Genomic DNA, 54,142 nt, shown 5'->3' with positions numbered 1-54,142 from the left:
GTAGCGTGATTTCTTCATTGTTAGCTCTCCGTATTGGCGTAGTGTACGCCGGAGAACTCTAAATGTGGATGCCGCTATTTTAGGGGAGGTTTACACATTCTTCTGGTTTCTCACATCTGAGTTTTTCAACTTCATGGCATATATTCCGCTGCGTTAAGTCGGGTTCGTCCTGATCATGTCGTCCTCAGACATGAAATTATTTAATGCACGTGATGGTTTTCTTAAATATTTCCTATATATGCCGATAGTTTCATATATTGAACTGAGCCTTCCAGTTGGATAGGCTCTGTCGATACTTCTTTGGTCTAAAAATAAGATTTCATCTGGATGTAATATCCGCTAGAGATAGTCCGGCATGATGGATAACAGGACCAAGGAGCAACACTACCAATGGCATAACAAGGGTTCCCTGATGAAAGTCTCACACAAAATCGCGTTGTTTGCCTCGACCATTGTGGTCCTGGCATTTTCGGTTTTTTCATGGGTGCAGTACCACAGTGTGAAAGACGCGCTGTATGAGAGTACAGCGACGAATACCGCAGAATCGACTAAAGCTTTGGGTGAACAGATCACCAACTGGCTGAACGGAAAACTGGCACTGATCGATATGATGGCAGAAACCATCAATGAAGATTTCAGTGTCGAGACAATTCAGAATACGTTTAACACCCCACTTCTGAAGAAAGAATTTATCCTCATTTTTGGTGGCCTGGACACCGACGGTGAGCGCATCACCAATGATCCGACTTGGAATCCACAAGGTTGGGATGCCCGCAAGCGTCCGTGGTATCCCTATGCCCGCAGCCACCAGCGTGCGGTGCTGACCGATCCTTACCCTGATGCAGCGACCAAGGAGATCCTGATCTCCGCAGTGGCCAACATTTACGACAAAGGGGAGTTCAAGGGGGCTTTTGGTGGCGACCTGAGCCTTAAGACCGTTTCTGAAGCAGTGAATACACTGAACTTCGACGGCACCGGCTACGCGTTTCTGGTAAGCGCAGATGGCAACATCATCAGCCACCCGGAAGCGGAGCTGAACGGTAAATCCCTGACCGAGTTCTTTACCGCGGGTGTTCCACGCTTTTCCGAAGAGCTGCAGGAAACCACGGTTGCCGGCCGTGATGTCTTTACCTCCTACTACAAGCTAGCCGGTCTTTACGGCAGTGAGTGGTACGTGGGTGTGGTACTGGACAAGTCCAAGGTGATGGCCGAAGCGAACGCTTTTGGTTGGGCGGCATTAATTGGTACGCTGATCAGTGCGTTGCTAACCTCTGTAGCAATCTACATGGCGGTATCCCGCACGTTGCAGCCACTGCAGGCGCTGAAAGATTCTCTCCAGGAGATCAACAGTGGTGAGGGTGATCTGACCAAGCGTTTGGAAGTAACCACCAAGGATGAGTTCGGCCAGCTGTCGGAGGAATTTAACCGCTTCTTGACGTATCTGCAGGAACTCGTCGGCCAGGTGAAGAATATCTCCGTAGATGTACGCGCAAATACCGATATGACAGCCGCGTCTGCTGAAGTGGCTTCCGGGCAGTTGCAGCAGCAGTTGTTCGAGCTGGATCAGCTGGCAACCGCAATGCATGAGATGTCTGCGACCGCGCAGGACGTGGCTGCCAATGCGCAACGTACCGCAGCCTCCTCACAGGCGGTGGATGAAGCAACGCATACCGGTGTTGAGGTGGTTTCTCAGACCACAACATCCATTGAAGGCCTGGCACGTGATATGGAAACCGTGGTGGGTACCATCAATGACTTGTCCTCCTACAGTGACAACATTGCATCCATTCTGACCACGATTACCGACATCGCTGATCAGACCAACCTGCTGGCACTCAACGCGGCGATTGAGGCGGCACGTGCAGGTGATCTGGGACGTGGTTTTGCGGTGGTTGCGGATGAGGTGCGCGCCCTGGCATCCCGCACCCAGCAGTCCACTGAAGAGATCAAAGATATGATCCAGCAGCTGCAGGCGGGTGTGAAAAACGCCGAAGTGGTGATTCTGAAGGGACGTGACCGTGCCAACGAGACCCAGGCTATGGCCGCTGAGGCGGATGGTGTTCTGGGTAGTATTCGCGAGAGTATTCAGGACATTAACCAGATGACCCTGCAGATCGCGACCGCAGCGGAAGAGCAGAGTGCAACAGCGGAAGAGATCAACCGCAACACCTCTAACATCCGTGATATCAGTGGCAACGTATCAGACCAGGCGCGTGAGCAGGAAAGCAACTGTAACGCCATGGTACAGCTGACCAGTCAGCAGGATAGCGCACTATCTAAGTTCAAGGTGTAAAATAGGCTGCATATTGGTTGTGTCTGAGTAGGGGCCGCTCAGGCGCAGCCGATGCTTACCGCCCAGTTATGTGCTTTCTGTTGCAGGAAGCACAACTCCTCTGCCAGACGTTGGAAGGGTAGGTCCACTTCACCCCATGCCTCGTGCGTGCAGTTCTTGGCTAATTTCTTAGCAAATTCTTTTTCCGGCAGGTCCAGCCATTCCGGGGATTTGGTCAGGCAGATACTGATAAAGTCCGCCAGTTGAATGATCAGCAACAGATTGCGGAAGCCCCGAGGTACCTGTTGGTTTCGGTAGATACCGTAGCGATGATGAACGCGTACCATATTGCAGAGCACCTTTGGCAGTTGCCAGTGTTTGCAGGCAATCAGGCCCACCTGGGAGTGGTCATAACCGATCGTCTTACGCTCAACCTGGGGCAGTTCCTCGGGAGATGACCAACTGGTGCTTGGTGTATCTGCCAGCGCTTTCGGCGCCACATCAAACATCACAAATCGGCCGATGTCGTGCAACAGACCACTGATATAGGCGAGCTCTGGATTAACGCCAAACTCTTTCATGGTCAATGCCAGGTGCTCGGCATATATCGCGGTTTCGATCGCGTGGGTCCACAGCAGTTGGTGTTCGGCTTGTACGGGCAGGAAAACGCGGGTCACGCCTACGGTCGCAATGTAGTTTGAGATACTTTCAGTGCCGATGCGGGACATTGCGATTGTCAGGCTGCTGATCGGCTGAGTCGTACCCGATGCGGCGGAGTTGGCGATCTTGAGAATCAGGGTGGTCAGGGACGGGTCTTTACGTGCAAGTGCAACCACCTGTTCAAAGTAGTCTTCCTTGCATTTATCCAGCGCCATCAACTCGGCCAGAACAACAGGTAAAAACGGGAGTTGTTTTACCTGCTCTTCAATATCACGAAGTTGAGGGGGCATATCCATCGCAGATGTTCCATGGTCAGGGAAAGTTGAAGCTATTGATAGTGTATGAAAAGCCGCACATAAGTTACAGATTAAAACGGCATAAACTTATACTTGTGACTGAAAATCAGATGGTTAGTAACTTATAGCAAACGACTTTTGGTTTTGTTTAAGCTGTCTGGCGGCGTTACCAGAGCGCAGGAATTATGTTTGAACGCATTAATAAAGCTCCCCGTTTTGATTACGTAGCGTTGATTGCACCGCGTATTGGTCGGTTCAGTAATATTTCTTGGATTTACGTTGCTTTCTGAACCATGGTTGGTGGATTTTTCTTTTAATAAGATATAAATAGAAAAATTTTCTGGAATTTAGAAAACTACAGTAACCCTGTGGGATTCGGGGATTTGTAACGGTAAAGTCTGCCCGAACTGTTCAAACAGTAGCCAAAATTCAGTTTTAGAACGTTAAACATCGATCTGTAATTCTGGTCGATGTAACTCGTGACAGATCCCGAAGAAAATAATGACAATGACTAAGACGTTCAATTTCTCTCCGATCCGCAATATCTACAAAATTCGTCAGATGGCTGCCGACAGCTGGTGGGTTTACATGCACAAGCTGGGTGCAAACGGTGAACTGAGCAACGCTTCCCGCGTAGTGTTCTTTGGTAAAAGCCGCGAGCAGGTTGATCAGTGGATTGAAGGCAAAGATGATGTTGTCTTCATTCTGGCTGACAGCTGATTGATACGCTTTCAGCGCCTGAAATTAGGGCGCTGAGATAGATGGCTGCGGTGATGCTGTTAATCGCCGCGGCACTAAATCGCATCCCTCCCACTCGTCATACTTTAGGGTATGAGATGTCTTTCTGCGCCTTGTGCGGGGCACATGGCGGGACACATTTATCAAGCACCGCCGGCCGGCGGAAAATTACGTTTACGTAAAATACCTGTAATTCGCTCGTTTCTGTCCGCATCATTTGTTATTTTCTTAAAACGCTCCAAATTACGTAGCTGTTATTCCATAATCAGTGAAATCACCTCTACCCGTTTGCCTGTGTTTGTGCGGAAGGTTTTTAGTGGGTATGTGACTTTCCAGAAACGTTAGCTGGATGTCTCCCTGGCATCCAGTGCGGAGAAGGATAGAGCCGATGACTGGACAATCCGACAAGCTGGAGAGGTCTCGTCCCTCCAGTGAGGCGTTTGAGCTCGACGAGTTTCCATTCTATTGGATCGCTCGGGTGAACGCTCGATATGCGCTGGAGATGGAGAAAACTCTCAAGCCGATGAACATGGATATTTCCCGCTGGCGGGTGGCCATGCTTCTCAATGTGCACGGTGAAATGAGCATCTCCGATATTGCCGAACAAGCCCTCGGCAAGTTACCCACCATTACCAAGATTGTGTACCGCATGCAGGATGAAGGCCTGGTTGAGGCCTATCCCTCAGATCATGATGGCCGTGTGACCCTCGTACGCCTGACGGAGCAAGGGTACGAAAATGTGACCTATGTATTTGCGAATACGCAGGACGTGTTTAAAAAAGCCTTCAAGGGTTTTTCTGAGCCGCAGGTTCGCAAGGTCAACAAGCTGTTGGGAAAGCTGTTCGATAACCTCAACAGCTGACAAGATTGTTTGCAGTCACTTTTCCCACGCTTTAACTACTTTCAACTCCTGCTGAATCGCTGTTATTTGCAATCGTAACTGCGTGGATCCTGAAGTTTTCCCATCTATCTAACGTACTACTACTGGTCTAATTCAGGACCTTTTTCGTTCCAAAGTACCATATGGGTTCCACGGCCCCATTTCTATTATCAATCTGGTAACTCCTATTCAAAGCAATAACAACCAGAGGGTATTACGTTATGTGGACTAAACCAGAATACAAAGACATGCGCATCGGCTTCGAAGTAACCATGTACTTCGCAAACCGCTAAGCACTTTGCGCAAAAGTTACGACGCTCCGTTCGTGGCTTTTGCGTTTTCCCCTCTGGGGTTTCCCAACCGGCAGGAGCCGGGCTCACTACGACGGGCGCCGCACTGATGCGGATCTGACGGTCACCAGCGCAAAAGAATAATAATGAAAATACACGTTTTAGGCTCAGCCGCTGGCGGTGGCTTTCCTCAGTGGAACTGCAACTGCCGTAACTGTCGGGGCGTGCGCGAAGGCACTATTAAAGCCCAGCCACGTACCCAATCCTCTATTGCTGTCAGTGCCGATGGCGAACACTGGATCCTGTTTAATACCTCGCCGGATATCCGTGCCCAACTGGACAGCTTCGGACCGATGCAGCCGGCGCGTGCGATCCGTGATACCGGTATCTCGGCCATTGTCTTTATGGACAGCCAGATCGACCATACCACCGGTCTGTTGATGCTGCGCGAAGGCTGTCCGCACGAGGTGTGGTGTACCGATATGGTGCATCAGGATCTCACCTCTGGTTTCCCGATCTTCAACATGCTTGAGCACTGGAACGGCGGTATCAACTGGAACCGCATTCCAATCGAAGAGGGCGCCAAGCCGTTTACGATTCCGCAGGTGCCGGAGTTGAAGCTGACCGCCGTGCCCCTGCTCAGCAGTGCGCCGCCATACTCGCCGCACCGTAACGATCCCCATCCGGGTGACAATATCGGTATCAAAATCGAAGATACCCGGACCGGTAAAACCCTGTTCTATGCACCTGGCCTCGGCCAGATCGAACCCCACCTGCGTCCTGTGATGGAAAGCGCCGACTGTGTAATGGTCGACGGCACCATCTGGCGTGAAGACGAGTTGATTGTTTCCGGTGTCGGCGACAAGCTCGGTACCGCCATGGGCCATCTGCCCCAGTCCGGGCAGGGTGGGATGATCGAGTACCTGGATACGCTGGAAAAACCACGCAAGGTACTTATCCATATCAACAACACCAACCCGATCCTGGATGAGGAGTCGCCGGAGCGCGCCGAAGTACTGGCCCACGGCATAGACATCTCCTACGACGGCATGAGTATTGAACTCTGATCGGGTCCTGATAAAAAACAGGAGCGTGCATATGAACACACAGGTAACCGAAAACAAACTGCCGATGTCCCGCGAAGAGTTCGAACAGGCTCTGCGTGCCAAGGGCGATCTCTACCATATCCATCACCCCTACCACGTGGCGATGTACAACGGCAGCTGCACCAAAGAACAGATTCAGGGGTGGGTTGCCAACCGCTACTACTATCAGATCATGATCCCGATGAAAGATGCGGCGATCATGGCCAACTGCCCGGATCGTGATACCCGCCGTCAGTGGGTGCAGCGTATCCTCGACCACGACGGTTACGATGAGGCGGAAGGTGGCATCGAAGCCTGGCTGCGCCTGGGTGAAGCTGTGGGCCTGACTCGCGAAGAGATCATCTCCCAGGAACATGTGTTGCCGGGTGTACGTTTTGCCGTGGATGCTTATGTGAACTTCGCCCGTCGTGCGACCTGGGAAGAAGCTGCGAGCTCCTCCCTGACCGAGTTGTTTGCTCCAAAGATCCACCAGTCCCGCCTGGATACCTGGCCGGATCACTACCCGTGGATCGACGCAAACGGCTACCAGTACTTCCGCAACCGCCTGACCGAAGCGCGTCGCGACGTGGTGCACGGCCTGGAGATCACTCTGGATCACTACAAAACCCGCGAACAGCAAGAGCGCATGCTGGAGATCCTGCAGTTCAAGCTGGACGTGCTCTGGTCGATGCTAGATGCGATGACCATGGCGTACGAACTGGACCGCGCGCCGTACCACACAGTGACGGGTGAGAAGGTATACCACACAGGGTTGTTCCGATGATTAGCAACGAATCAATCCCAACCCTGAACACCATGTTTCGCTTCCAGTGGGAGCAGGCACAGAACAGTTATGTACTGCTCTACCCGGAAGGCATGATCCAGCTGAACGGCCCGGCCGGCGAGATCCTGGCGCTGGTAGACGGCGAGAAACCGGTGGCAGGGATTGTTGCTGATCTTAAGGGCAAGTTCGGTGACGTGGATGGTTTAGAAAGCGATGTGCTGGAGTTTCTGGCGGAAGCTCATAAGCAACGCTGGATTGAGATCAGTAGATCCAATGTAGGGTAGCCTTCAGGCTACCGGCAGCCTGAAGGCTGCCCTACAACAGTGAGTAGGTTCGCCCCTAAATTGCGACCCACAGTGCAATTACGTACATAACTATAAGAAGAATACGAGGTATCCCATGTCCTCCTCATCCTGCAACGGCTCTCCTTCTCTGAACTCTGTTCCAACCCACGGCCAGCCACTGTGGCTGCTTGCCGAGCTGACCTACAAATGCCCGTTGCAGTGCCCGTACTGTGCCAACCCGCTGGATTTTGCCAACCGTAACACTGAATTGACCACCGAAGAGTGGATCAAGGTGTTCGAAGAGGGGCGTAAGCTGGGGGCGGTGCAACTCGGCTTTTCCGGTGGTGAACCGTTGGTACGTCAGGACTTGGTTACGCTGATCAGTGAAGCGAGGCGCCTGGGTTACTACACCAACCTGATCACCTCCGGTGTAGGCTTGAACGAGCGTAAAGTTGCCGAGTTTCGTGATGCGGGGCTGGACCACATCCAGGTCAGCTTCCAGGCAGCGGATGAGAGTGTGAACAACATGCTGGCGGGCTCGCAGAAAGCGTTCAATCAGAAGCTGAAGATGGCGCGGGAAGTGAAAGCACAGGGTTACCCGATGGTGCTCAACTTCGTGACCCACCGTCATAACATCGATCAGATTGATCGCATCATCGAACTCTGTATTGAGCTGGAGGCAGACTACGTCGAGCTGGCCACCTGCCAGTACTATGGCTGGGCATACGAGAACCGGGAGAACCTGCTGCCGACTCGTGCTCAGCTGGAACGGGCGGAACGGATCACCAACGAGTACCGCGAAAAGCTGGCTGCGGAAGGTAATCCGATCAAACTGATCTTTGTCACGCCGGACTACTATGAAGAGCGTCCCAAAGGTTGCATGAACGGCTGGGGCCAGGTATTCCTGACCGTGACGCCGGACGGCACGGCATTGCCGTGTCACAGCGCCAAGATGCTGCCGATCGAATTTCCCAATGTACGTGACAACTCCCTCGACCATATCTGGAACGAGAGCTTTGGTTTCAACCATTTCCGGGGTTACGAGTGGATGAAGGAGCCGTGCCGCTCCTGTGATGATAAGGAGAAAGACTTCGGCGGTTGTCGCTGCCAGGCCTACATGATGACTGGCGATGCCACCAATGCGGATCCGGTGTGCAGCAAGTCGGAACACCACCACCTGATCACTGACGCGCGGGCTGAGGCTGAGCAACCGCTGGATAGCTCCAAGATGCTGTACCGGAACGAGCGCAATTCACGGGTGTTTTTCAGTTCCTCAGAGTTTGAGTGATTAATACTTGAACAGATCTGGTAACGCCGTGCTTTCCTGAGCTAGGCTCAAGGGTACCACTGTGATTAATGAGTGAGGCTCAGGGAATGCTGCCAACATCATCCCACCAACCTGGTCTTTGGCCATCGTCGTTTACTGCTGAACATGCCCTGCAAGGTATGAAAGAATACGGACAGTTGCAGGCGGGTCCAAATCAACAACTCTTCTGGGTGGAATACCAACCTGAAAATGATGGCCACACGGTTATCTGCAACTGGCAGAATGGAGTTATCAGCACGGTTTCACCACCCCAGATCTCCGTGCGCAGCCGGGTGCACGAGTACGGTGGTCAGAGTTGGTGTTTGTTGGATAAGGCGCTGGTGTTTGTGCATGGAGACGATCAGCAGCTCTGGCTACAGCCGTTTGATGGCGAAGCATCACGGCTGACCCACACCTCCGAATGTCGTTATGGCGCGCCCGTGTGGGACCGGTTACGTAATCGGTTGATTGTAGTGCAGGAGGAGCATCCGCCAGGCGATAATCCTGCTGATGTGATCAATCGTTTGGTTTCCGTTTCTCTTGAGGATGGAGAGACTTTTGTTCTGCACGAAGGTTTTGATTTCTACGATCAGGTCGCATTGGGAGCCGATAGCAACGGCTCGCTGATCGCCTGGATCAGCTGGGAACACCCCGAGCAGCCTTGGACCGAGACCCAGCTGTTGTTTGGTCGACTGGATGATCAGGGCCAGTTGGACCAGATCCAGGCGTTGGGGGATGAGCAGGCGCTGACGCAACCCCAATTTGATAGCCAGGGCCGTTTGCATGTGATAAGTGACCACAACAACTGGTGGCGAATCTATCGGGTGGAGCAACAGCCGGATCGCATAGAGCTGCGGGTGTTACCGGGTCAGGACGAAGCGGAGTACGCCGCTGCGTCATGGCAGCTGGGGCAGAGCAGTTATCTGCTGCTGGAAGACGGTTGGGTCGCACTGAGTCACCGCGATGGCATGGGCGCGTTGCAATTTCATCGTGATGGACAAACAAAACGAATCGCTGGGCAGTACAGCAATTTCCGCAGTCTCTCCAAGAGTGGTTCAACACTCTATTGTGTGGCTGCCTCGACAACGGTGAGTCCAGCATTGATTGCTGTTGATCTGGAAAACGGCAATGTCGAGGTCCTCACCGGTGGACAGCGCCCGCTACCGGCAGAAGAGGTCTCAGAACCGCAGCATCTAAGCTTTAACGTGGCAAAAGAGCAGGCCTTTGCGTTGTTCTACCCTCCTGCCAACACCACAGAGCAGAGCGATCAGTTGCCGCCGCTGGTGGTGTTTCTGCACGGTGGCCCTACATCCGCCGCTTACCCGATCTTTAATCCCAAAATCCAATACTGGACCCAGCGTGGTTTTGCCGTGGCCGACCTGAACTACCGTGGCAGTACCGGATATGGACGGGATTACCGCATGAAGCTGCGTAAACAGTGGGGTGTGGCCGATGTGGAAGACGCGGTAGCGCTGGTCGAACACCTGTCTGAGCGACAATTGATCAATCCGGCCCAGGTCTTTATCCGGGGGGGCAGCGCAGGAGGATATACCGCGCTGGCTGCATTGGCGGAGAGTGACTGTTTCACCGCCGGTGCCAGCCTCTATGGTGTCAGCGACCTGAATGCATTGTGTGTCACAACCCATAAGTTTGAATCACGCTATCTGGACTGGCTGATTGGCGATGCGCAGTTCGATGGCCACGTCTATCAGGCACGTTCCCCGGTCATCAAGGCCGATAAGATCAGGTCGCCGGTCATCTTTTTCCAGGGATTGCTGGATAAGGTGGTACCACCCGAGCAAACCGATCTGATGGTAAACGCCCTGCGGGCCAATGGAGTGAAGGTGGAGGTTCACCGCTATGCCGATGAATACCATGGATTCCGTGATCCGGCAGTACAGCAGGAGGTGCTGGAGCTGGAGTTGGCGTTCTACCAGCGCGCATTGTGATGTTGGGGTCGATGGAGTGATTCCGTTTGAGACCAAAGTACTAGTCGTTTTCGTGCTATCGCAGAAGATGCCCCACAAAGGAACTCCGGCAGAATAACCACATGTTCATAGCTGATATCAGGTGAGTCAGTTTTACCTTGAACACCCATTCGGGAGCGAAGCTGTTTGTAGGCTTTGTCCGGTTCTGGCCTCCAACGCCTAAGGCCATTACGTTAGAACCGTTTTCTCCTGAGCTCTGACCGTCGTATATTCTGCCCGCCCCCAAGCGGGCTTTTTTTTGCCTGGAATTTGATGAGGTGGTTCATACTGGATCCTGTAGGGCTGGCCTTCAGAGGGTGTAGCAAACATACTGCTCTGGCTGATACGGCGTTTAAACCTGCTCAAAATGCTCACTTATACCTACACATTGTAGGGCAGCTTTTAAGCTGCCGGCAGCGTAAACGCTGCCCTACAAATCCCTATCAGTCTATCCCGCCCTAAATGCGTTTTCGCAGCTTTTGCCTTGTCTCAGCTACGCTCATTACGTTTTACAACACCCTCTTCAAGCTGCAGGCAGCGTGATCACCTACGATGACGACGTTGCGCTACAAATTCCTATCAGGCAAAGCCAATGACAAAAACAGTACGCATTCTCAGGCAGGACTCGGGAACGAGGAGAAAGGTAGCCTTTCCCGATAATCGACGATGAACTTTTTTTGGGCTGCATATATGAAGAAATTTCTGTGACTTCACCTTAAAGAGCGGGTAGGGTAGCGGCCTTAGAACATGCGTCTCAGGAGCAGCTATGGCCCTTCCCGGTAAAGAGATCTACCGTGGCTACGATGAATTTGGTGTGGTATCCGTGGTGGAAGATGGCCACAAGCGTTACCTCGCCTTTGGCGAGAACGACGAGCAGAGTTGCTGGCTGAAGCATGAACCGCTCTCACCGCAGCATGAATATGTGCGTGCCATGTTGCTGGTGCTGTTGTTCAAGGAACCCAAGCAGGTGATCAGTCTGGGGCTTGGGGCGGGCAGTCTCAACAGTTGTCTGCACGGTCACTATCCATCGCTTAAACAGCAGGTGGTCGAGCTGCGCCCCGAGGTGGTCAACGTGGCCTACAAGTACTTCCAATTGCCCCGTGGTAAACGGCTGCAGGTTCACACCATGGATGCTAACGAGTTTCTGCAAAGCGTGGAAACCCGCAAGGCGGATGTGTTGTTCAGTGATATTTATGGTGCAGATGGGCTGGATGAGCAGCAGCTTGATCCCAGCTTCCTGATGAACTGCCACGACCGTCTGAAAGAGGACGGTTGGCTGGTTCTGAACTGCTGGCGAGAGCATCAGGGAGATGATGCGCTGGAAACCCTGACCGAGATCTTTGACGATGTGCGTAGCTGCGCTACGCAAAGTGGCAACTGGATTGTCTTTGCCGGTAAACGGACCAGCAACCGTTCCGCCAAACAACTCAAGAATGATGCGCGGGAGTTGAGCCAGAAACTGGGCTTCGCGTTAAACGCGCACCTCGGTCGCTTGAAGGAGCACAGCTAGGCTGCGCTCCTTGCAGGTTTAAACCGTCGCCTTATCCCCACTGGTAACCTGTTCACGCTGGCTTTTAAACTTGATGCCGCTGGCCAGCAGCACGCCCACCATAATGATCAGGACACCGCACAGGGTGCTCAGGGAGAGGTTTTCACCCAGTACGGGAATTGCGGCGATCGCCGCCAGGGCCGGGGTGAACGATCCAAGGGCCGCGGTTTTTTCTGCCCCCAGATTGCTGATCGCGATACCGTACGTCACACCACCCACAATGCCTGCACCGATGCCCTGCGTAAGCAGGAATGGCCATAGCTCTGCCCAGGCCGTTTGACTGATGGTGGATTCCACCGCACCGGCTCCCAATAGCCCGCCCAATATCAAGGCCGCACTAGTACAGAGCAGCGCCGTCGCTTCCATCGGGTTCAGGCCCGCAACGCGAAGTCCCACCGTATACAGGGCCCACAACAGGGTAGCCCCCAAAAAGGCCAAGTGTCCGCGCCAATACCCCGTCTCAACGTTGATCAGCGCATCACCCAACAACAGGATGATCCCCAGCAGAATGGTGCCCAAACCCAGCAAGCGACGTTTCGGCAATGGCTCGCCGAACACCAGTACGGCAAGGCCGGTGACAAAGAGCGGTGCGCTGCCGGGTACCAACGCGCCTGCATGTGCAGCCGGGGCATAGCTAGTGCCTACAGAGACCAGATAAAAGAAGGGCAGGCCGCCAAGCATAATCATCAGGCTATAACGCAGCGCCATGCGGCGCACTTTGGGCCAGCATTTGTACAACCACGGCAGGAATACAATGGCGGGCAGCGCAAAGCGCATCAGCCCGAGGTCCGCCGTGGTAAGTGAAGACTGGTTTCCCGCGCGCATGGACAGCAGAAAACCCACCCAGATCACCAGGGTCGCCAGCATCGCAGTCAGGCCTTTGAAGTTAACGGCCGGTTCGCCACGGTATTGGTTCATCGAAGGACGTCCTGTGCATGTTGAAGAGGCGGCTATTATCCGAGAAACGCGGAAGTGGAAAGTTGCTATTTTGCTTGTAATTAAGGTTGATGTTGGATGAAAATTGCGCGTATGGTTTTGTTTTTGGCATATTGTGGCTGGATGAGTGTTGGCGTATGAAAGTAGATGAGATCGACCTGAAAATTCTGAAGATCCTGCAGCAGGATGGACGCCTGAGTAACGCGGAGATCGCCGAGCACGTGGCGCTGTCGCCGTCACCCTGTTTGCGTCGCCTGCGCCGGCTGGAGGCTGAAGGGGTGATCCAGGGGTACCGTCCGCAGCTTAATCGGCAGGTGGTGGGCTTGGGCATGACGGTGTTTGTACAGGTGAAGTTGCATGATCACAGCGCGGAGTCCGTGGAGGGGTTTGAAGACGCCGTACGGGCGATGGATGCGGTGGTGAATGCACACACTGTGTCCGGGTCTGCGGACTACTTGCTGGAGGTGGTGGCGGAGGATCTGATCGATTACGACCGATTGGTGAAGCGGATGCAGCGGCTGAAGATGGTCCGGGAGATTGAGAGTAACTTTGCGTTGCAGGCGGTGAAGACGGAAGCGCCTTTGCCGTTGAAGTTGTAGAGGTTAACTATATGGTGGGGAGACATCCTTTTGTAGGGTAGCCTTTAGGCTACCGGCAGCCTCAAGGCAGCCCTACATCAAACGCACAGATAATGGAAAAACGGTGACGCAAAAAAAAGCCCTCAATGGAGGGCAAAAGGCATCTTGTCACAAGTCAGGTGTGACGGGGATGTGATCAGCGGGTGGGCTGATCAGAACTGCTCGGTATCAATCTCACACGCACCGCTCAGGCCGCTCATCACCACATCGGCATGGCGGTTGGCACGTGGCAGATAGTTGTCTGCGAAGAACTCCGCAGTAATCAGTTTGGTGCGCAGGAAGTCATCAGCGTATTCGCCGCTACCCATCAGTTCCTGTGCCGACAGGGCGCTTTTCGCCAGTAACCAGCCGCCGCAGAGGAAGCCGTGCATCATCAGGAAGTCGACACAGACACTGCCTGCCAGGTCGAGGTTGCTAGCAGACTTATCCAGCAGCCAGCTGCGTACCTGCATGGAACGCTCAACGGCAGTGCGCAGTTCGCGGTGCAGTTTGGCGAAGACAGCAGAATCCACCGTCGCAAGAGCATTCACGGTGATCATCATCTCGCTCTGTAGGCTTTCCAGCGCAGCACCCTGATCCATCAGCATCTTACGTCCGATGAAGTCCAGGGCCTGGATGCCGGTGGTGCCTTCGTAGATCGGCAGGATACGGGCATCGCGGTAGTGCTGGGCAGCACCGGTCTCTTCGATAAAGCCCATACCGCCGTGTACCTGGATATTCAGGGAGGTCAGTTCCTGGGCGAATTCGGTCATCCAGCCTTTAACGATTGGCGTCAGCAGGTCAACGCGTGGCTGGTAGTGTTTAGCTACGTCTGCGTCGTTGCTGTGGGCTTTATCCACATCGGACGCAGCGACGTACGCCAGGGCGCGCATCGCTTCGATACCGGATTTTTGCGCCAGCAACATGCGGCGAACGTCCGGGTGCTCGATGATCGCCATCTTGCTGCCGTCTTTGCGGGTGCCCTGGATACGCTCTTTGGCGTATTCAACCGACTGCTGGTAGGCACGTTCGGAGATGGACAGGCCCTGCAGCCCCACAGACTGGCGGGCGTGGTTCATCATGGTGAACATGTACATCAGGCCTTTGTTGGCTTCGCCCACCAGGTAACCTTCGGCACCGCCGTTGTCGCCAAAGCTCATCACGCAAGTCGGGCTGCCGTGGATACCCAGTTTGTGCTCCAGAGATACGCAGGCCACATCGTTCAGTTCACCCGGTTCGCCGTTAGCATCCAGCTTGAACTTCGGCACGATAAACAGGGAGATCCCTTTTACACCGGCAGGTGCATCCGGCAGGCGGGCCAGGACCAAGTGAACCACGTTGGAGGTCATTTGGTGGTCGCCCCAGGTGATAAAGATCTTCTGACCGGTGATCCTGTATAGGTCACCGTCAGGGATCGCCTTCGCCGCAACCGCCGCCAGGTCGGAACCCGCGTTGGGTTCGGTCAGGTTCATGGTGCCGGTCCACTCGCCGCTGATCAGCTGCGGCAGGTACTGGGCTTTCAGCTCGTCGCTGCCGTGGGCGATCAGGGCTTCAACCGCACCCTGGCTCAGCATCGGGCACAGTGCAAACCCCATGTTGGCGGAGTGCCACAGTTCGTTAACCGCGGTGCCCAGCACGTTGGGCAGGGCCTGGCCGCCAAATTCTTCGGGGCCGGTCAGGGTTGCCCAGCCGTTTTCCACGTACTGCTGGTAGGCGTCGGCAAAACCTTCGGTTTCGATCACTTTGTTGTCTTCCAGGCGGGCGCCTTTCTGATCACCAATGCTGTTCAGTGGTGCCAGTACATCAGATGCCAGTTTGCCGGCTTCTTCGATGATCACGGAGGCCAGTTCGCTGTTTACTTCTTCAAGGCCGGCTTCGCTGCAGTACTGGTCAAACTTCACCAGTTCCTTGATAACAAAATTCGCATCCGTGTATGGGGCGGTGTAGGTGCTCATAATTCTTTCTCTTGCTTGTAGCAGCCGGCTCCGACGGCGACAACAAATAATGTTGAGTGTCGCCCTCAGAGCGGGCTGCTACGGTATTAATTAGCTTTCGGTGGTTTCCGGATTGTTCGCACGCTCACGCAGCAGGAACTTCTGGATCTTGCCGGTGCTGGTTTTGGGCATGTCGCCAAAGACCACGGTTTTTGGTGCTTTGAAGTGCGCCATGTGGTCGCGGCAGTAAGCGATGATCTCTTCGGCAGTCACCGCGTCGGCGTTGTCTTTCAGGGAAACGAAGGCACACGGAGTTTCACCCCACTTCTCGTCCTTCTTCGCTACAACCGCAGCTTCCTGAATCAGTGGGTGGCTGAACAGCACGTCTTCTACTTCGATACTGGAGATGTTTTCGCCGCCGGAGATGATGATGTCCTTGGAACGGTCTTTGATCTCCACGTATCCGTCTTCATGCCAGACTGCCAGGTCGCCGGAGTGGAACCAGCCGCCTTCAAAAGCATCGGCGGTGGTCGCTGGGTTTTTCAGGTAACCCTTCATCACCAGGTTGCCGCGCATGAAGATCTCACCCATGGTTTTGCCGTCTTTTGGCACCGGCTTCAGGGTGACTGGATCGGCGACCATCAGGTCGTCCAGCATCGGTGCACGTACTCCCTGACGGGATTTCAGGCGCGCCTGTTCTTCGACAGATTTTTGGTTCCACTCGTCATGCCATGCGCAGACTACGGATGGGCCGTAGGTTTCGGTCAGGCCGTACACGTGGGTCACTTTGAAGCCAAGCTTCTCCATCCCTTCGATGACAGACGCCGGTGGTGCAGCACCCGCGGTCATCACTTTCACCGGGTGGTTGATGCCAGCTTTCAGCTCATCGTCGGCGGAGTTCAGCATATTCAGAACGATTGGCGCGCCACAGAAGTAACCGACTTTTTCGTTCTTGATCAGGTCAAAGATTGCATCGGCACGGACGTGACGCAGGCAGACACTGACACCGGCCATCGCCGCGATGGTCCATGGGAAACACCAGCCATTGCAGTGGAACATCGGCAGGGTCCACAGGTACACCGGGTGATGTTCCATTGCCCAGGACAGCGCATTGCTGTTGGCGTTCAGGTAGGCACCACGGTGGTGGTACACCACACCCTTCGGGTCACCAGTGGTACCGGAGGTGTAGTTCAGGGTGATCGCTTCCCACTCGTCGTCCGGCAGCAGGTATTCGAAGTTTTCGTCGCCGTCTGCGATGAAAGCTTCGTAATCGGTGTCACCGATCAGTTCACCGTCGGTCCAGTGCGGATCGTCGATATCGATAACGAATGGTTTTTCCTCCAGCAGTTCCAGCGCGCCTTTAACTACCTTGCTCATCTCCTTGTCGGTGATCAGCACCTTGGAACCGGCGTGCTTGAGGATAAAGGCCACGATCTCGGCATCGAGACGGGTGTTGATGGAGTTCAGTACAGCGCCACACATCGGTACGGCAAAGTGGGCTTCAAAGTGCTCCGGCAGGTTAGGGGCCATGATGGAGACCGCGTCACCTTTCTGAACGCCTTTCGCCTGCAGGGCGCTGGCCAGTTTTTTACAACGAATGAATGTTTCGGACCAGTTGCGGCGGATCTCTCCGTGAACCACTGCAGGACGATTTGGATAAACGCCGGCGGCCCGCTCCAGGAATTTGATCGGGGTTAGCGCAGCAAAGTTAGCGGCATTCTTGTCCAGGTTCGTCTCGAAGGCTGATCTGTTATTCATTATTGTTTCCCTCGTTATCGTTGCGTTGTGGGTTAGGCGGTAACGACCCTGGCCGTTACTGCCCGGTGAATTCTGCTGTGCGGCGCTCGGTGAATGCGCCCATACCTTCCTTCTGGTCTTCGGTGGCGAAGCTCAGGCCGAAGAGGTCGCTTTCCATACGGCAGCCGTTTTCGATGTTCTGATCGCCGGAGACCTGTACCAGGCGTTTGCAGTGACTGACCGCCAGCGGTGCGTTTTTCGCAATCGCTGCAGCCATCTCTACACCGCGCTCCAGCAGCTGTTCAGGCGGCATCACCTGGTTACAGAGACCGATGCGCAACGCTTCGTCGGCTTTGACCTTCTCTCCGGTCAGCAGCAGCTGGGCTGCCATACCCGGACCGACGCGGCGTGGCAGGCGCTGGCTGCCACCAAAACCCGGTGGCACACCCAGAGTCACTTCCGGTTGACCGAAGACGGCGTTGTCCGCTGCCAGGATAAAGTCGCAGGCCATCGCCAGTTCGCAACCACCGCCCAGACAGAAACCGTTAACCAGTGCGATCACCGGCAGGCGGGAGTTTTCGATGCGGTGCATCGTAGCCATGCCGATTTGGGAGAAATCACGTGCCTGCTGGGCGTTCAGATCCTTCATCTCAACGATGTCCGCACCGGCAGCAAAGGCCTTGTCCCCGCTACCGGTAATCAGCAGCACACGTGCGTCCGGTTGGCTCTCAATCCAGGCCACGGCGCTGGCGAGTTGTTCCAACACCTGTTGGTTGAGGGCATTCAGTGCCTTCGGCCGGTTCAGGGTGATCAGCCAGACGCCCGGTTGTTGTTCGGTAATAAACAGTTGGGTAAATGCTGCGACGTTCATATCGGTCTCCGTCATCTTGTTATTCTCACTCCGTGCGGAATCAGTACTGGTAGAAACCACGGCCGGATTTGCGGCCCAGGTAACCCGCATCCACCATCTGGCGCAGGTACGGTGCTGGGCGGTATTTGCTGTCGCCGAAGTTTTCGTACAGCACGTTCATGATGCTCAGGCAGGTGTCCAGGCCGATCAGGTCAGCCAGTGCCAGCGGGCCGATCGGGTGGCTGGCACCCAGTTTCATGATGGAATCGATCTGCTCGACCTCGGCACACCCTTCCTCCAGCGCAAAGATCGCTTCGTTAATCATCGGCAGCAGGATACGGTTAAGGACGAACGCGGCTTTGTCTTTTACCGGGATTGGTTCTTTGCCCGCACGCCTGGCGGCTTCCACTACCTTCTCGGTGGTTTCCGGAGCGGTTTGCAGACCGTTGATGATCTCAACCAGTGCCAGCACCGGTACCGGGTTCATGAAGTGCATGCCGATCACTTTCTCCGGACGGGAGGTCTGCGCGGCCAGACGGGTGATCGACAGCGAAGAGGTGTTGCTGGCCAGGATCGCATCCGGTTTACACAACTCATCCAGCTGCTTGAAGATCTTGTTCTTGATCTCTTCGTTTTCGGTCGCGGCTTCAATCACCAGATCGCAATCGGCGAGGGTGTTCATGTCCGTTTCGGTACGGATGCGCCCCAGAATAGCGGATGGGCGCTCTTCGATCAGGCCTTTGTCCTGTAACTTGGTTAGGCTGGTTTCGATCACCGACAGGGCTACGTGCAAAGCGTTTTCGTTCAGATCAACCATCACCAGCTCATAGCCGGCAGTTGCCATCACCTGGGTGATACCGCGGCCCATCTGGCCTGCACCAATTACACCGATTTGCTGAAAGGACATGTTGAAACCTCGCGTTTACTACTGGGATTAACGGGGATTGGTATGGGCGACCTGTCGGACGTCCACGAAGGAGAGGACCGGTAAGCGATAGCGCGCAGGTATAGGGGGACAGTGCGCAGCCATCGCCGTGGAAACAGTGTATTGGGAGGACGGGTGAGAGCCCGCTACGTTGTTGTACATCTGTTCGGAACCAGTCTTATTGTTATTTGGTTGCGAACTAACTTACGGGGTAATGGTTGCTCAACTATTTGGCAATTCTAACGAAATGTAACAGTTTCGATGGCGGGCTTTACTTTGTGCTACATTCAGCTATTCGTACAAATTATTAGGGTTTTCCCGTGTATCGTTACTCCCCTATAACCTTCCGCCTGTTCATGATGTTGCTGCTGTTGATCAGCAGTATCTTCGTGTCGATCTACTGGCTGACGGTGCCCCTGATCAAGCAGAACGTGTTTGGTCTTGAACTCAGCTCCAATCGCCAGGTGCTGAACATTGTTTATGACCTGGCTAACCGGATGCACTTCAGTACCGAATCCTATGTAGAGCAGGCGCTGGATGCGGAAGAGCAAAAACTGAAAGCCGTGGTGGATCTGGGGGAGAGTTATATACGTGCAGGGCTGGCGGACGCTAATGCGCCAGGCACAGATAAAGAAACCCAATGGCAGTTGCTTTACCGCGAGCTGCGCGAGCTGCATTTTGAGGGGGATAACTACCTCTGGATATCCGATTACAACGGACGTCTGTTGTCGCACCCGGACGGCAAGTTCCAGGGGCAGAACATCAGTCTGCACCAGGTGGATGACGCCCCACCGGCGTTGCCCGAGATCCTGAGCAAGGCGCGCAGGGACGGCGAGGGTTTCTATCGCTACAAATGGTATCGCCTCAATCAAGACGACGTGATCGACAAGTATTCCTACGTGCGCAGCTTTCCGGAGTGGGGCATTGTACTGGGAGCGGGGGTATACGCCGACGACCTGGAGAAAGAAGCGCAGGCTCATAAGGAGCGCTTGCTGGCCGAGTTGAGCCAGGCGTTGGAGAGTGTAAAGATCGCCACCAACGGGTATCTCTACATCTTCGATTCCAACGGGGACATGATCTACCACCCCAACTCCAACATTCATGGTACCAACTTTCGGGACCTGCTAAATCCGGTGACTGGGCGTCCGATCTACCAGGACCTGATCGCCGTATCCGATACCGACGAAGAGCTTTACTACAAGTGGGATAGCCCCACCGACCCGGGTAATTACGCCTATGAGAAGCTGTCTCTGGTGCGTCATCTGAGCGGTTTTGACTGGTATATCAGCTCGTCAGTGTATCTGGACGATCTCAAAGCCAGCTCCGTGCAGCTGGGACAGCGTTTGCTGGCGATGGGATTCTTCGGCCTGTTGGCGGCGATTGTGGCCGCGTTCCTGTTTGCCGAGTATTTGACTTCGCCGATCAAGCAGCTCTCGGCCACCGCCTATAAGATCAGCCGGGGGCAGTTTGGTGCCAAGACCGGCATCAATCGTAACGATGAGCTGGGCACGTTAGCCGATTCCTTCGACAGCATGGTGGATCAGTTACGCGATAACATCCAGGGATTGAATACGCGCGTAGCCGAACGAACCCGTGAACTGTCCGATTCCAACCAGCAGTTGCTGGAAGCGGTGAGTTCACTGAAATCAGCCAAGAGTGAACTGACCGCATCGGAAACCCGCCAGCGCCTGATTCTGGACGCGCTGCCGGCGCAGGTAGCGTATCTGGACGCACAAGGTCGCTACATGTTTGTAAACCGTGAATATGCCGAGATGTTTGGTCGTTACAAGAGTGAACTGGTTGGCAGGCTGACCGAGGAAGTCATGCCGCCACGCATGTATGAAGAGACATTGCCATACATACGCCAGGCGCTGCGTGGTGAAAAGGTGATGTATGAGTACAGTGCCGACGTGAATGGCAAGGTCATGGTGACCCGCCGCACCTTGCTGCCGTTTTACGGCGAGCAGCGCCAGACTGTCGAAGGTGTACTGAACCTGTCGATCGATATCACCAACGAACGGGAAACCGAAGAGCGGTTGGCCGAAGCAAGCAAGATGAAAGCGGTGGGGCAGATGTCCGGTGGCCTGGCACATGACTTCAATAACCTGCTGACGATCATTCTGGGCAACCTGCTGGAAGCGCAGAATCATCCGGAGCTGCCGCTGGCGCTGAACGGTAATCTGGTGCCAGCGATCCGTGCTACGCGCCGTGGGGCGGATCTGACCAAACGCTTGCTGGCGTTCTCTCGTCGCCAACCGCTGTCGCCGGACTGCATCAAGCCGGATCGCCTGATCCAGGATGTGATCGGCTTGTTATCAGGACCGCTGCCTGAGAATATCCGCATCGAAACCCGCATCGACGAAGACGCCGCCGTGGTGTATGTCGACGAGGCGCAGATGGAAGATGCGCTGGTGAACCTGGCACTGAACGCTGCGGATTCGATGGAACGGGGTGGTGTGCTAAGTTTCGAGGTGCGCCCGTTCAGCTGTGACAGCCACAGCGGCTTTGATGAGCCGGTGCCATCCGGTGATTATGTGCTGCTGGCGGTTAAGGACACCGGTAGCGGTTTCAGTGAAGATGCGCTACAGAAAGCCTTTGAGCCGTTCTTTACCACCAAGGCGACCGGCGCGGGATCGGGGCTGGGGCTCAGTATGGTGTACGGTTTTGTGAAGCAGTCGAAAGGGTATATTCGCATTTGCAACCGCGATGCAGCAGGTGCCACTATCGAGATCCTGCTGCCTGTAGGGACGGCCAGTCAGTGTGCGGTACCTACGCCGGAACATGAGCGCCTGCAACCAGCGAAGGTGGCCGATGCCAGCTCATTGGTGCTGCTGGTGGAGGATAACCCGGATGTGCGCACGGTGGTGCGTCATCAACTGGTGAAGATTGGCTTTACCGTACTGGAAGCCGAAACCGCCGATGAAGCGGACAATTTACTGCTCAATCTGCCGGAACTGGCCGGTGTGGTGAGTGATATTGTGATGCCGGGCGAGAAGGATGGGTACGCTGTGGCGCAACGGGTACAGGAGCGTTACCCCGGTGCCTTTGTTGTGCTGATGACCGGTTACAGCGAAACCTACAGCGAACATGACGGTGAATTCTGCCTGTTGCAGAAACCGTTTGATCAGGCGGAGCTGACCAAAGCGATCTTTCAGACCTGAGCCTGCTTTCGGGGTATAACAGGGAACAACAAAAAAGTGAGAGCTAGGGAGCAGCCGGGGATACAACGATGAAAAACAACAACCTGGTGTTTGTAATTGAAGATGAAGAGGATCTGGGGCGTCTGATGTGCAGTGCGCTGGAGAATTTTCGCTATGAAGTCCGCTATTTCTCCAACGGGGTTGATGCGCTGGCTGCCGCACCCAAAGAGAATCCGGATATTTGCATTGTCGACCTGAATCTACCCGATATGGACGGCTTGGAATTGGTGAAGCAGTTTGATGCCCAACAGCGTGGTGTAATCATTGTCTCTGGACGCGATGATCTGACGGACCGCGTGTTGGGGTTGGAGTTTGGGGCCGACGATTACATCACTAAGCCCTTTGAGCCACGGGAACTGGTAGCGCGGGTGCAAAGCCTGTTGCGTCGTCTGCAGCGTAGCGCCGAAGCGGAAGTGGTAACCTGCAAGAAGGCGGAGTTTGCCGGCTGGACCTACCGCCCCGAGTCGTTGGAGTTGCAGTACACCGGCCTGAAGAAACAGTCCCTGAGCCGAGCGGAAGGGGATATGTTGCTGGCGTTGTTGAAGCACCCGTTTCAGATACTATCCCGTGATCAATTGCTGGGTGATAACTGCACGCCGTATGACCGTAGCATTGATGTGCGGATGTCCCGCTTGCGGAAGAAGCTGGAAAGCAGCAGCGAGGAGAGTGAGCTCATCAAAACCGTGTATGGCGCGGGTTATATGCTTACAACGGCGGTCAACTGGAGTTAAATAACCGGTTTTTGTTTCCAAACAAAAAGGGGAGCCAATCGGCTCCCCTTTGTTATTTCGGGATGGTGCTTAAGCCATCTCTTTCTCTTTTTTATCTTCTTCGCCGTCGGCAAAGATGATCTCGTCTTCCGGACGGTGTTTGCCCAGCAGTTTCGGACGCTCGATCAGGAAGTAGAGGATCAGGCCTATCGCTACCGCGTACACGGTGGATTTTGGATCAGGCATCGCTAGGGTTACCGCAACGATGCCTGCTACACCACGTTCGGTTGGGTTCTTCAGCTGTTCCATACCCACCATGATGCAGATGTATGCAGTCAGGATCAGGGTCAGGGACAGGGCGATCGGCAGGACCGGTTTAAACAGGGTTACCAGCGGCAGGATAAACAATGCCACCAGGCCGGTCAGCCAGAAGGTACCGCCACCACTGTAGATGGAGTCCATCGCTTTGCGGCCCATCGCGTAACGTTCGGCAACAGTTGCGTGCGCAGCCGTCCACAGCGGACCTGCCAGACCCGGCCACGGTGCGAAGAACGCGTGCAGAGCGTTACGCAGAGCAGTCACCAGATGCACACGGTCTACGCTCTCCTCGATAGACTCATCCTTACGCAGGTGGTCTACACGTTTCACCAGCGTAAAGCCTACGATGATGTCACCGAATGCAATCACGTAGGCGATCAGTGCAGTCGGAATAGCCAGCAGGAACACGTCCCAACCCGGGAAGCCAACAGTGAACGTCAGGTACTGCCACATCAGGCCGAAATCAGGTTGAGTAATGCCCCACTCGATATCCGGTACTTTGTATTCACCGGTGGTCCACCCGATGACCATCGCGAAGATCATACCCGGCACCATACCGAAGGTTGCGATACGCTTCGCCAGAGAACTCTCTTCCATGATGTTTTTGAAGGACAGGGAGAACAGGATGTATGCGGAGATAATGGAACCCACAATCAGGGAGATTGGCGTAGCATCAACACGCCCCCCCACTTTCAGCTCGCCCATCATCGCAGCGATACCCGCACCGATGATGATACCTGCTTTCAGGGAGTTCGGGATCACATCTACCAGCTTGGAGCCGAGGCGGGTGATACCCAGAATAAAGAAGATGATGGTTACTTCCAGCTGCAGGGCGAACAGCGCCTTGATCGCCTCAGGGCCCGGTTCGAAACCTTTCAGATACAACAGTACTACCGGAATCGCCGGCGTAATCCAGCCAGGCACCAGTGGTACACCCAGCAGTGCTGGCAAACAGTAGCCCAGACCGGCTACGAAGGTGAACGCCAGTGCAGCCTCGTACGGCATACCGAGGTACTTCTGCAGCAGCGGAATCATCGCCAGACCCACCACAAACATGATCAGGCCCTGGATCATCTCCGGGGTTTCCCACTTGTAGTGTACAAACGGCAGGCGGATTTTAAACGGGCCTAACGGCCAGTACGGTTGCTCCTCCCCAAAGGGACGTTGGATCAAAGGCATCTTTGTTTTCCTTGTTGTACGGAACCGCAATACCAGTGCTGTGGCCAAGGGGCACAGTGTATGGTTTGCAGGTTCCTTTGCTCGCTCTATCACATGGAGAGCCGCAGCAACCTCGGAAACGCATAAAGAGGGGCGCACCGGGGCCGCAATACGGGGTTCCCAGACGCAGTAAACAGGAAAAGTACAAACAGACTTTTTCGCAATCCTTACGAATTGTAACGGGGGTGGTATGAATGAACTAACTTTAGTAGTAGGCGCCTTTTCTGCCGTTGCCGATAGTGTTGATAGCCGTACATGTGTGCGTAAAAAGAAACTATTTTTGCCAATTGATCATTATCAAACACTTGCCTCGGTCACGGGCGTAAGGTCTCCGGTGTGGCCGATTGTCGCACATGTGTTTTCCGGCAAAACGGAGTGTTCGAAGAAAGCAGTCATGAAAAGAGTTTTACTCACAGCCTTCAGCGTTTGTATCGCCCTGACAGGAATTCCGGCGTCAGCTGAGGATATGGCATCCCACTCCATGCACCAGCATGGCTCACCAAAGATGAAGCCCATGACGGTGGAGGTGGTTGCGAACGGAGTCGTACAGAGTGTCATGGCCGAAACCAACCAGTTGAAGATTCGGCATCAGCCCATTCCGGAGTGGTCTATGGGCGCGATGCAGATGAAATTTTCCCTTGCGCCAGGGATGTCGACCAAGGTGTTCCGTCACGGTCAGCAGATTAAATTCCGCTTGCGGCAGGAAAATATGATGGAATTCACTATTCTTGAAGTTCTGGATGAGTAACGACTGAGGGTGGCCCGATGGATTAGGCCTTGTCCAATAGCAAGTACAGGTGTCTGTGTATCAGGTTTGGCGCACGCTGATCGATCACAGACCACAGTAAGTCTGACTTACTGTTTTGTTTGCATGAAGTAGCGCGTTTATCAAGCCGAGTGTTTGTAAAACGTGGCTTAAAAGGTACCCAAATGGATTTTATCGCACGTTTATTCCGCCAGCATTTGCTTGCTCTGTTTGGCTTACTGGTGATGGCGTTTCTCGCTTTCCCAGTACGTGCCATGGTGCCTGTATCTGATGCCCAGAAGCTGGAAACAATTCAGCAGGCCTTCCCTAAAAACAGCACTATCCACGATAAAGCCCCCGTTGCCGAAGGTAAAATGACCGCATGGACGGTATTTAACGGCGAAGAGGTCGTGGGTTACGCCTTTGAAACCAATGATGTGGTCAAGATTCCGGCCTATTCCGGCAAGCCGATCAACACGCTGGTGGTGATGGATGTTGAAGGCAGGCTGCTGGCAACCCGGGTACTGGAACATCACGAACCGATATTGTTGGTAGGTATTCCAGAGCAGAAACTGTTTGATTTCGCTGCCAAATACGAAGGGCTGAACGTTACCGACAAAGTGCGTGTCGGTGCGGGCAACAACGAAGACGTGATCAATGTTGACGTTGTATCGGGTGCCACCGTAACTGTTATGGTGGTCAATGAAGCGATCATGCGCTCCGCCCGGCAGGTGGCCAGTGTACTGGGAATTGCAGGTCTGTCGGAGACGGCCAAAGTGCCGCCGGCGACCATCAAGCGGGATCTGTTTACCAAAGCTGACTGGGCTCAGCTCACCGGTGACGGATCGATCCGCCGTCTGAAATTGGTGGAAGCGGATATCGACAAGGCCTTCGAGGGAACCGCCGCTGAAACCAAAGGCCGTCATGGTGAAGGCCGTCAGCAGCGTATGTTTATCGACCTCTATTATGCACCGCTCAATATTCCGACTATCGGTCGTAACCTGCTTGGCGACGATCAGTATAAGTGGCTGATGGGTGAGCTGGGCGAGGGTGATCAGGCGATCGCGGTGATGGGTAACGGCCAGTACTCCTTCAAGGGTAACGGTTATGTGCGCGGCGGCATCTTTGATCGCACCCAGTTGCAACAGTCCGGCAAGGTGATCAGTTTCCATGACACCGATTACTACCGTCTGGATGATGTCTATATTGATGGTTTCCCCGGTTTTAAGGAGATGGCGATCTTTATCATTCGGGATCAGTACGCCTTTGATCCCGGCACCCCCTGGCAGCTGGAGTTGTTGGTACGCCGCCAGGTGGGGGCCCTGGACAGTGTGTTCACCAGTTTCTACGGCGATTATCTGACACCGGAACAATATATTGTGCGGCCTGCGCCGGTAGTAGAGCCTGAGCCGGAAGCGCTTTGGGTGTCTATCTGGAAAGAGCGTGCTTTCCAGATCGGTGTGTTGAGCGTGGCGCTGGGTGTGTTGTTTATCGTCATCTTTATCCAGGACGTGCTGGTCCGATATCCACGCTTCCTGCATGCCTTTCGACGCGGTTATCTGATCTTTACTGTGGTCTTTATTGGCTGGTACACCCTCGGTCAGCTGTCGGTGGTCAATGTCTTTACCTTTGTACATGCGCTGAAAGGTGACTTTGAGTGGGAGCTGTTCCTGCTCGATCCGATGTTGTTCATCTTGTGGGGCTTTGTGGCGATGACCATGCTGCTCTGGGGCCGTGGCATCTTTTGCGGCTGGTTGTGTCCGTTTGGGGCCCTGCAGGAGCTGATCAACGAGCTGGCCCGCCGCTTCAACGTCAAGCAGTTTGAGCCACCGTTTGCCGTGCACGAACGCCTCTGGGCGCTGAAATACGTCATTCTGCTGGGGCTGTTTGCGATCTCGTTGGAGTCCCTGGCCGAAGCCGAGAAATATGCCGAGGTGGAACCTTTCAAAACGACCTTCCTGCTGAAATTTCAGCGCGACTGGGGCTATGTGTTCTATGCAGTGCTGCTGCTGGCGATCTCCGCGTTTAACCGCAAGATGTATTGCCGTTATATCTGCCCGTTGGGCGCCGCGCTTGCGATCCCGGCGCGCCTGCGTCTGTTCGATTGGCTGAAACGCCGTAAGGAGTGTGGTCAGCCTTGTAAGATCTGCGCCAACGAATGTGAGATTCAGGCCATTCACCCCGATGGCTCCATCAACGGGAACGAGTGCCATCAGTGTCTGGATTGCCAGATGACCTATTACCGCGACGACAAGTGTCCGCCGCTGGTACAGAAGAAACGTAAGAAGGCTAAGCACGAAGCAGCGCTTAAAAAAATCCCTGCTGTTGAGATCACAGATCCGGTGAAGTAAGCGCCTGCAACAAATGACCCAAGCAACGCCTGCTATGTGGTACGGCGTTATATCCAATGGAGATCGAAACGATGATAGATCCGAACGATAAGAACCTCCCTGAGATCGATACCGAAGATCCGAAGGCCACAGAACACGTCAAACTCAGCCGACGCTTGTTCCTGGGAGGCTCCGCTGCCTTGGTTGGCGCCGTGGGTACAATGGGGGCGACGATGGGGTCAGCACTGATGCCGTCCACTGCGCACGCGTCTTCCGACAACAAACACAGTGTTGGGCCGGGTGAGTTGGACGAATACTACGGCTTCTGGAGTGGTGGTCACTCGGGTGAGGTGCGTATTCTGGGTCTGCCCTCCATGCGCGAATTGATGCGCATCCCGGTCTTCAACGTGGACAGCGCAACCGGCTGGGGTATCACCAACGAGAGTAAGGCCGTGCTGGGTGAAAATGCACCGATGAACGGCGACTGTCACCACCCGCATATGTCCATGACCAACGGTCAGTACGACGGTAAATACATTTTCATCAACGATAAGGCCAACACCCGCGTTGCCCGTATCCGCGGTGATATCATGAAAACTGACAAGATCACCAACATTCCGAACTGTCAGGCAATCCACGGCCTGCGTGTGCAGAAAGTGCCGCACACCAAGTACGTTTTTGCCAACGCTGAATTCCGTATGCCGCACCCGAACAACGGCCTGAACATGGATAATATCGAAGGTTACTACACCATGTTCTCCGCAGTGAACGCCGAGACAATGGAAGTGGATTGGCAAGTGATCGTGGACGGTAACCTGGACAACACCGACGCCGACTACACCGGCAAATACGCGTTCTCCACCTGCTACAACGCGGAAGGTGCCGTGGATCTGGCCGGTTCCATGCGGGCCGAGCGAGACCATCTGGTGATCTTCAACATTCCACGCATCGAAGCGGCGGTGAAAGCCGGTAGCTTCAAGACGCTGGGTGATTCCAAGGTTCCGGTACTGGATGGTCGTAAGGGCTCCCAACTGACCGCTTATGTGCCAGTGCCGAAGAACCCGCACGGTATCAATACTGCACCGGGCGGCAAGTATGCGGTGGCCAACGGTAAGCTCTCGCCAACCGTGACCATGTTCGATCTAACGAAGTTTGATGATCTGTTCGCCGGTAAGATTAAACCACGTGACACTGTCGCGGCGGAAGTCGAGCTGGGTCTGGGACCTTTGCACACCGCCTTTGACGGCCGTGGCAACGCGTATACCACTCTGTTTATCGACAGTCAGGTATGTAAGTGGGATATCGAAAAAGCGATCAAGGCCTATAACGGCGAGAAAGTGAACTACATCGTTCAGAAGCTGGACGTGCACTATCAGCCGGGTCATAACCACACCACCATGGGGGAAACCCGAGATGCGGACGGTAAGTATTTGGTGTCGCTGCAGAAGTTCTCTAAAGACCGTTTCCTGCAGTGTGGCCCGCTGCATGCCGAGAACGATCAGCTGATCGATATCTCCGGCGACGAGATGAAGTTGATACACGATGGTCCGACCTACGCCGAACCGCACGACTGTATGCTGGTGCACCGCTCCAAGGTGAAGACTCGTAAACTGTACGAGCGTACTGATCCGACCTTCGCAATGACCGTGGAGATGGCGAAGAAAGACGGCGTCACTCTGGAAACGGATAACAAGATCATCCGTGAGGGCAACAAGGTGCGTGTTTATATGACCTCCGTTGCGCCAAGTTACGGCATGAACGAGTTTAAGGTGAAGCAGGGCGATGAGGTCACTGTGATCATCACCAACCTGGACCAGATCGAAGATGTAACTCACGGTTTCTGTATGGTGAACCACGGGGTACAGATGGAGATCAGTCCGCAGCAGACCGCATCGGTAACCTTTATGGCAGATCAGCCCGGGGTACACTGGTTCTACTGCAATTGGTTCTGCCATGCACTGCATATGGAAATGCGTGGTCGTATGCTGGTTGAACCTGCATAAGGCCTGGCAACAATGCACTCACTCATTTGCTGCTAATCAGCAAATGAGCGTGTCACACCCAGCCCTGATCTGTTCCCAGGTTATATCTCAGGGCTGGGCTTTTTCTCCGATCAGGAGGCTTGTATGGGATTATGGTTTGCTCGGTTGGCTTCAGTGCTGAGCATCAGTTGTATCGTTTCTGCCCAGGCAGCAACTTTCCATGTCTCTCCGACAGATGACCTGCAACAGGTGCTGGACCGTGCTCAGACAGGCGATCAGGTTGTATTGGCTGCCGGGACCTATAAGGGTAACTTTGTTGTCCCGCAATCCATCGAACTTTCCGGTCAGCAGGGGGCGGTATTAGATGGCCAGAACGCAGGCCATAGCCTGCAGATCGATGCCCCTGACAGCTATGTACACCATCTGCGTATCCAGAATTGGGGGGAAGACCTCACCGAGCTGGATTCCGGTGTCTTTATCTCTAAAAAAGCGGCTAAAACACGAATTGAGCACAACACCCTGCAAGGCGGAGGTTTTGGTATTTGGGTGGATGCTGCTGCCGATGTGCAATTGATCTCCAACAAGATCGAAGGCAATCTCGAACTGCGTTCCGCCGATCGTGGCAACGGCATCCACCTGTTTAATGTGACCGGTGCTCTGGCGCAGGGTAATGAAGTCTGGCACACCCGTGACGGGATCTATATCGATACCAGCAACGGCAACAAGCTGATCGGTAACTATCTGCACGATCTGCGCTACGGTGTGCACTATATGTATTCCTACCATAACCTGGTGCAGGACAACTCTACGTTCCAGACCCGTACCGGTTATGCACTGATGCAGTCCAAATACCTGACGGTCGTCGGCAACCGCTCCAAGAACGATGCCAACTACGGCATCCTGATGAACTACATCACCAACTCCACCATTCAGAACAACCGGGTTATCGGCATCCAGAATGCCAACAATCCACACATGCAGGGCGGTGGTCAGATGGGGCTCGAGGGTAAAGCGCTGTTTATCTACAACTCCCTGTTTAACCAGATCCGTGACAACCTGTTTGCCCAGAGTGATATGGGGATACATCTGACAGCTGGATCTGAAGATAACGTCATGAGTGGCAATGCCTTTGTCAGTAACAAAGAGCAGGTGAAGTACGTCGCCACTCGCGAGCAGGACTGGTCCGACAACGGTGTCGGCAACTACTGGAGCGACTATCTGGGCTGGGACATGGATGGCGATGGCATTGGTGACGTGGAGTACGAGCCAAACGACAGTGTAGACCGCCTGTTGTGGAAGTTCCCGTCCGCCAAACTGCTGCTCAACAGTCCGGCAGTGGAAACCCTGCGCTGGGTGCAGCGTCAGTTTCCGGTGCTGAAGTCGCCCGGTGTCGTCGACAGCCATCCACTGATGGCGGTACCCCATTCCTTAAAGCCAGCCAACGGTTCGTTTGCGCGTCCGGCAGGCCAGGTAGCTGAGAAATAGTATGAATATCGTCGAATTACAGCAGGTTGAGAAATCCTATCAGGGGGTGAGTGCGCTGCATCAGCTTAATCTCGAGCTGCGGCAGGGGGAGGTCCTGGGCCTGTTCGGTCATAACGGGGCGGGGAAAACCACCACCATCAAACTGATTCTGGGTCTGATTGCAGCCACCGCCGGTCAGGTTCGTGTATTTGGTGAAGACCCCACCCAGTCCGAGGCCCGAACCCTGCGCCGCCAGTTGGGTTTCCTGCAGGAAAACGTCAGCTTTTACGATCAACTTACCGGTCTGGAAGTACTGCAGTATTTTGCCCGTCTGAAAGGGATCTCCAAGCAGAGCTGTCATGCGTTGCTGGAGCAGGTGGGCTTAAGTCAGGCCGGTAGACGCCGGGTGAAAACCTACTCAAAGGGGATGCGTCAGCGTTTGGGGCTGGCGCAGGCGTTGTTGGGTGAACCCAAGCTGTTGTTGCTGGATGAACCCACTGTGGGGCTGGATCCCATTGCCACTCAGGATTTTTACCGCCGCATCGAGCAGCTAAAAGAACAGGGGTGTACGGTGATTCTCTGCTCCCACGTGCTGCCGGGTGTGGAAAAGTATATCGATCGTGCGTTGATTCTGGGCCGCGGTAAGCTGTTGGCCGAAGGCAGCGTCAATGATCTGCGGCAGCAGGCGAACCTGCCCGCCACTTTCCATCTGCAGGGTGATCTGACGTTGCCCGATCATCTCGCTGCGAACGCCCGTACAGAGGGAACCTCGACCCGCCTGGACGTCTCTCTGAAGAATAAAATGGACACGATGCAGCAGCTGATTGCATTACCGGGGCTGGAAAACATCGATATCCATCTACCGTCGCTGGAAGACCTCTATACCCACTTTATCGAGTCACATCAGGTGCAGGAGGCAACCCCATGAGCGCTGTATTTACGGTTGCAAACAAAGAGTTTCATGACGGTCTGCGTAACCGCTGGGTGTTGTCGATCTGTATTATCTTCGCGGTGCTGGCGATAGGTCTGGCCTATTTCGGTGCGGCTGCAGCAGGTAAGGTAGGTTTTACCTCACTATCTTCCACTATCGTCAGCCTGGCGAGTCTGGCGGTGTTTATTATTCCGTTGATTGCGCTGATGCTGGCCTATGACGGCATCGTTGGCGAGGATGAAAACGGTACGCTGCTGTTGCTGATGACCTATCCGCTCTCCCGTTGGCAGTTGCTGCTGGGCAAAATGATGGGGCAGGGCGCGGTGATGGCATTCTCCACCTTGGTGGGCTTCGGTTCTTCGGCGGTGATGATGGGCATCTTCTCCGAGACGACCAGTTGGGGTGAACTGATTGGCCCCTATATGGTGTTTATCTTCTCCGCTATGCTGCTGGGCTGGATCTTTATTGCCATCGCCTACGTGATCAGTGCGTCGGTTTCCGAGAAGTCCAAAGCGGCGGGGATCGCCCTGATCGTCTGGTTCCTGTTTGTGTTGGTGTTCGATTTGGGGTTACTGGGCATGCTGGTGGCCACTCAGGGAAACGTGGATGAAACCCTGTTCCCTTACCTGTTGCTGCTGAATCCAACTGATATCTTCCGTTTGGTGAATATCACCTACTTTGCCGATCAGAACCTGAGCGGACTGATGGCGATTACCCAGCAAACGCAGTTCTCAACGTTTTCACTATTCGGTGGCTTGCTGGTCTGGCTGTTGCTGCCCGTTAGTTTGGCGATGCTGATATTCAGTCGCCGCGGACTTTAAGGGGAGGTGGCCGTATGAAAACGCTAATGCGTGCCTTAATGCTAGTGCTGACGTTGGCGATGCTCTCCGGCTGCGGAGAGGAAGAGGACAAGATCGCGATGGTACAGCAGGTTGTTGCTATCGAGAGCGGTGACGAGTGCCACCTGTGCGGTATGATCATCACCAATTACCCGGGCCCTAAGGGTCAGCTCTATTCCCGTGGCAAAGTGGGCAGTATGAAGTTCTGCTCAACCCGGGATATGTTTGCCTTTATCGTTGATCCAGAGAACCAGCACAACATCCAGCAAGCTTTTGTGCATGATATGGCGGTAACCCCTTGGGAACATCCCGATGAGGAAACCTATATCGACGCCAAGCAAGCCTTTTACGTGGTAGGCCACGGTAAAAAAGGTGCAATGGGCCCAACGTTGGCCAGCTTTTCAAATCAGGAGGATGCTGAAGCTTTTGCCAAGGTGGAAGGTGGTAAGGTACTGCGTTTTGATCAGGTCACTTTGCAGGTGCTGATCGACATGAACCAACCGCTGGGACATGGAGAGTAACGTTTAGAGATCGGTTGTCGGGCATCGCTGTGCGATGGCCGACCTACAAAGTGCTTTGTGGTAGGTTGGCCTTGGCTGCGTGAAGCCCAACAGCCAACTGATGAGTTTTGCACCTAGACTACCCCAGCAGTTGATATCCCGAACGTGCCAATCCGATTACCGAGACAGTGATCAGCAGCACCAGCGCCAGGTTACGGAAACTGCGGTTACCGGCGCGTTTAAAGAGAAAGCTACCAATGCTCAAACCGATCACCATCGGGATCAGGAAGACCAGGCCAAGGCTGACTACTTCGCCGGTAAGCAACGATTGATGCCCGGTCCAGATCAAGGCGTAGATATCGGTGAAGGCGAAAAACGCCACCAGGGTTGCGCGGGTGGCGATGGGGGACATCTGGGTATACAGCATCATCAGCACCACCGGCAAACCACCGATGGCCGCGGCACCGTTTGCCAGGCCTGATGCAAAACCGGTTGCCAGGGGCAGACGTGGCATATCGTTTTTCTGTTCAAAGCCTAACAGCAGCAGGATGGCGCAGATGAGCACCATGGAGCAGATCAGCAGGCGGGTTTGGGCTTCCGGAAGGTGGGCCAGCAACCAGACCCCGATGGGTGTACATATAAGGGTGCCAATCAGCAATTGCCCGAGCAGCTTGCGGTTAATCTGGCGCAGTACGCCGGGCAGCAGGTGAATACTCGCGGCGATCTCTAGCATAAAGATTGTGGGCACAACCATCTTAGGTGGCATAAACAACGCAAGGCTGGTAACGGTCAGTGAGGAGAAGCCAAAGCCACTGTAACCACGCAGGATCGCTGCACCAAAGATGATGCTGATAGCTGTGACCAGTTGCCACAGTGGCAGATCCAGCTGCATTCCAAACATAAGGTCGCTCCTGCGCAGAAAAGATAAATATCTGAGGCTAGGAGGATGTGAGCAGAGCGGTTAGCACCAGCGACGGCGCATTGGTTAGACCAGATAAGAAAGAAGGAAGATAAACGGATAAAGAAAAGCCGCAGCGGCTGTGAAGGGGGTACAGCGGCTGCGGTAAAGTTCCCTTTTGGGAAACGCCAGCTAAAGCGCTATTACCAGCTCAGGGACGCACCCACGGCGATCTGGTCGGTTTCATCACCGGCGGAATCAACCATATCGTACTCGACGATCAGCTTCAGGTTGCTGTTTACGTCGTAGAAGTACGCAACGGAGTCCATCTCTTTTTCGCTGCCGTTGAGGTCGGTCTGGCCGTGGGACAAAACGAAACGGTGGCCGTCTACGGAGTAGGAACCCTGTACCAGATAGCCGTCGCTCTCGGTTTCCGAGGTCAGGGTTTTACCCGCGAATGTGGTATCGATACCTTCCTGGTCATAGCCGGATGCGGTCAGCTGGAAGCCACCGAAGGCTACACGTGCACCGTACGCCAGGCCGGATGCATCAACATCACTGGCTTCGTTCTCACCTGCTGCACCACCAACCCAGGCGTTAAATTTGCCGCCTTCGAAGTCGGTTGCGTAGGTTACTTCTGCTTCCACACGTGCACTGTTGTTGGTGTTGGAATCAGCACTTTCACCACTGGAGGGATCAAGGATACCGGCCGCGATCTGGAAGCCGTTCATCGGTTTGGTGCGGTAGGTGATCTGGGCACGTGGCTGTGCGTATGGGTAACCTACCGAGATGTTACCCAGTGTTACGATACCGCTGTCCAGGGATGGCAGACCGGTACCCAACAGCAGTTCGTCGCTGAAGATGTTGCTGCGGGCATACAGGCCGAAGTCCTTACCAAACAGAACCTGGCCGAAGTCACCGTCTACGGTGGCGTAGAACTGACGTACATCGATTCCGCTGTTGGTTGGAGTGGTGTGGCCATCGTTGATGGACACCCAGAAAGAGGAGCGGCCGCCCACAGTCAGATCACCCACCTGCTTGCTTACGTTGAAGCCGATGTAGTTTGGCAGGAAACCCATACGTACGCGTTGCTGTTTTTCACCGGTCGCTTCATTGTCGGTCGCTGTGAAAAACGCGTTGAAGTGACCATCAGCAGAGAAGGAAGTGCCATCCTGTTCGTATAGGGTAATGCCAGCCTGGGCCTGGCTTGCCATCGCAACAGATAGCGCTACCGGACAGAGCTTCAGCATCAGTTTTTTATTGTTCATGTGTTCCCCCGTTCGAGTGTGGTTTTGTCTTTTTGGATTCGATAGAGCGATTATTCGGAAAGGGGAAGCAGCAAGGTATCGCGCTTTTGTGCCTGTTTTGCTGCACTTTGGCAGACGATCGTGCGAATAGTGTTTTTGAATGGGTGTACGGCATTGTGGCGTACAACCTCGGGTGTGCGACGGTGCAGGTGAGTCAGGTTGACCGGAAAGTAGAACAAAATGCTGCAGGTGAACAACGCGTTGCTACATTCAAGTTTGCTAATTTGTTGTAATTTAGAAGTATTCGCATTGGTCGAACGCTGTATTATCCTTGGGGTACAGGGAACTGCCCCAGCACAACAACAAGCACAATAAACGATGCGTAAAGGTCTGTTGGAACAGACCACTACAATAAAAAAGGAAACCGGTATGCCAAGGATAGGGCGCTGAATCCGGTTCAGAGTTGAACACAGATGAGTGACATTTCCAGTCTCCGCAAGTTTGTATCGCCTGAGATTATCTTTGGTGAGGGCGCGCGCAAAACGGTCGCGAACTACGCTCGCACCTTTGGTGCCCGGCGTGTACTGGTCGTATCTGATCCGGGGGTTGCTCGCGCAGGGTGGGTGCGCGACGTTGAGCAATCATTGGAGGAACAGGGTATCGACTATGTGACCTTTACCGATGTATCACCCAACCCGCGTGCGGAAGAGGTGATGAAAGGTGCGCATTTCTACCGTGAACACGACTGCAACGTAATCGTGGCCGTGGGTGGCGGCAGTCCGATGGATACTGCAAAAGGGATCGGCATTATCTCTGCCAACGGCGGTGACATTTTAAGCTACGAAGGTGTGGATACCATTCACGCACCGATTCCCCCACTGATCTTTATTCCAACCACCGCCGGTACCTCGGCCGATGTGTCCCAGTTTGCGATCATTTCCGACCAGCAGGAGAAGGTGAAAATCTCCATTGTGTCCAAAGCCGTGGTGCCTGACGTTGCGTTGATCGATCCGGAAACGACCATGACCATGGACCCGTTCCTGACCGCCTGTACGGGCGTGGATGCGATGGTGCATGCGATTGAGGCGTTTGTTTCTACCGGCGCAGGTCCTCTGACCGATATGCATGCGCTGGATGCGATCCGCCTGATCAGTACCAACCTGCGCCCGCTGGTCGCCGATCCGAGTAATCTGGCTCTGCGTGAGCAGGTGATGCTGGGGTCGATGAAAGCGGGTCTGGCGTTCTCCAATGCCATTCTGGGGGCCGTGCATGCCATGTCCCACAGTCTGGGTGGGTGGCTCGACCTGCCGCATGGTTTGTGCAACGCAATGCTGCTGGAGCACGTGATCGCCTACAACTACTCCAATGCCGCAGACCGCTTCAAGGTGGTTGCCGAAACCATGGGGCTGGACACCCGTGGGCTGAATCAGACCGAGATCAAAGCGCGTTTGATGGCCGCAGTAATCGAGCTGAAACGGGATGTGGGTCTGAGCCAGAAACTGGCGGAAAACGGGGTGAGCATAAGCGATATCCCTGTGTTGTCCGAAAAAGCGATCAAGGATCCATGCATACTCACCAACCCGCGCAAGTCTAGCCAGCGCGATGTTGAGGTGGTCTATGAAGAAGCGCTCTGATCAGGCCACCGTTGATGACCTGATCGGCTTAGGTAACCAATCCGCCCGTAAAAGTTACTACGCGGAACTGGTGACCAAAATCGAAGAGCTTGAAGCGGAACGTAACCGCTATATGTGGCTGTTCGAAAATGCCCTGCACGGGATCTTCCAGGCAGATATGTCGGGTGGACTGCGTGCCGCAAACCCGGCCATTGCAAAAATCTGTGGCTACGACTCTGCAGACGAAATCCTTGCCCACATCGCCCGCATCGACCAGCAACTTTTTCTGTCACCGCAGGACTTTTCTTTTGTCACCGATTGTTTGCATTCCTGCGGGCATGTGTTTGGTTATGAAACCCGCATGCAACGCAAAGACGGCTCGGCGGTGGATGTGTCGCTCAACGTCCTGCTGAAGCAGGAGGGGCAGCAGCAGGTGATTGAGGCGTTCGTACAGGATATTACCGAACGCAAAAAAGCGCAGGACAATCTGAAGAAGCTGAACGAAGAACTGGAAGCACGGGTGGAGGAACGTACCCGTGAACTGGTGGGCCTGAACGATAAGCTTTGGCGTGAGATCGCCGAGCGTGAGCAGGCACAGAAAGAACTCAAGGTCGCCAAAGAAGTGGCCGAACAGGCTAATGTCAGCAAAGACAAATACCTGGCAGCGGCCAGTCATGACCTGTTGCAACCGATGAACGCTGCCCGCTTGTTGATATCTACCTTGCGGGAGCGCGAACTGGCAGGCGAAGAGGGACATCTGGTCGAGCGGGTCCATATGGCGCTGGATAATGCCGAAGAGCTGCTGGCCGACCTGCTGGATATCTCTAAATTGGATCAGAATGCGGTGAAACCCGATCCGGCGGAATACAGCGTCAAGACGTTACTGGATCCGCTGATTACCGAGTTTCAGGCGGTGGCGCAGGATGCCGATCTGGAATTGCGTTGTGTACCCTCCAGCTTGAACGTGACCACCGATTCGCGCCTGTTGATCCGTATTCTGCGCAACTTCCTCTCCAATGCGATCCGTTATACCAATGACGGCCGTGTGCTGGTGGGGTGCCGTCGTGGACCGCACAGTGTACGTATCCAGGTGTGGGATACCGGCCTTGGTATTCCGCAAGACCGTATCCAGGATGTGTTCAAAGAGTTCCAGCAACTGGAGCGCAAAAAGCGTAAGCGCACCGGCGTGGGGCTGGGCCTGGCGATTGTAGACCGCATCGCTCGTGTACTTGACCATCCAATCCACGTCATCTCCCAAGTGGGTGTTGGCTCCATGTTCTCCATCGAGGTGCCACTGGCGCAATCCAATACCGCAGAGCCGCGTGTGATGCCGCAGTACACCGTCCCAACCGATCAGATCGTTCAGTCTCGTGTACTGGTGATCGACAATGAAGAGAACATCCTGGTCAGCATGGCTGCGCTGTTGGGACAGTGGGGGTGTGAAGTGGAAACGGCGGCGGATGAACATGAGGCGCTGGAAGTGATTGAACGGTTGAGTTGGGTACCCGACGTTATCGTTGCAGACTACCATCTGGATGAAGACCAGACGGGCACTGATGCGATTCTGAGTATTCGGGAAACTTTGGGCCTGAACATTCCGGCGATGGTGATCACCGCCGATCGCAGCGACGAATGCCGCCAGCTGTTCCGTGACCATGGCTTGCCGGTACTGAACAAACCGGTGAAACCCGGCAAGTTACGCTCGTTGTTAACCCATCTGCTACAGAGTTAGGCCGTGCCTTAGCTGTCGCACATCATGGGATTGGGGTCGTAAGTAGTATTCAGCTCTTCAAAACAGCCCCCTAGAATGGAAACATACAGGCAAAATCCGGGTGGTCTCTGGTGGAATATTCTGAATCTGTCCTTTGTGTAGCATCTTTCAGCCGCTCTCCCGAGCAGGCCGCAGCTGAACTGCGCCAGCAATTGTCGGGCGACGCCTTGGATCTGGTGCTGTTCTTCTGCTCCGCAGAATACGACCTGCCCCGGCTTGCGGGTGCGCTCAATCAGCAGTTTGAAGATATTCCGCTGGTGGGCTGTACCACCGCCGGCGAGATTACCCCACAGGGGTACGGTCAGGGCTGTATTACCGCTATCGGTTTCCGCCGGGGGCATTTTGCCGTGGCTGCGGTGGGCGTGAACGAGCTGCACAGCTTCAGTCTGACCGATGCACAATCGATGGTGGATCGGTTGATCAGCGCATGCCGCGCCAAGGAGATCGCGCCGATTAAGGGTAACAGCTTTGCGCTGACCCTGTTCGATGGCTTGTCGATCCAGGAAGAGATGGTCCTGGCGTCCCTTAATGCCGCCCTCGGCAGTATCCCTACTTTTGGCGGCTCGGCTGGGGACGATGTTCACCTCACCAACACGCACGTGTTTTTTGACGGCCAATTCCATTCCGAATCTGCCGTGGTGTTGCTGTTTAACACCGCCTGCCGCTTTGAAGTATTCAGTACCCATCACATGCGCAATTGCAGCGAAAAGCTGGTGGTGACGGCCGCTGATCCTGAGGCGCGGCGTGTGCTGGAACTCAATGCCGAGCCCGCAGCCGTGGAGTATGCCCGTGCGGTGGGGGTGGAGTTGTCCGAACTGAACCATGAAGTCTTTGCACTGAAGCCAATTGCGGTGAAGCTGGGGGATGAGTACTTCGTGCGCTCTATCCAGCAGGTGAACGACGATCTGAGCCTGACCTTCTACTGCGCCGTGGAGAACGGCATCGTGCTGACGGTGATGGAACCCGGCCCGATCATCCCGAATCTGCAGCAGCAACTGGCGGATATCCGTGAAGAGGTGGGTGAACCGCAACTGGTGATCGGCTGTGACTGTTTCCTGCGCCGGCTTGAGATCGAACTGCTGGGGATCTGCGATGAGGTTTCTGAGATCCTGCGGGAAAACCGTGTGATCGGTTTCAACACCTACGGTGAGCAGACGGCAGGCATGCATATCAACCAGACATTTACCGGGGTGGCGATCGGCCCATGCCCGGAAGGCGGGTGTGCGGGTGAATGAAGCAGAGATGCGCCAGCGACTCGCTGAGCTGGAGCAGGAAAACGCCAAGCTGAAACGCATCAACGAGGTGCTGATCGAGCGGGTGGAGTCTGGTAGCTCCCAGGTGGCAAACCCGTACGCGGCGTTTGAGCATTCGGTCGTGCTGGCCGAACAGGTGCGGGAACGGACCGAGTTGCTAAACGCGGCCCTCGCCGATCTGAAAGCCTCCAACCGCAAGTTGCACCAAGCCAACGAGCAGGCGGCTACTGCCCATCAGCGCCTTATCGATGCGATCAACAGTATCTCCGATGCCTTTGTATTGTTTGATGCCGAACGTCGGGTGGTGCTCTACAACAACAAATTCCGCACCATCTGGTACGACGTAAACGTCGAGATTCAGGCGGGTATCACCATTCAGGATATCTGGAATCTGGGTCACGAATCGGGGCTGATCGCCGAAGCCCACGATGATGGCGAAAGTGGTAACAAGATCTTCCGTCTCTGCAACGGTAAATGGTTCCAGATGAGCCAGCGCCCGACTCAGGACGATGGCTTGGTGGTGCTGTATACCGATATCACTGGATTGAAAGCGCGGGAAACTGCGATCCGCGAACGGGCGCTGGAGCAGAAAAGTAAGCTGTTGCAGGCTACCGTGGATAACCTGTCACAAGGCGTGGCGCTGGTGGACCACGAGGGCCGCCTGGAGGTGTGGAACGACCGCTTCCTGGAGCTGACCGGTGTGGATCCGTCCGCGGCTGCAGAGCACTCTCCTTGGGCGTCACTGACCGTTTCCCACAAACATATTCTGCAGCACGCACTGTCGGCCGCGCAGCAGGGGGAAGTGGTGGCATCGGACCAGCGTGAGCACAACGGCCGGGTAATCGAGGTGCGCACCCACCCAATGCCCACCGGTGGTTTTGTAAACACCTATACCGATATCACCGAACGTCACCAGTATGCGGAGACCCTGCGCGAAAGTGAGCAGTGGATTCGCCTGATCACCGACAATGTGCCTGCGCTGATCTGTTATGTGGGGCAGGATGAGTGTTATCAGTTCACCAACAAGGTGTACGACGAGTGGTACGGCTGGCCGCGTGGCGCCCTCAACGGCGAGCCGATCACCAAGGTCCACGACGCCGCCCAGATGAAGATCCTCAAGCCCTATTTTGACCGGGCGATGGCAGGCGAGTGTGTCACCTTTGAGATGAGCGAGCCAAATCTTGCGGGTGAAGAGCGCATTTTGTTGAAGTCTTACGTGCCCAACCTGGATGCCGACGGTCAGGCGCTCGGTTGTTTCGTAATGATCCGAGATATCACCGAGCGTATCCGTACCGGCGAGGAGCTGAAGCAGGCCTACCAGATGATGGAGCAGCGCGTGATCGAACGTACCTCCGAGTTGACCCATGTGAACCAGCAGCTGCGTCTGGAGATCAACGAGCGCTCCCTGATCGAATCACGCCTACGCGAAGCCAGTCAGGAGGCGGAACGCGCCAACATCTCCAAAACCAAATTCCTCGCGGCAGTCAGCCACGATCTGCTGCAGCCACTGAATGCAGCACGTTTGTTTACCAGTGCCCTGATCGAGCAACCGATGGAAGCCAAGACAAATGCGTTGGTACTGTCGGTCTCCAATTCGCTGGAGGATGTGGAGTCCCTGCTCAGCACGCTGGTGGATATCTCCAAGTTGGATGCGGGCGCGGTGGTGCCGGATGTGATCTCCTTTAACGTCAGCGACCTGTTACAGAACATCGCCAACGAGTATCGCCAGGTGGCCCAGAGCGAAGGGCTGGAGCTGCGTTTTGTATCTTGTGACGTGACCATCAACTCCGATTCCCAGCTGCTGGCGCGTATCCTGCGTAACTTCCTCTCCAATGCGATCCGGTACACGGAAACCGGGCGCATCCTGCTGGGATGCCGCCGTCGGGAGCACGGTCTGCTGATTCAGGTGTGGGATACCGGCGCCGGTATACCGGCAGCGAAAAAGCAGGAGATCTTCCAGGAGTTCAAGCGGTTGGAGAACAAACACAGCGGGCAGGACAAAGGGCTGGGCCTGGGGCTGGCCATCGTGGATAAGATCTCGCGTGTACTGGCCCACCCAATCTATGTGGAGTCTGAGCAGGGTGTCGGATCGGTGTTCTCCGTGGAAGTGCCATATGGCACCAAGGCGCCAAGCCAGGGCGAGATGCACGGTCCCAATATTCCGCAGCGCCTGGACCGCCTGCAGCGTACCCGTATCTGGGTAATCGATAACGATCTGACTATCTGTCAGGGCATGGATACGCTGCTGAGTGGCTGGGGTTGTGACGTGGTCACAGCCCTGTCGGTGGATGACCTGACCGCCAAGCTTGATCCGGCCAATACACCCGTGGATCTGCTGATTGTGGATTATCACCTCGACAACGGTGAAAACGGCGTGGATGCTGCCGAGGAGATCCGCAGTATGCTGACAGACGATGTCCCCGTGCTGATGATCACCGCCAACTACTGCAAGGAGCTGAAGGCGGAGATCCGGGAGCTGGGCTACATGCTGATGAACAAGCCAGTGAAACCGCTCAAGCTCAAGACTACCCTGAGCCACATGCTAGAATGCCCGCTGGAGACGGGGGCCTTCTGATCTGTCCGCCAACCCGCCCGCGGCTGAACCGGCGTGGGCGGTGGTCGACTGGCTGATAGAACACTTTGAGGGTTATTGCGAGCCGTTCAGATAACCGCGTTGTTGGTGGGAAGCTCCAGCGCTTTGGCCTGCTCCAGCAGGGTTTCAATCGCTTTCAGCGGCAGGCTGTTGCGGTGATAGATCAAGGTGGTGGAGATCTCTGCAAGATGTGGGGAGATCGCTTCTGTTTCCAGTTCATCACAGTGGCGATTGCCGAGCACAATCCAGCGTGGCATTAGAGTGTATCCCAGTCCCATCGCCACACAGCCCAGAATACCGTCCAAGGTGCCCAGCTCCATCACATCGTCGCTCTGGTAGCCGGCTTCCTGCTGCCATTGCAGGGCGCGGGCACGGTAGGCACAACCCTCACGGAACAGGATCAGCGGCAGGTTGGATTGGTGCTGATGCTTGGCCCGTACCAGCACCAACTGGTCTTCAAACACATCCACGGCATTGAGCTCCGGATGCCTGACCGGACCACCAACAAAAGCGCAATCCAGTTTATGCTCCAGTACCTGTTCTATGAGGGCTGCGGAGGTATCGGTCTGCACAAACAGATCCACACCGCGGTGGGTTTCACGTAGAGACTTCAGCAGCGGTGGCAAACGCAGGGCCGCGAAGGATTCCATCGATCCGATACGCAGCTCGCCACTCATCTCGCCAACCTGGCGCACCGCGGCACCCGCCTGGGATTCAAGCTGAAGCAGTTGACGGGTGTATTCCAGCAGTACCTTGCCGGACGGCGCCAGTTCCAGGCCTCGGCCTTTGCGGTAGAACAGCTCCGCACCCAGCTCTTCCTCCAGACGTTTGATCCGGGTGGTGACGTTGGATTGTACGGTGTTGAGCTTGCGCGAGGCTGACAGAATGCCGCCTTCCTCAACAACGGCCTGGAAGGTGCGTAGAGCGATAAACTCCATAATGTATTCCAATATAAGAATCGTTTTATATGAAGTTATCCTAAATCAAGAAAGGAGGGTTTGTCTTGGAGATAGGTAAGGTGGCGGCAAAACCGCCACCTTAGGAGCTGAGGAATTTATGCAATCAGCCTTATTCACGTGGCTCTCGTGCCATGGTGTAAAACTCACGGTTGGCCTGCATGGAGGTGATGATTGCTATACGGTTGGAAAGACCAAGAATGCGGTAATCCCGGCGATATTCCAAATATCCTCGTCGTCATACCCGTGAGCGTAGAATGACTCATAGTTATCCTGACAGATCAGTTCCGGTGTCTGGGACAGCGCCCCTCGCCAATCCAGAGTTCCTGATACGTGTCCGAATCAGCGACTACGCTGGCATATGTATAACGGTGTCCTTTGAAAAGCGCGAACTTATCCATCACCAACCGTAAATCGATGTACAATTCGGCGGATGCGCTTCCCTTTACCGTCGTGTGGCAATTCCGGGCTCCAGGGTGTAGCCAGTCTATTTTCTGGGCTTTGGGCCGCAGTTAATACACAGAACTCGGTGTGCAAAGAAATACAGCAAGCCTTTTAAGTGGAAGAGGTCTCGTTACGGGTGTTCCATTACTCTATAGGTTGATTGTGGGATACATTGTTACGGAAAACCCGCCTGCGTGATTTACTATTGGCTTTGGATCTTTTCGACAATGACCGCACCGATCTCCGCAATCACCTGATTCCGTGTTGGAAAATCCGCACCGTTCTCTGTTAGATAAACGGTTACCAAGATAGGGCCTTTCTCCGGTGGCCAAATGACAGCGACGATCGAACGCGAGCCGTATCCGCCTGCGCCTGATTTATCGCCGATTTCCCAGCCTTCAGGTAAGGATGCACGGAGTAAATCGTCTGCGACTTTGTCGTCGATCATCCATTTTGTGAGTTGTCTACGTGAAGGTACTGAAAGAGCTTTGCCGAAAAGCAGTTCTTTGAGAGTCCTCAACGCGGCAGCTGGAGTCGTTGTATCCCGGAGATCGCCGGGAGCACCCTCATTTAGTTTGGTTTCCCATCGGTCAAGCCGAGTTGTGTCATCTCCAATTCCGCGTAGGAACATGGTCAATCCTTGTGGCCCGCCGATTGTTGCTAAAAGTAAGTTCGCCGCTGTGTTATCACTCATTGTCATGGTTGCGTTGCACAGCTCTCCGACTGACATGCCGGTTTGAAATAGATTCTCCGTAATCGGTGACCAGTTGACGATCTCTGATTTTTCAAACGTAATGTGTCGATCTAGGCTCTCATCGCCTGCATCCACCTTTGCCAGGATGGCTCCGCAGAGCACAATCTTGAACGTACTGGAGATAGGGAAACGATCATGGGCGTTATATGCCAATTTTTCACCATTATTGAGATTGAGCATCACTAACCCGATCCGACCGTCGAGCTTGTTTTCGATAGCTGCAATCTTCTTCTCAAATGATTCTTCGGCTTGAGCGGCATGAGAGAAGGCCATCGCTGAAAGGACGAACATTCCCGCTCGGAAAATTTTTGGTACAAGTGCACAAATACGTAACATCAGAGTTTTATTTCCTTCACTGTAAAGTAGATATGGCATTTTTCAGATTCATCATGCGAACTATGCTTCTGAAAATAGCCGGCATGCAGAAATAATTTGAAAACACAAACCTAGTTAATCGAAGTTTGTAACTTCAATGACAATATGTCGACTAGCACATAAGAGTAAAAAAGCCTGCATAGCAGGCTTAAAGGGTGACGAACGGATAGTTTAACCTTGTATTCCAAGCACCAGCTGGGGAAGCCATAGCGAAAGTTGAGGAATGTAAGTTACAGCGAGAAGAGTTGGTAGCCAGGCAAAAGCGATCATACAAAGTGTCGGGTTCATCATCTGGTTAATTTTGGCTCCTCCTAATTGCCCTCCTAGATATAAGAGAGGAGCTGTGGGGGGGGTGATGTTGCCCATGCCTAGATTGACACCTACGATCGCAGCAAACTGAATTGGGCTAACGCCTAGTTCAATTGCTAGAGGGAGAAGTATTGGGGTTGCTAGCAATACCGCACTTGCATCGTCCATTAGCATACCGATAATAATCATGAAAAGGTTGATCATTAACAGGATTAGCAATGGGTTTTCTGTTATTGATGTTAGGATTTCCATGATGGTTCCAGGCAGGTCTTCCATGATATACAACCGGCTCAAAATCATTACGGTGTAGAGCATGACCATAATAACACCAGTGGTAACAGCAGCTTCAAGAATAGCCTGGAGGAAGCTTTTACCGTTCAAGCCTTTGTAGATAAAGAAACCCACAGGAATAGCATAGAGTACTCCTAAGGCTGCAGCTTCAGTAGGAGTTACTATTCCTCCGTAGATCCCGCCTAGAATCAGAAAGGGCATAGCTAATGCTGGAACCGCTTTAACACTGCGCTTAACCAGTAGCTTCTGAAACGTATTTAGATCTATAGGGTCTTCCAGTACCAGATCTTTGTTTTTGCGGACAAGAACCACATTCACTAAACAGAGTAAGACTGTAAGGATCAACCCAGGGATTACTGTGGCGAGAAATGCTGCAAGGACTGATTGGTTGCCAATCCACGCATAGAGAATCATTATCGCACTTGGTGGAATAAGCAGTCCTAGTACCGACGCATTTGCAATGAGAGCTGCGGAGTGTCCCTGGGGATAGCCTGCTTTCTTCAGTTTTGGGAACATAATTGCTCCGATACCTGAAAGAGTAGCCGCTGCACTACCAGTAATTGAGCCAAATACTGCACAGGAAAGTACTGTTACTACCCCAAGCCCACCTTTCATTCTTCCAACAAAGAGGTCGACTAACTCTACCAACTTGTCGCCTATGTGCCCCCTGTTAATTATGCCCCCGGCAATAATAAACAACGGAATTGCAAGCAGGACAGGGTTGCTCATTCGGCTGAAACCAAATGGAAGAAGGAAGCTAGGGTCGTAGTCTGCTGAAAAGATGAGAAAGGTTGTAGAAGCCAGAAATGCAAAAGGTACGGGTACACCGATAACAAGCGTAATAATTAACAATATCAGAGCGATAACTGACAGCATTATATTGTCTCCTTATAGATATCTGAGGGGATCAACCAGAATGCTGGTCAAACAGTAGATTTTTTGAAGTCGTGGTTTTTTGAGGTGCTACAAGATTGCTTAAAGCTATGAATTTTCTTCAATAAATCAACAAAGAAATAACAGCTCATCATCGCAAATCCAAAGAATACTGCGCTGTGTCCTACAGCTAGAGGAATTTGTAGCCGGGTGCTTTGGCCACCAGCTTCCAAGCTCCACATAAAGAAATCCCAGCCCCAGACGGTGTAAAGAGCTGAAAGAGAGAATGTAATAAAATCGGCCATAATTGCAACGCAATAGCGTAACGCTGGAATATTACAGTAAATGGAGAATGCCTCTGCAGTGATATGCTTTCCTTCATAGCTTGCATAAGAAGCACCGATAAAGTACATCCAGAATGAACCAATGATTAAGAGCTCTTCCAGTCCGTGAAAACTTACACCTAGTACATAGCGAAAGAAAGCACCGCAGCATACGCCAAGAATAATGAATAAACTGCCTGATATAGCCAGTATTCGCTGTGTTTTGAGGGCTGCGTCATTAATAGTTGTTATTAAACCCATAGAATTTGCCTGATAGAAACAGCAAAGAGGTCTGCTGTAGATCTCAAAACCGGCAGCGGAAATAATTCCGCTGCCCCTTTATCTTGATTCAGTTAGAAGCCAGACTTGGCTGATAAGCTTTTTGCATCCCCTCAATGATTTCTGGTGTCAGGCGCTCACGTAGCTTAGGCCAGGTGATTTCTCGTGCCTGCTTTGCCCATGCCTGAAGTTCTGCACCAGACAGCCGGATTACATTGATACCCTTAGACTGCAGCTTTTCCTGATGTGCCAGATCGTTTTCCTCAGCAAGATCGATACTTTCCAGGGAGTACTTTTGGGCGATTTTCTGAACAATCTTGCGATCGTTTTCCGGCAGTTTGTTCCACATCGCGTCGCTGGCTAACCAGCCGTATGCATCGATAAAGTTATTGGAAACGACAAAGTGCTTAATAACGTCTCGGAACTGAAGGTAGTTCAGGGTAGATGAACCACCGCTCCAGCCATCAGCTACGCCTGTTTGCAAGGAGGTATACAACTCTGCGAAAGGAACGGATACAGTCTGGAAGCCCTGGTCTTCAGCAGCTGTTTTGAAAATATCCATTGGAGGTACACGCAGCAGTACATTCTTAGTTGCACCAGGTTGGCCAACGTTGTCCGGTAGTTTAGTCAGGCCGAAACCACCAAAACCATCGACATGGAAACCCAGCAACTTCACTTTCTGGGCGCTGATCAGTTGATCCATGGTGGAATAAAGATAAGAGCCAGGTGTGTAGGTTTTACGCACTTCATCGTAATTCGTTGCTAGGTAGTGCAGATACATCACCTCCAGGCGGGTATCGAACTGACTTGGAATATTGATCAGGCCCATATCTATTGTGCCACGTACCAGCTCTTCAAATACCTGGGTGTAATCACCCAGCTGGTTAGCGGGGAATACACGAACACTTACTCGGCCATCCGTCGCTTCTTCGACGTCTTTTTTGAAGCCTTTCTGAGCCAGAGTTACCGGATGATCTGGTGCAAACATACCGGCAAAATTAATTTTTACAGTTTCGGCAGAATGAGCATTGGTTATCCCTGACAGTAAAAAGCCCGAGGTCAGAGCGGCAATTGAGAAGGCTTTTTTAGCCCGTTGCAGAAGTTTCATATTAGAGTACCTCTTATTGTTATTGTTCATGTGGCTAGTTGTGGTTTTTCTTTCTTATTGCTGCATCCAAGGTGTTTTGCATGAGCATAGAAATGGTCATAGGGCCTACACCGCCGGGAACAGGGGAGATTGCGGCTGCTTTTGGGTAAACCTCGGCATAGTTGACGTCACCAACTAATCGGCTGGAGCCATCTTTCGTAGTGATCCTATTAATACCGACATCGATAACGACTGCTCCAGGCTTGATCCACTCTTCAGTTACCAGTTCAGGGATACCAACGGCGGCTACGACGATGTCGGCTTGCCGACATAGCTCTTCTGGCCGTTCCGTTCTGCTGTGAATGATTGTGACCGTACAGTTCTCCTTCAGCAGTAGGCTTGCCATAGGCTTGCCAACAATATTGGAGCGGCCAATAACCACTGCATGTTTGCCAGTCAGGTTTTCTCCAAGCGCTTTCTTAATAAGGTATAGAGAGCCTGTTGGCGTACATGGCAATAACGCGTCTTCTATATCTCCGGTCATCAAGCGCCCGGCATTTAAGTAGTGGAAACCATCGACATCTTTTTCTGGAGCGATCGATTGAATTACCTTATGCGGATCAATTTGATCGGGTAATGGCAGCTGCACCAGAATGCCGTCAATATCGTTATCCTTGTTAAGGCTTTCAATCAGTTCGAGAACCTCACTCTCGGAAGTATCCTCATGCAGGTTGTACTGACGGGAAAGGAAACCACACTCCTCCGCACGATTGCTCTTATTTCGAACATAAACGCTGCTGGCGGGGTCTTCACCGACAAGAATAACGGCAAGGCCAGGTTGTACATTTTCGGACTGTTTTCGAGACTTGATTACATCAATGATCTCGCGGGCAGCCTCTTTACCATCAATGTCCCGTTTATCGTTATTCAAAAATGACTGTGCGATGCTCATTTAGTAAAATCCTGTGTTCCAATTGAAGTTTTACGGCTTTAGCCAGAACCTGGCACTCTGTATCGCGGCCAATAGCAACCATCGCATTTGCGGATACCGCATGATCAACGCGCTTTACGCCTTGTTCGATGATTGGTCCTTCATCAAGGTCCGCTGTTACGTAATGAGCTGTTGCTCCAATCAGTTTCACACCCCGGTCGTGTGCCTGATGGTAGGGTTTTCCACCTTTGAAGCTAGGCAGGAATGAGTGGTGGATATTGATCACTTTACCTGCGAGTTTTTGACACAGATCGTCAGAAAGTACCTGCATGTAACGTGCAAGGATTACCAGATCGATTTCCTGATCCTCAATCAGCTTGATTAACTGAGCCTCCTGCTCAGGTTTCGTCTCTGCGGTAATCGGTAGATAGTAAAAGTCTACACCTTCATGTTCCGCGCGAGATCTGTAAGTTTCGTGGTTTGAAACTATAGAAACCAGCTCCATTGGTAGTTGGTTTATAGAATGTCTGTACAATAAGTCATTAAGACAATGTCCCAGTTGTGAAACCATAATCATGACTCTTGGTTTTACCGCAAGATCATGAACAGACCAATCAACTTGAAAATCTGCAAGTGCTTCTGAAAAACCAGATTTAAAGTCCTCAAGGCTGAAAAAATCTTCCACTGAAAAACAAAGCCTCATAAAGAAACGATTCTCGTCAGAATCTACATACTGCCCACTTTCCACAATATTTCCTCCGCACGAGGATATATAACTGGAAACTGTGCTTATAATTCCTTTGCTGTCATCGCATGCAAGGGTGAGAACGATTTTTTGTTTATTCATAATCAGGTTCTTTTGGTTGGGTTGGTTTTCCTGCCAAGAAAATTGGTGGAGGCCCTTTGGGTTTCTGGTAAATAAACAGTTAAGCTGGCTTTTTGTATGTTCTAATTAAATCTTTTTAATTACTGATGACGCTAACTGTTGTTAATTTATAACTTAGGGTAAGAGTAGGGACAAAGGAGGATATGGAATCAAGCGATTCCATATTGGAATGCTTTGTTATCGCTGCTACTTGAGTTGGGTTATGATGAGATAAATCAATAGTTGTTCGTTTCGAGGTTTGCTGTGCGTAGATATCTTCCGTTTATGAGTTCCTTGGCCTTCTTTGAGTCCGCAGCCCGATTAGGGAACTTTACAAAGGCTGCAGAAGAGTTGTGTGTTACTCAGAGTGCCGTCAGCAAAAAAATTAAGATCTTGGAGGAGTGGTTGGGCTTTGATCTGTTTGTCCGAGAGCCTCGACAACTAATCCTTACAGAAGCTGGGCATGAGTTTTATGGCGAAGCCAAAAGTGTGTTGCGTCAGATGACGGAAAGCGTTGGGCGCATTAGGCGCTATGCTGATGCTAATGCGGTGACTGTTACTTGCACCCAAGCTGTATCACATTACTGGCTGTTCCCGCGAATTACGCGTTTCAACCTTGTGCATCCGGACATCGCAATCAATATCTACGCTTCTAACGAGATAAGTGAAGATATGTGCTCTCAGTTTGATTTGGGGGTGCTTAACGGGACTGGAGAATGGAGATCAGAGTTCCACAGTCATTTGCTGTTTGTGGAAAGGATCTATCCTGTGTGTCACAACGACTATCCGGTTGATCGGTTGTTAACACCGGAGCAGCTTTTGAATGAAAAATTGATTCACCTAGATCCATCGGTATGGCGTTGGCCAACATGGATTGATTGGTTTGCAAGTTTTGGTATCGATTATGAAATCCCAGTTAATGCACAGGTTTTTAACCAAATAACGCTGGCGCTAGAGGCTACTCGGCAAGGTATGGGGGTAGGACTTGGCTGGGAATTTATGACTGAGCAGATGATAGAGCGACACGAACTAAAGCGCGTTAGTACGCATTTTTACGCCCCTAATATGGCTGACTTTTTGGTTTATAGAAAATCTAAAGAGTTATCTGATGCTGCGAAAGTGTTTCGGGACTGGCTTCTTGCTGATGTGTCATGCGAGCTTGAAAGTGGTCTTGATTTGGATGGCAATACCTCCCTCTAACTTATTGCTTTTATTTGTTTTAAGGCTAGTTGTTTTTGTTGGAAAAACTGACGCTTGTTATCAATTCCATTTTGGAATGGCTTGATTCTGTAAATTCGTTTGTGGGAGATTGAGCTGCTACCTAGTATGACTTCGAAGAATATCCTTTCGGAGTTGCAATATGAAACAAATAAAACGATTTCCTGCTGTGGATGGATCTCTGGGATGGTATGAAAGTATGCCTAATCAGAGGACTCATCCTATTATTAAGGTCACAGAAAATGGTTCCTTTGATTATGTAGTGGTTGGAGCCGGTTTTACTGGCTTGTCGGTTGCAGGTCGACTGGCTGAGCTGGAGCCTCAGTCAAGTATTGCTCTAGTTGATGCTCTTTTAGTCGGTCAGGGAACTTCCGGTCGTAATGCTGGTTTTATTATCGATATACCCCACAATCTTGATGCTACTGATGCTGATAGGTTTACTGATTCTTATATCCGAAGCCTAAACGGTTTCGCGATATCAAGGCTAGATAATATCCGCAAATCACAGGGTGATGATGTTTATTGGCGTCAGATTGGGAAGTACCTGGCAGCGCATGAAGAAAAACATTTCAAAAACCTAGAAGGGTTTGCCGCGACTCTTGATAATATAGATGAGCCTTACTCTGTGGTCGAAGGCTCAGAGTTAAAGGAAAAGTTAGGGACTGGTTATTATAAAAAGGCAATATTTACCCCTGGCAATGTTCTTGTTAATCCTGCTGCTTTGGCATTGTCTGTTTCTAAAGGTCTTCCGGAAAATGTGACTGTTTTTGAGAGTTCAAAAATCACAGCGTTTGACTGGGAGTCCAAAAAGTTGTTCTTTGGTAGTCAAACTTTGGAGGCGGACAAGATTATTCTGGCTACCAATTCATTTACCGAAGAATTTCGTGGCTGTACAAATAAACTGGCGCCTATTTTTACATATGCAAGTCTGACTAGGCCATTAACCGCTGCTGAACTCGCACAGTTTGAAGGTGTTGGCTCATGGGGGGTTACCGCTGCACATCCTGCGGGGTCAACTGTTAGGTTCACTCCTGATAATCGGATACTGATTCGAAATTCCTTTGATGTTCTACCAGGACTGAGCAGTAATCAAAAGCTTATTGAAAAGGCCAAGGTTCAGCACCGGAAGTCTTTCCTGAAGCGCTTTCCAGAGCTTAATACTGTTCCCTTTGAGCATAGTTGGGGGGGGATGCTTTGTATGACTATGAATCATGAGCCTGTATTTAGTGAATGCCGCCCAGGCGTTTTTGCTATAGCAGCCATGAATGGAGTAGGTATTGCGAAGGGTACCTATCTCGGTTACTACATGGCAGAAATGATCGTAGGCAATAAGAGTGACAGCCTAGACTTTATTCTAAATAGCTCAAATCCAAGCTGGGTTCCACCAGACCCGTTGCGGAGCTTAGGTGCAAAAATGCGCCTCTCACTTGAGCAGCGCCTGGCTAAAGGTGAAAAGTAAAACAATTCTTAAGAATAGATATTGGAACATACATACTATGAATATTGTTAGAAAAAATAGCTCTCCTCGAATGAGTCAGTCTGTTGAAGTAAATGGTTTTTTGTTTATGGCAGGCCAGGTCGCAGATAACCTTGATGGTGATATTGTAAGCCAAACTCAGTGTGTTCTTTCTAAAATCGATGGCCTTTTAGATGATTCGGGTTTTGATAAATCAAGGCTGGTCGACGTGAAGATTTATATAGCCAATGGCGATGATTTTGAAAGAATGAATGCTGTATATGAGGCATGGATTGGCAATGAAAATCAACCTGTAAGGTTGTGCCTTGTTTCAGACTTTCCTAATTCAATGTATCTGATTGAAGTTCAGGCGATGGCAGCTGTCAATTAACCTGACCGACACCTTTTTACGCTTTCATCCGGTTGATACTAATAAGAACGGGGAATTTGATGCAGCATTATTCAGGTTTTGGGCTGTTTAAGCACAGTTTGAGTCATCACGAGAACTGGCAGCGCGCCTGGCGTAATCCTACGCCAAAGAAAAAATATGATGTGATCATTATCGGTGGCGGAGGGCACGGTCTGGCGACAGCTTACTATCTGGCAAAGGAGCATGGTATTACCAATGTGGCGGTCATCGAAAAAGGTTATCTGGGGGGAGGGAACACTGCCCGGAATACTACTATTGTTCGGTCTGGATATCTTTGGGATGAGTCAGCGCTGCTCTACGAACATTCACTGAAAATGTGGGAAGGTCTGTCTCAGGACCTGAACTATAACGTGATGTTTTCTCAGCGTGGTGTACTCAATCTGGGACATACTTTAGGCGATATGCGTGACTTGAACCGCAGGGTTAATGCCAACCGACTGAACGGCATAGATAGTGAAATGCTGGATTTAAAACAGGTTCAGGAGCTTTTACCTCACCTGAATTGTTCTAAAAGTGCGCGCTATCCAGTTATGGGGGCATCTTGGCAGGGGAGGGCAGGTGTTGCTCGTCATGACGCAGTAGCCTGGGGCTTCGCGCGTGGTGCTGACGCACACGGCGTAGACCTGATCCAGAAAACTGAAGTAACCGACCTGATCATCGAAGATGGCACCATTGTAGGTGTTAAGACCAGCCGTTACGGCGACATCATGGCAGACCGTGTAGGTTCCGTAGTGGCGGGTAACTCCGGTGTGGTTGCGAAGATGGCCGGTTTCGAACTGCCGCTGGAATCCCACCCGCTGCAGGCACTGGTATCCGAGCCGATCAAACC

The 54,142-nt window shown here is 53.0% G+C and carries 44 protein-coding genes; 28 read left to right on the top strand and 16 right to left on the bottom strand.

What is annotated here, in order from left to right:
* Positions 1 to 412 precede the first annotated feature (412 nt).
* Entirely contained in the window at positions 413 to 2,293 is a 1,881-nt protein-coding gene (locus tag QKW35_RS18415; protein WP_282355496.1) for a methyl-accepting chemotaxis protein, read from the top strand.
* A gap of 38 nt (positions 2,294 to 2,331) precedes the next feature.
* On the opposite strand, the gene QKW35_RS18410 is transcribed toward QKW35_RS18415, so the two are convergent.
* Positions 2,332 to 3,228, bottom strand: coding sequence for an HDOD domain-containing protein (locus QKW35_RS18410; protein WP_282355494.1), 897 nt, complete (start codon positions 3,226 to 3,228; stop codon positions 2,332 to 2,334).
* Between the two features lie 507 nt (positions 3,229 to 3,735).
* Between QKW35_RS18410 and QKW35_RS18405 the strand changes: the two genes are divergently transcribed.
* The 9 genes from QKW35_RS18405 to QKW35_RS18365 all read left to right on the top strand — a co-directional run bounded on the left by QKW35_RS18405 (position 3,736) and on the right by QKW35_RS18365 (position 12,072).
* The gene (locus QKW35_RS18405; RefSeq protein ID WP_282355493.1) at positions 3,736 to 3,948 is read left to right on the top strand and encodes a hypothetical protein; all 213 of its coding nucleotides are present in this window, start codon (positions 3,736 to 3,738) and stop codon (positions 3,946 to 3,948) included.
* Between the two features lie 406 nt (positions 3,949 to 4,354).
* A complete protein-coding gene (locus QKW35_RS18400) occupies positions 4,355 to 4,828 on the top strand; it encodes a MarR family winged helix-turn-helix transcriptional regulator (protein WP_282355491.1) in 474 nt (157 codons plus the stop codon).
* Between the two features lie 239 nt (positions 4,829 to 5,067).
* Entirely contained in the window at positions 5,068 to 5,139 is a 72-nt protein-coding gene (gene pqqA, locus QKW35_RS18395) for a pyrroloquinoline quinone precursor peptide PqqA (RefSeq protein ID WP_282355501.1), read from the top strand.
* A 143-nt stretch (positions 5,140 to 5,282) separates the two neighbouring features.
* Positions 5,283 to 6,203 (top strand): pyrroloquinoline quinone biosynthesis protein PqqB, encoded by a 921-nt coding sequence (gene pqqB, locus QKW35_RS18390; protein ID WP_282355489.1) that lies wholly within the window; start codon positions 5,283 to 5,285, stop codon positions 6,201 to 6,203.
* A gap of 31 nt (positions 6,204 to 6,234) precedes the next feature.
* Entirely contained in the window at positions 6,235 to 7,005 is a 771-nt protein-coding gene (gene pqqC / locus QKW35_RS18385) for a pyrroloquinoline-quinone synthase PqqC (RefSeq protein ID WP_282355488.1), read from the top strand.
* Positions 7,002 to 7,289 carry a pyrroloquinoline quinone biosynthesis peptide chaperone PqqD gene (gene pqqD, locus QKW35_RS18380; protein WP_282355487.1) on the top strand — a complete coding sequence of 96 codons (288 nt, stop codon included), beginning with the start codon at positions 7,002 to 7,004 and terminating at the stop codon, positions 7,287 to 7,289. The genes pqqC and pqqD overlap by 4 nt, the downstream gene beginning before the upstream one ends.
* Before the next feature lie 115 nt (positions 7,290 to 7,404).
* Positions 7,405 to 8,577, top strand: a complete 1,173-nt coding sequence (gene pqqE / locus QKW35_RS18375; protein WP_282355486.1) for a pyrroloquinoline quinone biosynthesis protein PqqE — start codon at positions 7,405 to 7,407, stop codon at positions 8,575 to 8,577.
* A 68-nt stretch (positions 8,578 to 8,645) separates the two neighbouring features.
* Complete coding sequence (locus QKW35_RS18370; RefSeq protein WP_282355484.1) at positions 8,646 to 10,544, top strand: alpha/beta hydrolase family protein; 1,899 nt, start codon at positions 8,646 to 8,648, stop codon at positions 10,542 to 10,544.
* Positions 10,545 to 11,328: 784 nt separating this feature from the next.
* Positions 11,329 to 12,072: a spermidine synthase gene (locus QKW35_RS18365; protein WP_282355483.1), complete on the top strand. Its 744-nt coding sequence runs from the start codon at positions 11,329 to 11,331 to the stop codon at positions 12,070 to 12,072.
* Between the two features lie 18 nt (positions 12,073 to 12,090).
* Here the strand turns inward: QKW35_RS18365 and QKW35_RS18360 are convergent, their stop codons facing one another.
* The gene (locus QKW35_RS18360) at positions 12,091 to 13,029 is read right to left on the bottom strand and encodes a DMT family transporter (RefSeq protein ID WP_282355482.1); all 939 of its coding nucleotides are present in this window, start codon (positions 13,027 to 13,029) and stop codon (positions 12,091 to 12,093) included.
* Between the two features lie 155 nt (positions 13,030 to 13,184).
* Between QKW35_RS18360 and QKW35_RS18355 the strand changes: the two genes are divergently transcribed.
* Entirely contained in the window at positions 13,185 to 13,646 is a 462-nt protein-coding gene (locus tag QKW35_RS18355; RefSeq protein ID WP_282355481.1) for an Lrp/AsnC family transcriptional regulator, read from the top strand.
* 191 nt (positions 13,647 to 13,837) lie between these two features.
* On the opposite strand, the gene QKW35_RS18350 is transcribed toward QKW35_RS18355, so the two are convergent.
* The 4 genes from QKW35_RS18350 to QKW35_RS18335 form a co-directional block, all read right to left on the bottom strand.
* Entirely contained in the window at positions 13,838 to 15,619 is a 1,782-nt protein-coding gene (locus QKW35_RS18350; protein WP_282355480.1) for an acyl-CoA dehydrogenase family protein, read from the bottom strand.
* Positions 15,620 to 15,709: 90 nt separating this feature from the next.
* Complete coding sequence (locus QKW35_RS18345; RefSeq protein WP_282355477.1) at positions 15,710 to 17,356, bottom strand: acyl-CoA synthetase; 1,647 nt, start codon at positions 17,354 to 17,356, stop codon at positions 15,710 to 15,712.
* A 55-nt stretch (positions 17,357 to 17,411) separates the two neighbouring features.
* Positions 17,412 to 18,206, bottom strand: coding sequence for an enoyl-CoA hydratase-related protein (locus QKW35_RS18340; RefSeq protein ID WP_282355475.1), 795 nt, complete (start codon positions 18,204 to 18,206; stop codon positions 17,412 to 17,414).
* A 40-nt stretch (positions 18,207 to 18,246) separates the two neighbouring features.
* Positions 18,247 to 19,092 carry a 3-hydroxybutyryl-CoA dehydrogenase gene (locus QKW35_RS18335; RefSeq protein ID WP_282355474.1) on the bottom strand — a complete coding sequence of 282 codons (846 nt, stop codon included), beginning with the start codon at positions 19,090 to 19,092 and terminating at the stop codon, positions 18,247 to 18,249.
* Between the two features lie 338 nt (positions 19,093 to 19,430).
* Here QKW35_RS18335 and QKW35_RS18330 point away from each other — a divergent pair, with 338 nt between their 5' ends.
* Both QKW35_RS18330 and QKW35_RS18325 read left to right on the top strand, forming a co-directional pair.
* A complete protein-coding gene (locus tag QKW35_RS18330) occupies positions 19,431 to 22,271 on the top strand; it encodes a cache domain-containing protein (RefSeq protein ID WP_282355472.1) in 2,841 nt (946 codons plus the stop codon).
* A gap of 68 nt (positions 22,272 to 22,339) precedes the next feature.
* Positions 22,340 to 23,041 (top strand): response regulator transcription factor, encoded by a 702-nt coding sequence (locus QKW35_RS18325; protein ID WP_282355471.1) that lies wholly within the window; start codon positions 22,340 to 22,342, stop codon positions 23,039 to 23,041.
* Positions 23,042 to 23,110: 69 nt separating this feature from the next.
* On the opposite strand, the gene QKW35_RS18320 is transcribed toward QKW35_RS18325, so the two are convergent.
* Positions 23,111 to 24,517, bottom strand: coding sequence for a xanthine/uracil/vitamin C permease (locus QKW35_RS18320; RefSeq protein WP_282355469.1), 1,407 nt, complete (start codon positions 24,515 to 24,517; stop codon positions 23,111 to 23,113).
* A gap of 229 nt (positions 24,518 to 24,746) precedes the next feature.
* Here QKW35_RS18320 and QKW35_RS18315 point away from each other — a divergent pair, with 229 nt between their 5' ends.
* From QKW35_RS18315 to QKW35_RS18285, 7 genes are all read left to right on the top strand, one after another.
* Positions 24,747 to 25,304 (top strand): copper-binding protein, encoded by a 558-nt coding sequence (locus QKW35_RS18315; RefSeq protein WP_282355467.1) that lies wholly within the window; start codon positions 24,747 to 24,749, stop codon positions 25,302 to 25,304.
* A 182-nt stretch (positions 25,305 to 25,486) separates the two neighbouring features.
* Positions 25,487 to 27,652: a transcriptional regulator NosR gene (gene nosR, locus QKW35_RS18310; RefSeq protein ID WP_282355465.1), complete on the top strand. Its 2,166-nt coding sequence runs from the start codon at positions 25,487 to 25,489 to the stop codon at positions 27,650 to 27,652.
* A 71-nt stretch (positions 27,653 to 27,723) separates the two neighbouring features.
* Positions 27,724 to 29,634: a TAT-dependent nitrous-oxide reductase gene (gene nosZ, locus QKW35_RS18305; RefSeq protein WP_282355464.1), complete on the top strand. Its 1,911-nt coding sequence runs from the start codon at positions 27,724 to 27,726 to the stop codon at positions 29,632 to 29,634.
* 123 nt (positions 29,635 to 29,757) lie between these two features.
* Positions 29,758 to 31,098 carry a nitrous oxide reductase family maturation protein NosD gene (locus QKW35_RS18300; protein WP_282355463.1) on the top strand — a complete coding sequence of 447 codons (1,341 nt, stop codon included), beginning with the start codon at positions 29,758 to 29,760 and terminating at the stop codon, positions 31,096 to 31,098.
* 1 nt (position 31,099) lies between these two features.
* Positions 31,100 to 32,005 (top strand): ABC transporter ATP-binding protein, encoded by a 906-nt coding sequence (locus tag QKW35_RS18295; protein WP_282355461.1) that lies wholly within the window; start codon positions 31,100 to 31,102, stop codon positions 32,003 to 32,005.
* Positions 32,002 to 32,829 (top strand): ABC transporter permease subunit, encoded by an 828-nt coding sequence (locus QKW35_RS18290; RefSeq protein WP_282355460.1) that lies wholly within the window; start codon positions 32,002 to 32,004, stop codon positions 32,827 to 32,829. Before QKW35_RS18295 ends, QKW35_RS18290 begins: the two co-directional genes overlap by 4 nt.
* A 14-nt stretch (positions 32,830 to 32,843) precedes the next feature.
* Positions 32,844 to 33,368, top strand: coding sequence for a nitrous oxide reductase accessory protein NosL (locus QKW35_RS18285; protein ID WP_282355459.1), 525 nt, complete (start codon positions 32,844 to 32,846; stop codon positions 33,366 to 33,368).
* 118 nt (positions 33,369 to 33,486) lie between these two features.
* Here the strand turns inward: QKW35_RS18285 and QKW35_RS18280 are convergent, their stop codons facing one another.
* Positions 33,487 to 34,248, bottom strand: coding sequence for a sulfite exporter TauE/SafE family protein (locus tag QKW35_RS18280; RefSeq protein WP_282355457.1), 762 nt, complete (start codon positions 34,246 to 34,248; stop codon positions 33,487 to 33,489).
* Between the two features lie 200 nt (positions 34,249 to 34,448).
* Positions 34,449 to 35,513 carry a porin gene (locus QKW35_RS18275; protein WP_282355455.1) on the bottom strand — a complete coding sequence of 355 codons (1,065 nt, stop codon included), beginning with the start codon at positions 35,511 to 35,513 and terminating at the stop codon, positions 34,449 to 34,451.
* Positions 35,514 to 35,965: 452 nt separating this feature from the next.
* Between QKW35_RS18275 and ercA the strand changes: the two genes are divergently transcribed.
* From ercA to QKW35_RS18255, 4 genes are all read left to right on the top strand, one after another.
* Positions 35,966 to 37,126: an alcohol dehydrogenase-like regulatory protein ErcA gene (gene ercA, locus QKW35_RS18270; RefSeq protein ID WP_282355454.1), complete on the top strand. Its 1,161-nt coding sequence runs from the start codon at positions 35,966 to 35,968 to the stop codon at positions 37,124 to 37,126.
* A complete protein-coding gene (locus tag QKW35_RS18265; protein WP_282355453.1) occupies positions 37,110 to 38,837 on the top strand; it encodes a PAS domain-containing hybrid sensor histidine kinase/response regulator in 1,728 nt (575 codons plus the stop codon). Before ercA ends, QKW35_RS18265 begins: the two co-directional genes overlap by 17 nt.
* 110 nt (positions 38,838 to 38,947) lie before the next feature.
* Positions 38,948 to 40,111 carry a nitric oxide-sensing protein NosP gene (gene nosP / locus QKW35_RS18260; protein ID WP_282355451.1) on the top strand — a complete coding sequence of 388 codons (1,164 nt, stop codon included), beginning with the start codon at positions 38,948 to 38,950 and terminating at the stop codon, positions 40,109 to 40,111.
* Positions 40,098 to 42,704, top strand: coding sequence for a PAS domain-containing hybrid sensor histidine kinase/response regulator (locus QKW35_RS18255; RefSeq protein ID WP_345774507.1), 2,607 nt, complete (start codon positions 40,098 to 40,100; stop codon positions 42,702 to 42,704). The genes nosP and QKW35_RS18255 overlap by 14 nt, the downstream gene beginning before the upstream one ends.
* 86 nt (positions 42,705 to 42,790) lie before the next feature.
* Here QKW35_RS18255 and QKW35_RS18250 read toward each other — a convergent pair whose 3' ends face one another.
* From QKW35_RS18250 to purU, 7 genes are all read right to left on the bottom strand, one after another.
* Positions 42,791 to 43,660, bottom strand: a complete 870-nt coding sequence (locus QKW35_RS18250; protein WP_282355450.1) for a LysR family transcriptional regulator — start codon at positions 43,658 to 43,660, stop codon at positions 42,791 to 42,793.
* A 664-nt stretch (positions 43,661 to 44,324) separates the two neighbouring features.
* Positions 44,325 to 45,167 (bottom strand): class A beta-lactamase, encoded by an 843-nt coding sequence (gene bla, locus QKW35_RS18245; RefSeq protein ID WP_425608013.1) that lies wholly within the window; start codon positions 45,165 to 45,167, stop codon positions 44,325 to 44,327.
* Between the two features lie 255 nt (positions 45,168 to 45,422).
* The gene (locus QKW35_RS18240; RefSeq protein ID WP_282355447.1) at positions 45,423 to 46,727 is read right to left on the bottom strand and encodes a TRAP transporter large permease; all 1,305 of its coding nucleotides are present in this window, start codon (positions 46,725 to 46,727) and stop codon (positions 45,423 to 45,425) included.
* Positions 46,728 to 46,774: 47 nt separating this feature from the next.
* The gene (locus QKW35_RS18235; RefSeq protein WP_282355446.1) at positions 46,775 to 47,308 is read right to left on the bottom strand and encodes a TRAP transporter small permease; all 534 of its coding nucleotides are present in this window, start codon (positions 47,306 to 47,308) and stop codon (positions 46,775 to 46,777) included.
* Between the two features lie 88 nt (positions 47,309 to 47,396).
* Positions 47,397 to 48,434 (bottom strand): TRAP transporter substrate-binding protein DctP, encoded by a 1,038-nt coding sequence (gene dctP, locus QKW35_RS18230; protein ID WP_282355445.1) that lies wholly within the window; start codon positions 48,432 to 48,434, stop codon positions 47,397 to 47,399.
* Between the two features lie 34 nt (positions 48,435 to 48,468).
* A complete protein-coding gene (gene folD / locus QKW35_RS18225; protein ID WP_282355444.1) occupies positions 48,469 to 49,365 on the bottom strand; it encodes a bifunctional methylenetetrahydrofolate dehydrogenase/methenyltetrahydrofolate cyclohydrolase FolD in 897 nt (298 codons plus the stop codon).
* Positions 49,337 to 50,191: a formyltetrahydrofolate deformylase gene (gene purU / locus QKW35_RS18220; RefSeq protein WP_282355443.1), complete on the bottom strand. Its 855-nt coding sequence runs from the start codon at positions 50,189 to 50,191 to the stop codon at positions 49,337 to 49,339. The genes folD and purU overlap by 29 nt, the downstream gene beginning before the upstream one ends.
* Positions 50,192 to 50,494: 303 nt before the next feature.
* Between purU and QKW35_RS18215 the strand changes: the two genes are divergently transcribed.
* From QKW35_RS18215 to QKW35_RS18200, 4 genes are all read left to right on the top strand, one after another.
* Positions 50,495 to 51,409 (top strand): LysR family transcriptional regulator, encoded by a 915-nt coding sequence (locus QKW35_RS18215; protein ID WP_282355441.1) that lies wholly within the window; start codon positions 50,495 to 50,497, stop codon positions 51,407 to 51,409.
* A gap of 160 nt (positions 51,410 to 51,569) precedes the next feature.
* Positions 51,570 to 52,886: an NAD(P)/FAD-dependent oxidoreductase gene (locus tag QKW35_RS18210; protein WP_282355440.1), complete on the top strand. Its 1,317-nt coding sequence runs from the start codon at positions 51,570 to 51,572 to the stop codon at positions 52,884 to 52,886.
* A gap of 37 nt (positions 52,887 to 52,923) precedes the next feature.
* Positions 52,924 to 53,274 carry a RidA family protein gene (locus QKW35_RS18205; RefSeq protein WP_282355439.1) on the top strand — a complete coding sequence of 117 codons (351 nt, stop codon included), beginning with the start codon at positions 52,924 to 52,926 and terminating at the stop codon, positions 53,272 to 53,274.
* 59 nt (positions 53,275 to 53,333) lie between these two features.
* Positions 53,334 to 54,142: FAD-dependent oxidoreductase (locus tag QKW35_RS18200; RefSeq protein WP_282355438.1), on the top strand; the 809-nt coding region annotated here is incomplete at its 3' end.

This window comes from Pontibacterium granulatum (genome assembly GCF_029961155.1).
Classification (GTDB): domain Bacteria; phylum Pseudomonadota; class Gammaproteobacteria; order Pseudomonadales; family Balneatricaceae; genus Pontibacterium; species Pontibacterium granulatum.
The sequence above is the reverse complement of the archived record's forward strand: the minus strand, read 5'-3'. Positions and strand labels throughout refer to the sequence as shown.

What these genes read in the sequence shown, in the direction of transcription:
- QKW35_RS18400 (WP_282355491.1), top strand. Translation starts at nt 4,355, where the DNA reads ATGACTGGACAATCCGACAAGCTGGAGAGGTCTCGTCCCTCCAGTGAG.
- QKW35_RS18250 (WP_282355450.1), bottom strand. Translation starts at nt 43,660, where the DNA reads ATGGAGTTTATCGCTCTACGCACCTTCCAGGCCGTTGTTGAGGAAGGC.
- pqqD (WP_282355487.1), top strand. Translation starts at nt 7,002, where the DNA reads ATGATTAGCAACGAATCAATCCCAACCCTGAACACCATGTTTCGCTTC.
- QKW35_RS18370 (WP_282355484.1), top strand. Translation starts at nt 8,646, where the DNA reads ATGAGTGAGGCTCAGGGAATGCTGCCAACATCATCCCACCAACCTGGT.
- QKW35_RS18360 (WP_282355482.1), bottom strand. Translation starts at nt 13,029, where the DNA reads ATGAACCAATACCGTGGCGAACCGGCCGTTAACTTCAAAGGCCTGACT.
- QKW35_RS18285 (WP_282355459.1), top strand. Translation starts at nt 32,844, where the DNA reads ATGAAAACGCTAATGCGTGCCTTAATGCTAGTGCTGACGTTGGCGATG.
- QKW35_RS18405 (WP_282355493.1), top strand. Translation starts at nt 3,736, where the DNA reads ATGACTAAGACGTTCAATTTCTCTCCGATCCGCAATATCTACAAAATT.
- QKW35_RS18350 (WP_282355480.1), bottom strand. Translation starts at nt 15,619, where the DNA reads ATGAGCACCTACACCGCCCCATACACGGATGCGAATTTTGTTATCAAG.
- QKW35_RS18415 (WP_282355496.1), top strand. Translation starts at nt 413, where the DNA reads ATGAAAGTCTCACACAAAATCGCGTTGTTTGCCTCGACCATTGTGGTC.
- QKW35_RS18210 (WP_282355440.1), top strand. Translation starts at nt 51,570, where the DNA reads ATGAAACAAATAAAACGATTTCCTGCTGTGGATGGATCTCTGGGATGG.
- purU (WP_282355443.1), bottom strand. Translation starts at nt 50,191, where the DNA reads ATGAATAAACAAAAAATCGTTCTCACCCTTGCATGCGATGACAGCAAA.
- QKW35_RS18365 (WP_282355483.1), top strand. Translation starts at nt 11,329, where the DNA reads ATGGCCCTTCCCGGTAAAGAGATCTACCGTGGCTACGATGAATTTGGT.
- QKW35_RS18290 (WP_282355460.1), top strand. Translation starts at nt 32,002, where the DNA reads ATGAGCGCTGTATTTACGGTTGCAAACAAAGAGTTTCATGACGGTCTG.
- QKW35_RS18320 (WP_282355469.1), bottom strand. Translation starts at nt 24,517, where the DNA reads ATGCCTTTGATCCAACGTCCCTTTGGGGAGGAGCAACCGTACTGGCCG.
- QKW35_RS18335 (WP_282355474.1), bottom strand. Translation starts at nt 19,092, where the DNA reads ATGTCCTTTCAGCAAATCGGTGTAATTGGTGCAGGCCAGATGGGCCGC.
- QKW35_RS18215 (WP_282355441.1), top strand. Translation starts at nt 50,495, where the DNA reads ATGAGTTCCTTGGCCTTCTTTGAGTCCGCAGCCCGATTAGGGAACTTT.
- pqqC (WP_282355488.1), top strand. Translation starts at nt 6,235, where the DNA reads ATGAACACACAGGTAACCGAAAACAAACTGCCGATGTCCCGCGAAGAG.
- QKW35_RS18410 (WP_282355494.1), bottom strand. Translation starts at nt 3,228, where the DNA reads ATGGATATGCCCCCTCAACTTCGTGATATTGAAGAGCAGGTAAAACAA.
- folD (WP_282355444.1), bottom strand. Translation starts at nt 49,365, where the DNA reads ATGAGCATCGCACAGTCATTTTTGAATAACGATAAACGGGACATTGAT.
- QKW35_RS18205 (WP_282355439.1), top strand. Translation starts at nt 52,924, where the DNA reads ATGAATATTGTTAGAAAAAATAGCTCTCCTCGAATGAGTCAGTCTGTT.
- QKW35_RS18295 (WP_282355461.1), top strand. Translation starts at nt 31,100, where the DNA reads ATGAATATCGTCGAATTACAGCAGGTTGAGAAATCCTATCAGGGGGTG.
- QKW35_RS18340 (WP_282355475.1), bottom strand. Translation starts at nt 18,206, where the DNA reads ATGAACGTCGCAGCATTTACCCAACTGTTTATTACCGAACAACAACCG.
- QKW35_RS18275 (WP_282355455.1), bottom strand. Translation starts at nt 35,513, where the DNA reads ATGAACAATAAAAAACTGATGCTGAAGCTCTGTCCGGTAGCGCTATCT.
- QKW35_RS18325 (WP_282355471.1), top strand. Translation starts at nt 22,340, where the DNA reads ATGAAAAACAACAACCTGGTGTTTGTAATTGAAGATGAAGAGGATCTG.
- dctP (WP_282355445.1), bottom strand. Translation starts at nt 48,434, where the DNA reads ATGAAACTTCTGCAACGGGCTAAAAAAGCCTTCTCAATTGCCGCTCTG.
- QKW35_RS18315 (WP_282355467.1), top strand. Translation starts at nt 24,747, where the DNA reads ATGAATGAACTAACTTTAGTAGTAGGCGCCTTTTCTGCCGTTGCCGAT.
- QKW35_RS18355 (WP_282355481.1), top strand. Translation starts at nt 13,185, where the DNA reads ATGAAAGTAGATGAGATCGACCTGAAAATTCTGAAGATCCTGCAGCAG.
- bla (WP_425608013.1), bottom strand. Translation starts at nt 45,167, where the DNA reads ATGTTCGTCCTTTCAGCGATGGCCTTCTCTCATGCCGCTCAAGCCGAA.
- QKW35_RS18345 (WP_282355477.1), bottom strand. Translation starts at nt 17,356, where the DNA reads ATGAATAACAGATCAGCCTTCGAGACGAACCTGGACAAGAATGCCGCT.
- ercA (WP_282355454.1), top strand. Translation starts at nt 35,966, where the DNA reads ATGAGTGACATTTCCAGTCTCCGCAAGTTTGTATCGCCTGAGATTATC.
- pqqB (WP_282355489.1), top strand. Translation starts at nt 5,283, where the DNA reads ATGAAAATACACGTTTTAGGCTCAGCCGCTGGCGGTGGCTTTCCTCAG.
- QKW35_RS18265 (WP_282355453.1), top strand. Translation starts at nt 37,110, where the DNA reads ATGAAGAAGCGCTCTGATCAGGCCACCGTTGATGACCTGATCGGCTTA.
- QKW35_RS18300 (WP_282355463.1), top strand. Translation starts at nt 29,758, where the DNA reads ATGGGATTATGGTTTGCTCGGTTGGCTTCAGTGCTGAGCATCAGTTGT.
- nosR (WP_282355465.1), top strand. Translation starts at nt 25,487, where the DNA reads ATGGATTTTATCGCACGTTTATTCCGCCAGCATTTGCTTGCTCTGTTT.
- nosZ (WP_282355464.1), top strand. Translation starts at nt 27,724, where the DNA reads ATGATAGATCCGAACGATAAGAACCTCCCTGAGATCGATACCGAAGAT.
- pqqE (WP_282355486.1), top strand. Translation starts at nt 7,405, where the DNA reads ATGTCCTCCTCATCCTGCAACGGCTCTCCTTCTCTGAACTCTGTTCCA.
- QKW35_RS18240 (WP_282355447.1), bottom strand. Translation starts at nt 46,727, where the DNA reads ATGCTGTCAGTTATCGCTCTGATATTGTTAATTATTACGCTTGTTATC.
- QKW35_RS18280 (WP_282355457.1), bottom strand. Translation starts at nt 34,248, where the DNA reads ATGTTTGGAATGCAGCTGGATCTGCCACTGTGGCAACTGGTCACAGCT.
- QKW35_RS18235 (WP_282355446.1), bottom strand. Translation starts at nt 47,308, where the DNA reads ATGGGTTTAATAACAACTATTAATGACGCAGCCCTCAAAACACAGCGA.